Annotated in this window: 41 protein-coding genes, 4 pseudogenes and 1 riboswitch (1 of these 46 running past the window's edge); of the genes and pseudogenes, 17 read left to right on the top strand and 28 right to left on the bottom strand. The window is 70.0% G+C overall.

Annotated features, from left to right (window positions below):
- On the top strand, positions 1-745 hold the 3' end of the coding sequence (locus AB0G17_RS32515) for a M6 family metalloprotease domain-containing protein (RefSeq protein WP_361390435.1). Its footprint begins 1,301 nt before the window's first position; the window shows 745 of its 2,046 coding nt (coding positions 1,302-2,046); its start codon lies beyond the left edge, outside the window; it ends in the stop codon at positions 743-745.
- 501 nt (positions 746-1,246) lie between these two features.
- Here AB0G17_RS32515 and AB0G17_RS32510 read toward each other — a convergent pair.
- Complete coding sequence (locus tag AB0G17_RS32510; RefSeq protein ID WP_361390449.1) at positions 1,247-1,837, bottom strand: class I SAM-dependent methyltransferase; 591 nt, start codon at positions 1,835-1,837, stop codon at positions 1,247-1,249.
- A 324-nt stretch (positions 1,838-2,161) separates the two neighbouring features.
- On the opposite strand from AB0G17_RS32510, the gene AB0G17_RS32505 reads away from it, so the two are divergent.
- Entirely contained in the window at positions 2,162-2,461 is a 300-nt protein-coding gene (locus AB0G17_RS32505; RefSeq protein WP_361390433.1) for a hypothetical protein, read from the top strand.
- 163 nt (positions 2,462-2,624) lie between these two features.
- Here AB0G17_RS32505 and AB0G17_RS32500 read toward each other — a convergent pair whose 3' ends face one another.
- The 4 genes and pseudogenes from AB0G17_RS32500 to AB0G17_RS32485 form a co-directional block, all read right to left on the bottom strand.
- A complete protein-coding gene (locus AB0G17_RS32500; RefSeq protein ID WP_361390431.1) occupies positions 2,625-2,858 on the bottom strand; it encodes a hypothetical protein in 234 nt (77 codons plus the stop codon).
- A gap of 149 nt (positions 2,859-3,007) precedes the next feature.
- Entirely contained in the window at positions 3,008-3,394 is a 387-nt protein-coding gene (locus tag AB0G17_RS32495) for a (2Fe-2S) ferredoxin domain-containing protein (protein WP_361390429.1), read from the bottom strand.
- Positions 3,395-3,434: 40 nt separating this feature from the next.
- Positions 3,435-3,634: riboswitch (cobalamin riboswitch) on the bottom strand.
- Between the two features lie 158 nt (positions 3,635-3,792).
- The gene (locus AB0G17_RS32490) at positions 3,793-4,548 is read right to left on the bottom strand and encodes a 2-phosphosulfolactate phosphatase (RefSeq protein WP_361390427.1); all 756 of its coding nucleotides are present in this window, start codon (positions 4,546-4,548) and stop codon (positions 3,793-3,795) included.
- A 202-nt stretch (positions 4,549-4,750) separates the two neighbouring features.
- Positions 4,751-4,974, bottom strand: a pseudogene (locus tag AB0G17_RS32485) (transposase); the annotation flags it as partial.
- A 641-nt stretch (positions 4,975-5,615) separates the two neighbouring features.
- Here AB0G17_RS32485 and AB0G17_RS32480 point away from each other — a divergent pair.
- On the top strand, positions 5,616-6,872 hold the full coding sequence (locus tag AB0G17_RS32480; protein WP_361390425.1) for a hypothetical protein: 1,257 nt from the start codon (positions 5,616-5,618) through the stop codon (positions 6,870-6,872).
- A 426-nt stretch (positions 6,873-7,298) separates the two neighbouring features.
- On the opposite strand, the gene AB0G17_RS32475 is transcribed toward AB0G17_RS32480, so the two are convergent.
- Together AB0G17_RS32475 and AB0G17_RS32470 are read right to left on the bottom strand one after the other, a co-directional pair.
- Complete coding sequence (locus AB0G17_RS32475; protein ID WP_361390423.1) at positions 7,299-7,970, bottom strand: DUF5317 family protein; 672 nt, start codon at positions 7,968-7,970, stop codon at positions 7,299-7,301.
- 890 nt (positions 7,971-8,860) lie between these two features.
- Positions 8,861-11,188 carry a glycoside hydrolase family 44 protein gene (locus AB0G17_RS32470; protein WP_361390421.1) on the bottom strand — a complete coding sequence of 776 codons (2,328 nt, stop codon included), beginning with the start codon at positions 11,186-11,188 and terminating at the stop codon, positions 8,861-8,863.
- A 322-nt stretch (positions 11,189-11,510) separates the two neighbouring features.
- Here AB0G17_RS32470 and AB0G17_RS32465 point away from each other — a divergent pair, with 322 nt between their 5' ends.
- Together AB0G17_RS32465 and AB0G17_RS32460 are read left to right on the top strand one after the other, a co-directional pair.
- Positions 11,511-11,708, top strand: coding sequence for a hypothetical protein (locus AB0G17_RS32465; protein WP_361390419.1), 198 nt, complete (start codon positions 11,511-11,513; stop codon positions 11,706-11,708).
- A 222-nt stretch (positions 11,709-11,930) separates the two neighbouring features.
- On the top strand, positions 11,931-13,109 hold the full coding sequence (locus AB0G17_RS32460; protein ID WP_361390417.1) for an alpha/beta hydrolase: 1,179 nt from the start codon (positions 11,931-11,933) through the stop codon (positions 13,107-13,109).
- Positions 13,110-13,363: 254 nt separating this feature from the next.
- Here AB0G17_RS32460 and AB0G17_RS32455 read toward each other — a convergent pair whose 3' ends face one another.
- The 8 genes from AB0G17_RS32455 to AB0G17_RS32420 form a co-directional block, all read right to left on the bottom strand.
- Positions 13,364-14,563 carry a low specificity L-threonine aldolase gene (locus AB0G17_RS32455; RefSeq protein WP_361390415.1) on the bottom strand — a complete coding sequence of 400 codons (1,200 nt, stop codon included), beginning with the start codon at positions 14,561-14,563 and terminating at the stop codon, positions 13,364-13,366.
- A gap of 70 nt (positions 14,564-14,633) precedes the next feature.
- A complete protein-coding gene (locus AB0G17_RS32450) occupies positions 14,634-15,911 on the bottom strand; it encodes an MFS transporter (RefSeq protein WP_361390414.1) in 1,278 nt (425 codons plus the stop codon).
- Positions 15,904-17,148: a hypothetical protein gene (locus AB0G17_RS32445; RefSeq protein ID WP_361390412.1), complete on the bottom strand. Its 1,245-nt coding sequence runs from the start codon at positions 17,146-17,148 to the stop codon at positions 15,904-15,906. Before AB0G17_RS32445 ends, AB0G17_RS32450 begins: the two co-directional genes overlap by 8 nt.
- A complete protein-coding gene (locus AB0G17_RS32440; RefSeq protein WP_361390410.1) occupies positions 17,145-18,776 on the bottom strand; it encodes a class I tRNA ligase family protein in 1,632 nt (543 codons plus the stop codon). The genes AB0G17_RS32445 and AB0G17_RS32440 overlap by 4 nt, the downstream gene beginning before the upstream one ends.
- Complete coding sequence (locus AB0G17_RS32435; protein ID WP_361390408.1) at positions 18,773-19,876, bottom strand: FAD-binding oxidoreductase; 1,104 nt, start codon at positions 19,874-19,876, stop codon at positions 18,773-18,775. Before AB0G17_RS32435 ends, AB0G17_RS32440 begins: the two co-directional genes overlap by 4 nt.
- Entirely contained in the window at positions 19,869-20,246 is a 378-nt protein-coding gene (locus AB0G17_RS32430) for a cupin domain-containing protein (protein ID WP_361390406.1), read from the bottom strand. The genes AB0G17_RS32435 and AB0G17_RS32430 overlap by 8 nt, the downstream gene beginning before the upstream one ends.
- Complete coding sequence (locus tag AB0G17_RS32425) at positions 20,243-21,472, bottom strand: SidA/IucD/PvdA family monooxygenase (protein WP_361390404.1); 1,230 nt, start codon at positions 21,470-21,472, stop codon at positions 20,243-20,245. Before AB0G17_RS32425 ends, AB0G17_RS32430 begins: the two co-directional genes overlap by 4 nt.
- A gap of 16 nt (positions 21,473-21,488) precedes the next feature.
- Positions 21,489-22,751, bottom strand: a complete 1,263-nt coding sequence (locus AB0G17_RS32420) for an ATP-grasp domain-containing protein (RefSeq protein ID WP_361390402.1) — start codon at positions 22,749-22,751, stop codon at positions 21,489-21,491.
- Between the two features lie 927 nt (positions 22,752-23,678).
- On the opposite strand from AB0G17_RS32420, the pseudogene AB0G17_RS32415 reads away from it, so the two are divergent.
- Positions 23,679-23,843, top strand: a pseudogene (locus AB0G17_RS32415) (ATP-binding protein); the annotation flags it as partial.
- 230 nt (positions 23,844-24,073) lie between these two features.
- Here AB0G17_RS32415 and AB0G17_RS32410 read toward each other — a convergent pair.
- Positions 24,074-24,439, bottom strand: a complete 366-nt coding sequence (locus tag AB0G17_RS32410; RefSeq protein ID WP_361390400.1) for a DUF4440 domain-containing protein — start codon at positions 24,437-24,439, stop codon at positions 24,074-24,076.
- Positions 24,440-24,774: 335 nt separating this feature from the next.
- Here AB0G17_RS32410 and AB0G17_RS32405 point away from each other — a divergent pair, with 335 nt between their 5' ends.
- The 4 genes and pseudogenes from AB0G17_RS32405 (at position 24,775) to AB0G17_RS32390 (ending at position 26,110) form a co-directional block, all read left to right on the top strand.
- Positions 24,775-25,179, top strand: coding sequence for an FKBP-type peptidyl-prolyl cis-trans isomerase (locus AB0G17_RS32405; protein WP_361390398.1), 405 nt, complete (start codon positions 24,775-24,777; stop codon positions 25,177-25,179).
- 56 nt (positions 25,180-25,235) lie between these two features.
- A pseudogene (locus tag AB0G17_RS32400) lies at positions 25,236-25,435 on the top strand (IS5/IS1182 family transposase); the annotation flags it as partial.
- Positions 25,434-25,532, top strand: a pseudogene (locus AB0G17_RS32395) (IS5/IS1182 family transposase); the annotation flags it as partial. The pseudogenes AB0G17_RS32400 and AB0G17_RS32395, both read left to right, overlap by 2 nt.
- A 53-nt stretch (positions 25,533-25,585) precedes the next feature.
- Complete coding sequence (locus AB0G17_RS32390; protein ID WP_361390396.1) at positions 25,586-26,110, top strand: ATP-binding protein; 525 nt, start codon at positions 25,586-25,588, stop codon at positions 26,108-26,110.
- Positions 26,111-26,567: 457 nt separating this feature from the next.
- On the opposite strand, the gene AB0G17_RS32385 is transcribed toward AB0G17_RS32390, so the two are convergent.
- The 3 genes from AB0G17_RS32385 to AB0G17_RS32375 form a co-directional block, all read right to left on the bottom strand.
- The gene (locus AB0G17_RS32385; protein ID WP_361390394.1) at positions 26,568-29,018 is read right to left on the bottom strand and encodes a trypsin-like serine protease; all 2,451 of its coding nucleotides are present in this window, start codon (positions 29,016-29,018) and stop codon (positions 26,568-26,570) included.
- An 86-nt stretch (positions 29,019-29,104) separates the two neighbouring features.
- Positions 29,105-30,739, bottom strand: a complete 1,635-nt coding sequence (locus AB0G17_RS32380; protein WP_361390392.1) for a trypsin-like serine protease — start codon at positions 30,737-30,739, stop codon at positions 29,105-29,107.
- A 113-nt stretch (positions 30,740-30,852) separates the two neighbouring features.
- On the bottom strand, positions 30,853-31,368 hold the full coding sequence (locus tag AB0G17_RS32375; protein WP_361390390.1) for a hypothetical protein: 516 nt from the start codon (positions 31,366-31,368) through the stop codon (positions 30,853-30,855).
- A gap of 444 nt (positions 31,369-31,812) precedes the next feature.
- On the opposite strand from AB0G17_RS32375, the gene AB0G17_RS32370 reads away from it, so the two are divergent.
- From AB0G17_RS32370 to AB0G17_RS32345, 6 genes are all read left to right on the top strand, one after another.
- Complete coding sequence (locus tag AB0G17_RS32370; RefSeq protein WP_361390388.1) at positions 31,813-35,154, top strand: ALF repeat-containing protein; 3,342 nt, start codon at positions 31,813-31,815, stop codon at positions 35,152-35,154.
- A 190-nt stretch (positions 35,155-35,344) separates the two neighbouring features.
- Positions 35,345-37,339, top strand: coding sequence for a DNA/RNA non-specific endonuclease (locus tag AB0G17_RS32365; RefSeq protein ID WP_361390386.1), 1,995 nt, complete (start codon positions 35,345-35,347; stop codon positions 37,337-37,339).
- A 32-nt stretch (positions 37,340-37,371) separates the two neighbouring features.
- Entirely contained in the window at positions 37,372-38,418 is a 1,047-nt protein-coding gene (locus AB0G17_RS32360; RefSeq protein WP_361390384.1) for a hypothetical protein, read from the top strand.
- A gap of 200 nt (positions 38,419-38,618) precedes the next feature.
- On the top strand, positions 38,619-40,196 hold the full coding sequence (locus tag AB0G17_RS32355; protein ID WP_361390382.1) for an FG-GAP-like repeat-containing protein: 1,578 nt from the start codon (positions 38,619-38,621) through the stop codon (positions 40,194-40,196).
- A gap of 631 nt (positions 40,197-40,827) precedes the next feature.
- On the top strand, positions 40,828-41,922 hold the full coding sequence (locus AB0G17_RS32350; RefSeq protein WP_361390380.1) for a glutamate--cysteine ligase: 1,095 nt from the start codon (positions 40,828-40,830) through the stop codon (positions 41,920-41,922).
- A 359-nt stretch (positions 41,923-42,281) separates the two neighbouring features.
- Positions 42,282-43,667 carry a glycosyltransferase family 2 protein gene (locus AB0G17_RS32345; RefSeq protein ID WP_361390378.1) on the top strand — a complete coding sequence of 462 codons (1,386 nt, stop codon included), beginning with the start codon at positions 42,282-42,284 and terminating at the stop codon, positions 43,665-43,667.
- Between the two features lie 142 nt (positions 43,668-43,809).
- Here AB0G17_RS32345 and AB0G17_RS32340 read toward each other — a convergent pair whose 3' ends face one another.
- The 7 genes from AB0G17_RS32340 to AB0G17_RS32310 all read right to left on the bottom strand — a co-directional run bounded on the left by AB0G17_RS32340 (position 43,810) and on the right by AB0G17_RS32310 (position 51,546).
- Positions 43,810-45,063, bottom strand: coding sequence for an MFS transporter (locus AB0G17_RS32340; protein ID WP_361390376.1), 1,254 nt, complete (start codon positions 45,061-45,063; stop codon positions 43,810-43,812).
- Positions 45,060-45,626, bottom strand: a complete 567-nt coding sequence (locus tag AB0G17_RS32335; protein ID WP_361390447.1) for a hypothetical protein — start codon at positions 45,624-45,626, stop codon at positions 45,060-45,062. Before AB0G17_RS32335 ends, AB0G17_RS32340 begins: the two co-directional genes overlap by 4 nt.
- A gap of 133 nt (positions 45,627-45,759) precedes the next feature.
- Entirely contained in the window at positions 45,760-47,103 is a 1,344-nt protein-coding gene (locus AB0G17_RS32330) for a hypothetical protein (RefSeq protein WP_361390374.1), read from the bottom strand.
- A gap of 136 nt (positions 47,104-47,239) precedes the next feature.
- On the bottom strand, positions 47,240-47,392 hold the full coding sequence (locus tag AB0G17_RS32325; protein ID WP_361390372.1) for a hypothetical protein: 153 nt from the start codon (positions 47,390-47,392) through the stop codon (positions 47,240-47,242).
- A 317-nt stretch (positions 47,393-47,709) separates the two neighbouring features.
- Positions 47,710-49,356 (bottom strand): SulP family inorganic anion transporter, encoded by a 1,647-nt coding sequence (locus AB0G17_RS32320; protein ID WP_361390370.1) that lies wholly within the window; start codon positions 49,354-49,356, stop codon positions 47,710-47,712.
- A 326-nt stretch (positions 49,357-49,682) separates the two neighbouring features.
- Positions 49,683-50,354 (bottom strand): carbonic anhydrase, encoded by a 672-nt coding sequence (locus tag AB0G17_RS32315; RefSeq protein WP_361390368.1) that lies wholly within the window; start codon positions 50,352-50,354, stop codon positions 49,683-49,685.
- A 340-nt stretch (positions 50,355-50,694) separates the two neighbouring features.
- Positions 50,695-51,546 (bottom strand): MBL fold metallo-hydrolase, encoded by an 852-nt coding sequence (locus AB0G17_RS32310; RefSeq protein WP_361390366.1) that lies wholly within the window; start codon positions 51,544-51,546, stop codon positions 50,695-50,697.
- 419 nt (positions 51,547-51,965) lie between these two features.
- Between AB0G17_RS32310 and AB0G17_RS32305 the strand changes: the two genes are divergently transcribed.
- A complete protein-coding gene (locus tag AB0G17_RS32305) occupies positions 51,966-53,552 on the top strand; it encodes a protein kinase (protein WP_361390364.1) in 1,587 nt (528 codons plus the stop codon).
- A 188-nt stretch (positions 53,553-53,740) separates the two neighbouring features.
- Here AB0G17_RS32305 and AB0G17_RS32300 read toward each other — a convergent pair whose 3' ends face one another.
- Positions 53,741-54,289 carry a hypothetical protein gene (locus tag AB0G17_RS32300; RefSeq protein WP_361390362.1) on the bottom strand — a complete coding sequence of 183 codons (549 nt, stop codon included), beginning with the start codon at positions 54,287-54,289 and terminating at the stop codon, positions 53,741-53,743.
- A 170-nt stretch (positions 54,290-54,459) separates the two neighbouring features.
- Positions 54,460-57,228 (bottom strand): AAA family ATPase, encoded by a 2,769-nt coding sequence (locus AB0G17_RS32295; RefSeq protein WP_361390360.1) that lies wholly within the window; start codon positions 57,226-57,228, stop codon positions 54,460-54,462.
- Positions 57,229-57,671 lie beyond the last annotated feature (443 nt).

The raw sequence follows: 57,671 nt of genomic DNA, 5'->3' as shown, positions 1-57,671 counted from the left end.
CCCGCTGTGCGACGGCGGCGGCTACGACAACTACACCGTCGAGGTCGTCGACCGCATGGGCATGGACTCCTTCACACCGGACAGCGGTGTCCTCCTCAGCAAGACCAAGAACGCCGACAACGCGCCGTTCGCCTGGGTGGTCGACGCCCACCCCGAAGACATCGGCCTGGTGGACTTCACCCGCCCCGACGGCACTCCGCAGAAGATCACGATGGGGGACTACCGGCAGCTCAGCGACGCGCTCTTCCACGCGGGGGCCGACTCCGGCAGCTCGTACGAGTACGTCGACGAGGCCAACCGGCTGCACTTCTACGTCCTCAACGTGCGACGTGACGCCACCGGCGTGCTCTCCTACGACATCGGCATCAAGTCCCTGGACGGAGTCGGCCCGCAGACCCCAGCAGTCGCCCTCGGCAAGGGCTCCGTCACGAGCGCGCCCGCCACAGGCCGGGCCGTGTGTACCTTCAACCTCACCAACACCGGGCAGCCCGACCCGAACAACCAGCCGCACCTGTCCTCCGACATCTACCGCCTGACCGCCACCACCTCGCAACGCGGCTGGTCGGCCTGGCTCCCCAACCGCCTCGCCGCCGCGGCCGCCGGCACCTCCGTCCCCGTCGACGTCGCCGTCACCGCGAAGCCGGGCGCCGAACGCACGGGCGCCGTCATCCTCACCGCCCGCTCGGAGAGCGACCCGGCCAAGACAGCCCAGGCCACCTGCTCGCTGCCGAAACCGGCCCGGTGACCACTCCCCCACAGCACACGGGGCGACCGGGCCACATCCGGCCCGGTCGTCCTGTGCCCTGGCGACAGCGGCGGCGATGGAAGTCAGCCGCTGACTGCCACCGGGACCGGCTTCCCGGTGCTCAACGGTGAAGTCGTAACCGTGGGTGTCGAGTTGGGCGGCCGGGCGGCCCTACCAGATCACGACTGCGCCACCGGTCTGAACGGCGCGGCGGGCGGCATCGCTGATGTGGGCCAGGTTCGAGGCCAGGAGGTGCGTGTGCTCGTCGTAGGTACGGTCGGGGACTGCCCGCGACGATCAGGCGAGCAGGGGTTCTGCAACCACCGTCGCACCCCCACCACGGCCGCCCCGCGCGGGGCGGCCTCCCGGACTCACATGAGTACGGGTACGGATAGACGCTGCCAACCGCGTCGCAAGAATGGACACATGAACGTGAAGTGGTCACTGGCCGCCGCCTCCGAGCCGCGCGTTGGCGCGGATGGTGCCGCGTGGAAGCAGCGGCTACGAGCGGCGTACGGCCAGGACGGCTGACTCGGTGGGTGTGGTCAGCACTTCGGTGGCGTGCAGTGCCGGATGGGTGAGGTAGAACACCCGCAGCTCGTCCACTGCGCCGGCGTACCGAGGTGGCCAGCCGGACGAGGGTGTGAAGTCGTCCAGTACGAGAACACCCCCAGGAGCGAGCAACTCGACGACCAGTTGAGGGTCGTCGCGTTTGCCTCCGCCGTCGCAGAAGAAGACGTCGAAGGGCGCGTGCCTTTCGAGCAGCCGCCAGTCCCCCGTGAGGACACGCACGCGGTCGTCATCAGCGAAGACCCCGGCCGCCCTACGTGCCAGATCCTGGTCGCGTTCCACGGTGAACAGGCGGGCGTCGCCAATCAGCCCGCTGTGCAACCACGCGGCTCCTACCCCGCATCCGGTTCCGCTTTCCGCCATGACACCGCCCGGTTTCGAGGCGGCAGCCAGCCTGAGCAAACGGCCCACCTCAGGAGCACAGCTGAACCCGAAACCCGCAACTGCCGCGCAACGCTCGGCAGCCGCGACACGTTCTGGCACGTCAGGTCCTGCGCTCCCCACGGCGCACACCCCCTCCATCGTTGAAGCACAGCCATCCTGCCACTCCTGCACGGAGTGGGGTTCGCCTGATGGCGGGTCGTCGCCGGGCACATTCACCGCCGCGAGGCCCCAGGAGGTCACCCACGCGCCTCTGGCAGCTCCCCGGGGCGCCTTCAGGTGCTATCGGGTGGTGGGGTCGGGTCGGGTAGCTCGCCCTGCCAAAGTCGTTCCCGCGCCGGCGCCGGTGCCGTTGCCTGGGCCGGGTCGGTGCCTGAGCCGGTGCCTGAGCCGGTACCTGGGCCGGTGCCTGGGCCGGTACCTGGGCCGGTGCCTGGGCCGGTGCCTGGGCCGGGGTCGGGGTCGGTGCCTCCACCGCCTGCGGCGCCGCCGAGCCCGCCCGAGCTGGAGGCCATGCTCAAGCGGATGCGGTTTCCTTATCTGCGCAAGCCCGCCCCCGAGATCCTCGCCACCGCGAGATCCCAGCGATGGGACCCGGCCGAGGTCGTCCGGATCCTGCTAGAGGAAGAGGCCAAGGGCCGCGACGACGGCACCCGACGCCCCCGCCGCAACCACCGCCGCGTCGCTCAACTGCCGTCTAGGAAGGCCGCCAACTCCTGGAAGGAGGCGGACTCCCGATCCGCGCGTCGACCCAGCATGTGCTGATGACGCTGAAATGGATCGGCCTGTCATGCCGTCGCAAGCCGAAGGACCGCCGCCCATCTCGGCACAAGCACCGCAGACATCTGGTTGATCACCCATTGGGGCAACTCCGGCGCCTGGCCCTGGACGAGTTCGGCGCTCGCGGAGACCAGGCGCCGGGCGCGGGTCACCTCTTGTCTTTCTCCACCTTGTACAGCTTGAGGCTCTTGTTCGCGAACAGGAGGACATATCCGCAGTTCCAGCAGATAAGTCCGGTCGCCGACTCGTTCGCCCAGCCGAGGTTCATGAACTCCGCCCCGGAGCTGTTGAGTTTCACCTCACGGTCCCGGAACGCATCGCCCTGGCAGAAGCTGCACCTGATCCAGGTGTCCCCTATTGCGGCACGTACAGGCTTGGCCACGGTTCCCGTTCTCCCTGAGTCGACGAGGTGGCGAACGCCGTTCGCTCACCGGGTGGTGATCATAGTCGGGACCGCCCGGCGGTCTCCGGTACCCGCGATGGGCCGGCCGCCGTGCAGGCGCGAGCGCCAAGGCTGGGCGGCTCAGCACCTCACCGCGCCCTTCGGCGTGGGGTGAAGGCGTAGAGGTCGAGGATGTCGGGGCAGGGCGCGATGCCGGGGCCGCCGGCCTGGACCCAGGCGGCGATGTCGTCCGTGGCGGCGGGGTCGTTGACCAGACCGAGCCAGACCGGGCGGGCACCGGCGACGCGTCCGGCACGGGAGGGCTGGACGACGATCACGTTGGCCTGTTCGCAGACGTCGAGGCAGGCGGAGACACGTACGGGCGCGTTCTCCGCGAGGCGCGCCTTCTGCTGGGCGTGGTCGACTCCAGTCACCTTCGGGCTCCCGCAGCAGCAGTCCCTGCACACCACGATTCGGCACGGGGCCGAGTCGGCTGGAGTACGTCCGGCGCCGCCTTGTGGTCGCTGCTCCGCCATGACGGCTCACGCTCCTTCTCCGGGGAGATCCGCCCCGGTTTCGTCAAGGAGGCGACGACGTGAGTCTCCTGGCTCCCGGGTCGTCGCTTGCCCCGTCCTTCCCACCCGCCTGCGGGTAGTGGTCTGTTCGGGATTCGCTCGCCGGTCACAGTGGCGGGACCGCGCCGGAATTCCACCGGCTTCCTCGTTCCGCGTCGCCTTGTCGTCGGGCATCGTCGCACGTCGGAGGGTCGCGCGTCACCATCGTCCCACCGGGCTGGGCGACCCGAACACGCCCGCGTTCGCCGCCGGAGAGGGCGTTGGCCTGATCCGGAGAAGTCTGTTGCCGGCGACCGCGACATGCTGGAGCCGGGCCGGGTATTCCAGGAGGCCACGCCTCGTGGAATACCCGGCCCCGCCTACTCAGCGGCAGTGAACGCTCCGCCGGTGAGGACGGGGACAACTTCGCAGGCATCCAGCTCAGTTGCGATGGCGACGTCGTCGCCATAGCCCCACGCGATGAGTTCGCGTCCCGAGGAACAGTCCGCGACAGCGACACCGACGTTCGGCACACCGTCAAAGACCGCGGCCGCCATGGCTGCTTCCGGCGAGAGCCGGTCCCGGCCACATCGGCGCAGAGCGGCGATCACAGCTCCGGCGCCGAGCAGATCTTCAAGCGCCGCCCTGAGGCTGCCGTCGGGCCAGCGCTCACCCGAGGCGATCACCACAACCGGTCGCTCGGCCGTTCCATAGCCCCGGTCGGCCAGCCAACGGCCGACGGCGGCCGAGTTCCGCAGCGATACAGCAACCACCATCGAGCCCCCGGCCGCCGCGGCGATGGTGGATCCGTTGGGCGAGGGGAGCACCAGCCGAGGCGTGAAGGGGGCACGTCGCAATGCGGCCGGTGACAGCGACCACGGTGACGTCTCGGTGGCCTTGCTCCGCCCCACAGCCAGGCTGGCATCCAGCTCGTCAGCGAATACCACTGCGGTCTCATCCCTCCAGCGGTAGGGAAACACCTGAGTCCCCGACTCCACCGCGACCGTCACCGACGTGGTGAACGACAGCACGTCGACCACGACAAGGCAGGCAGCGTCCTTCGCAAGAAGAGCCGCACCGGCAGGACCCCATTCGAACCGCACCCCGTGACCTGCCTGCATCAACCAGTCTCCCATGACCGAAGATCATGCCAGCGCCGAGCCAGCAACCCCCGAGCACCTCCCCGGAATGCACCACGCCTCACAGACCGTCACCAGCCAAGGACAACGGCACAGTCGCGGCGCTGAACGAACGCCGCTTCGCTGCCGGGACCGGACAGGGCAGCCTCACTCGCGACAGTCGCCGAACACGGCGCTCAGCTCAGGCTTGCTGGTGAGCCCACCCCGTGCCGTCGGCCGACCACAGCCGGTGGCGTTCATGGACCGTCTTCCAGGGCCCGATCGCTCGGGCAGATCCCGCCAGTGCACTCCGGTCCGCACCGTGTGCAGAATCCCGTCGATCACCTGCCGGTGATCCCGCCACCGGCCACAACACCCGCTACTGACCGGCAGAAACGGACGCAGCCGTTCCCACCCGGCATCCGTCGAGTCACCCCGCCCCATGCCTGACACAACGAGCCACCAGTCAGACAGTCAGATGATCGGGCGGACAGGTCCTAGTCCGGGCTTGTACGGCCGGATACTGCTGGGCCCGCTTGCTTGCGACTGGCAGCGACACCGTTCAAGACGGTGTCGCTGCCGACGCTCGTGGAGTACTCGTCGCTCCTCCCCTCGTGTCGAGGACGGTCTTGGGCAGCCCCGTCCGAGCTGGCGGAGAATCCAGCCCGCCTCCAGGGTGATATAGGAGCAGCTGCCGCGTCTGAACCCCTGCGGTGCGCCGCGCCGCGCGTACGGGCACCAGAAGCCCGAGCGGGCATACGTGACCCCATGCAGCAGGAGGCTGTCCCGGGAACGGGCGTGCAGCCCGCAGCCGATCCGCGGGCGGTTGAAGGTCGTAACGCGGCGCAGACAAGTCCGTGGCTGTCGGGCGGAGATGGTATGGCCAAAGGGCGCTGGAGGCGGTTTTCCACGAGAGACCGCCTTCGGCCGGATCGCTCGCCTGGCAGGGCTGTCAAACACCTTGAGGCTGGTCTCTCCGGTGCCGCCGAACTCCAGCGTCTCGCGGTCCAGGGCGAGGGCGTTGAGGAGGATGTCCAGCGCGCCTCCCAACAGCGTGATCCGGAGGCAGGCTCTAGTCTCTACCCATGCTGACCAGGGAAGACGCGACGTACGAGGCTGTCAGGCGACTGGCCGCCGGAGTTGCCGTGGACCGGGCGTTCGATGTGAGTGACCCGGAGTCCTGGATCGGCCTTGACTTCGGGGTGCGTGAACTGGCCTGGCGGCGGCCGGAGCTGTTCCACTCGAACGCGTCACTGGCTGGGCGGCGGCTGAGCTGGGGCCCGGGTGCGTGGCTGCCCAGCGTCACCTGGTCCCGCAAGCCCGGTGACGCTGAACTCGCCCTCGCCCTCTGCCATCGCGACGGCTGGATCCGCGAGGCCGCGCTGGGCCACGCCGAGGAGCGGCCCGCGCTGCTGGCGCTGGTCGTCATCCGCTGCGCGGACTGGGCGGAGCCGGTACGCGAACAGGCCCGCGCACTCCTGGCCAAGGCTCCCCCACACCGGCTTGCCGCGCAGGCCGCGCTGATCCTGCGGGTCGGCCGCCGCCCCCGGGGCGGCTTCGCCCAGGAGCTGCTGACCGGGGTGCTGCGTGCGGGCCCGGCGGCGCAAGTCCAAGAGCTGCTCGACAGCGGTGACCGGGCCACGGCCCGCCTCGCGCACCGCGTCGCCATCGAGCGCCGGCTACTCCCTGCGGCCCGGCTCGCTCAGACCGCCGCGCGCCACCATGACGTCGTCGTGCAGGACCTGTGCGCCAATGCGGCCGTGGCCACCCTCGGCGAGAGCACCTCCGACAAGTTCCGCGAGGTCGTGGCGCCGCTGCTCGCCTCCCGGCAGCCCCGGGTAAGGGCGGCGGGGGTGACCACGCTGGCCCGGGCCGGGCGGCACTGTGAGGCCGAGCCCTACCTCACCGACCGGTCCACCGTGGTGCGGGCGTGCGCCCGGTGGGTGCTGCGGCAGGGCGGCACCGACCCTGCGCCGCTGTACCGCGCACTGTGCGCCGACCCCGCGGCCCGGCCCGCCGCCGCGGTGGGTCTCGGCGAGTGTGGGGTGCGCGAGGACGCGGACCGGATCAGAGCGCTCCTCGCGCACCCGGTTCCCGGGGTACGCGCCTGGGCGGTGGCGGGGCTGCGGACGCTGGAGGCTCTGCGCGTCGACGACATACGGCCGCTCCTGGACGACTCCTCGGCGGCGGTGGTCCGGCAGGCGACCGCAGCCCTGTTGCCGTGGGCAGGGCACATACCGCCGCAGCACCTGCGCGAGCTCCTGGCCCAAGACCGCCCGCGCCACCAACAGGTCGCGGCGGCCCGGCTGCTGTGGGCCGTCGGGGTACGTTCCCAGGACTGACCTGCTATCCGCACTGGTTCGGCGCCTGATGTTCGTTTACGCACCTGATGGTGCCCGCGATCTCCTGGAGGCCTCGTAGGCCCGGGTAGTGCCGTTCTGGGCGTCGGTGAAGGCAGCTCTACGACAGGAGCCTCGCTCCGCTCACCACCACGATCGCGACCGCGACAGGCCAGGAGCCGGGGCTACCCGGCATCCTGGCCACATGGTCCGACAGACTTGGTCCGGGCTGGCACGGTGAGGAAATCCACCGCGCCAGCCGGCTCCCTCTCGTAGTGGATCAGCCGCCGGTCATGTCAGGGGCTCCGATGGTGTACAGGAGCAGGGCGAAGGTCGCCACGGTGAACAGCGCGGTCATCAAACGCTGCACACTGATTGTCCGGGTCACGTCGGTTTCCTTTCTGAGTGAGCTCTCAGCCGCCGGTCCACTCAGGGGCTCCGATGGTGTAGAGCAGCAGGGCCAAGGTGGCCAGGGTGAACAGCGCCGTCATCGGGCGCCGTACGTTGATGGTTTGAGTCATGTCTCGCCTCCGCGGTGTGTGGTGGTGTGGGCTGGCGCATGGCTGTGGCGATGACGGCGGCGGCTCCCAGGGTGATGAGGATGTCGCCGATGCTGATGACCGCGTGCAATGGGGGTATGGGGATGACATCGCCTAGGAGGGTCAGCCGACTGCCGTGTGCGGCGGCGATGTTCTTGGCCGTCTCCTGCCCCGGGGGGATGCCGGCGGCGGCAGCGGCTGTGGGCGAGTAGGGCATGCGCCCGTTGAGTGCGATCGCCATGCCGTTGAGCAGCCCGCCGCCCAAAGCCGTCGACGCGGCGGTCTTCAGTGCGCGGCTGCGTCCCCGCAAGTTGACGAACAGCCACCCGAGCACCGCCGCGAAGGTCGTGGCCAGCAGCACGCTGCGTAGCGCCTGGCCCGACTGGCCGTCGAGACGGTCGGTGGCGTACTCGGCCAACTGAGCCGCGCCGGCGAGCCACACCAGCCACAATGCCCGCAGCCGGATGGCGACCAGTCCGCCCAGCCGACCACCGCTCACGTACCCCGCCACCACACCGACGATCACCGGGAACCCGAAGAGCAGCACAGCCTGCCCGCTCACCGCTGTACCCCCGACCTACGTGTGCCGCTCGTGCGGGGCGCGAGAGCGAGGCATGCAGTGGCGGCCGGTCCCACGTGGGGATGCAGGAGTGCGGCTTCGTCGGCTGCTATGGGGCGTTTGTCGCTCATCGGTTCTCCTTCCGCACGGCACATGCGTGCTGCCGAGCAGCGACGCGAACTCCCGGGCCTGGGGGCCCGGCAGGCTGCGGCGACCGGCATGCTCCGGCCGTGCGACGGAAATTGTCAGTACCAGTCCTGATCGGGATTGCCGTTGCATCCCCACCGGAAGACGCGGCCGCCGTCGCCCGTAGCCATGTCGTAGACGGCCAGGCACTTGCCCGAGTTCCGGGTGTAGACCTCGGCGCCGGCTGGCCGCCGAGGCCCACGCCTGCCGGGCAGTCGACAGGGCGGCTCCTGCCAGGAGCACAACTCCCGCTCCGACGGACGCGAGCCTTCCTGTTTTCTTTGCCATCAAGGCCTCCTGGGTGAACGAAACAACGCCCGGCAGAGCCGCTGCTTCTGACCGGCAACAGCAACCCTCGCCAGAGCCACCGTTGTCCGCGCCACGACGCCGACATCGACCCAGGTCACAGCCGAACCGCAAGTGGACAACAGGGCTTGTCCGCGGACAACCCGTCACCTTGGCCGTGGACTCGGGTGCGGCCCCTGACGGCCAAGGCGGCGATATCGAGTCCTGGGTGGATCCATACGGCAACACCTCGCCCTCCACTGGCCCTGGACCAACGTGATCACCAGGGCGTTCGAACGCCGGCAAGCCCTTCCGAACCCCGGCTGACGAGCGACAACGCCCTATGTCGTGATCATTTGGTGGTGCGGCGGCGCATGGCCGACCCCTGGTGTTCGGGGTCGGCCATGCGTGTGGGCGGTCGATCAGTGGAGCTTGGTGCCTGCGGTGGTGCAGGGGGTGCCGTTGAGAGTGAAGGTGCCCGGTGCGGTGTTGGTGCCCGAGTAGGCGCCGTTGAAGCCGATCGTGGTGGAACTCCCGGTGGGCAGGGACGCGTTCCAGTCGGCGTCCTTGACGGTGACCGCGGCGCCGGTCTGCGACCAGGTGCCGTTCCAGCCCTGGGTGACCTTCTGGTTGCCGGTGAAGGTGAATCCGAGTGTCCAGCCGTTGACCGGTCCCGCCTGGTTGGTGATCTTCACACCGGCGGTGAAGCCGGCGCCCCAGTCGTTGTCGACCTGGTAGGCGACGGTGCAGCCGCTCGTCGTGGCCGGGCTGGTGGTGACCTGCAGCGGAGCCGACGGAGGTGAGCTGCGGCCCCCGGTGTCGGTGGCCACGACGCGGAACGTGTAGGCGGTGGCCGGGGTCAGGCCGGTGACGGTGGCGGTGGTCGCCGACGCGGGGACGGTGGTCAGGGGGGCCGTGGTGGCCGGGTCACCGCCGTACAGGCGGTAGTCCGCCAGGGGGGAGGTCCCGGGCGTGGCGGCCGGCCAGGTCAGCGTCACGCGGTCGGGGCCGGTCGCGGAGGCCGTGGGAGTGCCGGGCGCCGAGGGCGGGGTGGCCTGGGTCGAGCCGGCGGGAATGACGTACTCGGTGATGGAGTACGCCGGGAAGGTCGCGGTGAAGGAGCCGCCGTTCAGCGGCTGACCGGGCGGGTGCTGGATCGCGGTGGGGTCGGCCTGGCCGTAGCGGTAGACCTGCGCCGCTGCCGGGAGCGCGGTGCTGCCGGTCACGGAGACGGGTGCGGTCAGGTCGCCGGTGGTCTTGTTGAGCACCATGACCGTGGTGGCGTGGTCGCTGCTGCGCTCGGCCGCGTACACCGACAGCTTGTCCTGGTCGGCGCTCGCGGCCTTGACCGAGGTGTCGCCGAAGGTGCCGCCCTGGCCGTCGTAGTTCAGGAACATGCGGAAGGCGTACGCTCCGGGGTCGGTCGCCTTCGGCGGTGACCACAGGGTGGCCAGGTCCAGCCCCTGACGTCCGAAGATCCCCAGCACGTCGGCCTGGGCCAGGCCGCCGTCGATGTGGTCCAGCGCTCCCCAGTTGTACTCCGAGATGGCCAGCTTCGTACCCGGGTAGTTCTGGTCGACCAGCGAGCGCATGCGGGGGACGAACTGGATCGGCTGGTTGATCCAGCTCTCGTCGACGTAGGAGGGATCCCACAACTGCCGGGTGGACCGCAGTCGCAGGGCCTGCGTCGCCGCGTCGTCCGCACTGCCGGACACGCCGGACTGCTGCGGGTAGATGTGCTCGTCGAAGTAGTCGAGGATCCGGCGCCCGTGCGCCTGCTCGTACTCCTTCATCTTCTGCAGGTACCAGGGGGCGAACTGCACCCCTCCGTGCGCGGCGGAGTCCGGCGGGTTCGACCAGCAGCTGCCCCCCTGCTGGCCGCACACCTGCTGGTCCAGGCCGGAGTAGATCAGCGAGTTGAAGCCCCAGCCGACCGGGCCGAGGGTCTGCGCTGCCGGGTCGGCGTCCTTGACGGCGGCGGCGGTGGCGTAGGTGCTGTCGCGCATTTCGTCGTAGCCCGCCCCGGCCGGGTGGACATCGCGGTGTGTGCCGAACCACAGGTCCGGTTCGTTGTCCAGATTGTAGAAGCGCACCCCGCCGCTGTTCGCGGCGCCGTAGGTGCTGTCGAGGTACTGCACCCAGCCCTTGACGAAGTCCGGGCCCGCGGGCGTGCTGGTCTCGGCCGGATCGTTGCCCGTGATCAGGGTGCCGTCGGGCTTCTTGCCGTTGCCGCAGTCCGGCCGCCACTGCGCGTCGGTCTCCTGCTGGGGACCGTACTTGGCGACACTGAACCCGCAGCCGCTGTCACGGCCGGCCGCCGTCCAGCCGATCATCGGCACGGTCATCAGCGTGTCGGTGCCGGTCCTGCGGTTCTGCTCGACGAACTTGTCGGCCTGCGATCCGGCGGGCAGGGCCGCGGTGTCGTTGTTGTAGTGCAGGTCCTCGAAGTACCAGTCGGAGCCTGCGTTGTAGGCGTCGAGCTTGTAGTTGTAACGGGAGGTGGCGTTGCCGCCCCAGCGGCCCATCGGCAGACGCAGTTCCTTGGCCAGTGCCTCGTCGGGGAAGTTCATGCCGTAGATGTGGGCGTCGATGGCGTGCCGCCCGTTGGTGGCGTCCACGGTGATCGCCGGACCCGCGGTGGCGTCGGCCGCCCGCACGGATCGCCCGGTGTCGGCGGCCTGCGCCGCCCCGGTACCGGCCACCAATACCGCGACTGCCGCCAGGGCGGCCGCCTTGTGTGTCGTACGCATGGTCTCCTTCTCAGCAGCCGGCGGCACGGGCGGTACGGCCCGCAACGCCCGAAGCGTGCGATCGACACGTACCGCCGACAGCGCCGCGGCCTTGGGTGGGGGATGGAAACGACCGCGCTGTGGGAACCCGGCTCTCACCGGTCGGCGGGCGGGCGAGGCAGGACGGTGCAGTCGGCGGTGGCATTGCCCCGGCCGACTGCGCAACTCCTCAACTCGCCGCAGGTGCAGGCAAGTTGATATGTGGGAGCGCTCCCACATGGGAGTGTGGGGCGCCTGGACCGGGGTGTCAACAGGTACGCGCACACAGCACCAGCCTGACCCCATGACAGAGCGGGCGAGCACGGTGGCCCTGAGGTGCGGGCTTCCGGGAGCAGGCAAGCCCACGTACGCGATGGCACTGGCGCGGGGTGGTTACGTCCGGCTCCCGATCGACGAGGTGGTCTGGCAGCGGATCGGGCGGCAGGGTGCGTGCGCGGGGCGCATGGTGCTCGTGCTGATCGTGGGCGGATGGCTTCAGTGAAGATCGTCGGTCGCCGGGAGGCTTCGCGGTTCGTCAGGGCCGGCTGGGCCCTCACCAGAGCAGTCGCCCACATGGGGTCGGTGCGGACCTTGCCGAGAACGCGTGTGTGCGCTGATGTTGAACCGGGTTCATCGGCTTTCCCAAGCGAGTGACCTACTGCGCGCGGTTGGGCGGGGAAGCCCCAGCAAATTTCCCAGAGTTGACGGTGGTACGTTCATGTACATGCCGATGGGATACGTGGCGACGACCGCGCTCTTCGCCTGGTGCACCTTCTTCGCCGTTGTCGCGCCACGTCGGCCCCGGCCTCTGGCGACCATGAGCTTCTGGTTCGGCCTGGGCCTCAACGAGGTGCCGTTCGTGGGGATCTATGTCCTGGTGGTCTCCACGGCAGTGGCTGCCGCCCAGGCCGATCTGGAGTCACCGGGCGCCAAGGTGACAACCGCGGTGGCCGCCGTCGTCACCGTCGGCCTTGCTGTCTCCGCCTGGCGGGGCGTGCGCACGGATCAGGTGGTCGGGCGGGCTCTCGAGCAGGGCCTCGGGACCGGCTGGCGGGATCGTGTGCACGTACCGCTGCGCCGCCACCGACCCTGGGGCCGCATCCTGCTGCTGCCGGGCCTGATGCGGCAGCGTGACGTGCAGCGGATCCCCAACATCCGCTACGGGGACGCCGGCCGCCGGAATCTCCTCGACGTCTACCGTCGCCGCGACACACCGCAGAAGGCGCCGGTCCTGATCTACTTCCACGGTGGCAGGTACACCAGCGGAGCGAAGAACCGCGAGGCACGGCCCCTGCTCTACCGGCTCGCCGGCCAGGGGTGGGTGTGCATCAGCGCCAACTACCGGCTGCGGCCCCAGACCACTTTCCCCGGCCACCAGATCGACGCCAAGAAGGTCATCGCCTGGGTCCGTGAGCACGCCCCCGAGTACGGTGCCGATCCGTCGAGGCTGTTCGTGGCGGGCAGCTCCGCCGGCTCCAACCTGGCAGCCCTGTGCGCGCTCACGCCGAACGACCCGGTGTTCCAGCCCGGATTCGAGTTGGCCGACACCTCGGTCACCGCGGCGATCTGCCTCTATGGCTACTACGGCCACTTCTTCGGCGAGGAGCCCGACGCAACGCCGTCCCCGAACCAACCGTATGCGTACCTCAACCCCGGTGCGCCACCGTTCCTCATCGCCCACGGCACCAAGGACGCGCTGGCGACCGTCGAGGGCGCCCGGAACTTCGTCGACCGGCTGCGCCGTGTCTCGGACAGCACCGTGGTCTACGCCGAACTGCCGGGCGGACAGCACTCGTTCGACCTGTTCCACTCCCCGCGCTTCGAGGCCGTCGTGGACGGCGTCGAAGCATTCGCCGCCTGGGTTCTGGCTGCTCCGCAGCGCACTTCCGACTCAGCCCGTTAGGTCGTACGGGAAGCGGACGACCCGGTGCAGGTCAGGACGGTCGGTGGGCAGCTGTCCCCCGGCCGGCGCCGCGTGACCTGCCAAGAAGATGCCACTACCAGCGACAGCGTCGCTAGTGGCAGCGGCGGAACAGCCTCCTCACGTGATCAGCGAGCATGCTGCCGAGCAGTCGGACCTGGAACTGGACGACTTCTTCGTGCTTCTCCTGCCCGGGGGCCGGAACGCTCGCCCGGCCCCCGGGCTTCCGCCTCCGGCTACTTCGTCTTGCGGTTCGCGGAGAAGGCGGGCGCCTTCCCCAGCGCTTCGATCGTCTCTTCCATCTCGCGGACTTTACGGCGCAGTTGCACCAGTTCCTCGCGCTCGGCCGTGGTCAGCGCGACCGCCGACCCTTGGCCTCGCTCCGCCGCCAGCTCCTCCGCGATCGCCGCCGCGAACGCGTCCACGTCGTCCTCGGTGGTGTCGAAGGAGGTCATCCAGCGGACCTCGCCGGCCTGCTCGTCCCAGGTGTAGAAGCGGAAACGCTTCTGGAGACGCTCGGTTACGGCCGGCGGCAGGACGGCGAAGATCTGGTTGGCCTGCACCGGGCGGGGGATCTCCAGACCCGGCAGTGCGCGCACCGCCTCGTACAGCCGCTGGGTCATCGCGTTGGAGCGGGCCGCCGAGCGCAGCCAGAGGTCGCCGCCGAGCAGCGCCTCGAACTGCACCGACATGAAACGCATCTTGGAGCCCAGCTGCATGCTCGTCTTGCGCAGGTGAGCCATGCCGCGCACCGCGTTCTCGTTGAGCACGACGACCGCCTCGCCGAAGAGCAGCCCGTTCTTGGTGCCACCGAGCGAGAGGACGTCCACGCCGACGTCGGTGGTCATCTCGCGCAGGGACACGCCGAGGGTGGCGGCGGCATTGGCGAGCCGGGCGCCGTCCAGGTAGACGAGCATGCCGAGGTCGTGCGCGTGGTCGCAGATCGCACGGATCTCGTCCGGCGTGTAGCAGGTGCCGAGCTCGGTGGACTGGGCGATCGAGACGACCTTGGGCCGGGCCCGGTGCTCGTCCTCGAAGCCCCATGCCTGACGGTCAATCAGCTCAGGGGTGAGCTTGCCGTCCCACGTGGGCACCGTCAGGAGCTTGATCCCGGCGACCTTCTCGGGTGCCCCGCCCTCGTCGACGTTGATGTGGGCCGACTCGGCGCAGACCACAGCCTCCCAGCGGTCGAGCATGGTCTGGAGCGCGAACACGTTCGCGCCGGTGCCGTTGAAGACCGGGTACGTGTGCGCGGTGGGGCCGAAGTGGCCGCGTACCACTTCCTGGAGGCGCTCGGTGTAGACGTCGGCGCCGTAGCTGGGCTGGTGGCCGCCGTTGGCCAGGGCGATCGCCGCAAGTATCTCGGGGTGCGCACCCGCGTAGTTGTCGCTGGCGAAGCCGCGCTCGTCCGGGTCGTGTCGTCGCTGGAGGGTCATGGTGCTCGCTCACTTGTTTCGGTCGTACGGGTGTGACACATGTGGTCCGGACGGGCGCCGGCCGGTCCGCTCAGGCAGGCGCCGGCTCCGTCCGCGCGCGGGCCTTCTCCAGGCCGCGCACCAACGGCGGCGCGGCGAGCCCGAGCAGGGCGAAGAGAGCCGCGAGGACCAGCCAGCCGGTCGCCGCCGCGCCGACGACCAGGGAGGTCATCAGCCACGGCCCGGCGAACTGCTGGAGTCCGCGCCCCAGGGAGAACACCGCCTGGTACTCCCCCTGCCGGCCTGCCGGGGCGAGCCCGAAGGACAGGCCCCAGCTCGCCGACGCCTGGTACAGCTCGCCGAGGACGAGCACCAGCGCGCCACTCAGCAGGGCCGCGCTGTCCAGGAGCGCGCCGTGCCCCCCGCTCACCGCGAAGACCAGGCAGGACGCCCCCAGCGCCCACCCCGCCCAGCGCAGCATACGTGCCGCTCCCGCCGGGGTACGCGCGCCCCTGCTGACCGTGACCTGGAACAACAGCACCAGGACGGTGTCCAGGATCAGCAGCCCCGACACCAGCAGCGCGGGCGCGTCGGTGCCGGTGACGATCCACAGCGGCAGGCCGACCGTCAGCAATGGGTGGTACAGCTCCAGAGCGCCGCACAGCAGCGCGACCGCCACATAGCGCACGTCCCGCAGCGCGGCGCTGTGCAGCACCCCGTCCGGCGCCTCGGCGGCGGTGGCCCGGGGCCCGGCGCCCGCGGGCAGCCGCATTCCGAGCAGCACGGCGACGGAGACCAACTGGAGGGCGGCGTTGGCGAGGACCGTGGCGTAGAGGGCGGTCGAGGTGCCGGCCGCGATGGCGGCTCCGGCCAGCGCGGCGCCGCCGAGGAAGCCCAGGTTGAACAGGCTGCGCATCTGCGCGCTCACCCTGACCCGTTCCGCCTCGCCCACCAGCGCGTCGGTGAGCGACGCCTGGAGCGCGCCCGCCGAGGTCTCCAGGACCGCGATGGCGCAGGCGACCGCGAGGAACGCGGCGAAGCCGTCCACCAGGCAGTACGTGGTGAAGCCGACGGCCGCGAGCAGGAAGTTGAGGGTCAGTACCCGGGCCGCGCCGAGCCGGTCCGCGAGCCGGCCGATGGGCACGGTGCAGACCAGACCGCAGAGCCCGGCGGCCGACAGGGCGAGGCCCACGCGCTGGGCGGGGATGCCGATGGTCCGGGTGAAGAACACGGCGCTGGAGGTGAGGAACACCCCGAGCCCCAGGGACTGGATGAGCGTGAGGACGCCGAGTCTGCGCGCGTTCCCGGCGGCCGGAAGGATCTCCTGGAACCAGGCGTGCAGCACGCCGTACCGGCGTGCCTCAGCCATGCAGAGCTCCCTCGGCCCGCTCGGTCCGCAGCCCGTACACCTCCATCGCGGTGTGCACGGCGGCGCGCACCCCGGCGGCGCTCCGCCCCCGGAACCGGAAGATCCCGCAGCCCTCGTCGTAACTGCCGGGTCCGGTTATGATCTGGCCGATGGCGGGCAGTTCCTCGTGGTAGACCTCGGGGACGGCCGACTTGGGCGAGGTGCGCGCGACGACCCGTCCGGGCAGCTCGCGCGGGGCGGGGTAGATGAGCCAGCCGCCGGCCCGGGGCCCGACCGGTTCGGACGGCTGCCACAGCGGGGGCAGGCCCAGGGCCGCCCGGAACGCCTCGGCGAACAGGTCGATGCCGTAGAGGTCGACGTGCAGGAACGGCACCTGCGCGCCGCCCGGCCGCAGCCCGACCTCCAGGAACACCAGCTCGCCCCCCGGACGCCGGATCGCCTCCAGGTGGAACGCGCCGTCGCGCAGCCCGAGCGCCCGCAGACAGCGGTCGGCGAACGTGGTGAGCTCGTCGCGCTCGGGGCCCGGGTCGAGCAGGACCGAGCCGAGCGGGCGGCCTTGTGCGTAGTCCAGGCAGGTGTGGACGTACTGGGAAGCTGTGACGAAGTGGAGGCGGCCGGAGCGGCGGACGCCGTCGACGTGGAAGATGTCCCCGCCGACGTACTCCTCGCACTCGTACGCCTCCGGGTCGACGCCCCCCAGCGCGTCGCGCAGTTCGTCGACGCTGTGGACGACCGTGACTCCCTGGGAGCCCGCCGCGGCGCGCGGCTTGACCACCAGGGGCAGACCACCGAGGGCGTCGACGACCGCCTCCGCCGAGGGTGCGTCGTCGAGGCTCCGGAACCGGGGAACCCGCAGTCCGGCCGCGCCTACCGCGCTCTTCATGGCGGGCTTGTCCTTGAACCGCTCGACGAGGTCGAGACCGTAACCGCCGGGGACGCCGAGTGCGGCCGAGAGCCTGGCGGCCGTCAGGATGTCGTACTCGGACTGGCCGAAGACGGCCTCGGGCGTGCCGTGCCGGTCCGCGATCTCCCGTACGAGGGGCAGCAGGTCGTCGTGGGCGAGGCTGTCGCGCACATGGACCTCGGTCGCCCCGTCCTGGTCGAGCGCGGGCAGCCCGCCGGGCGTGGTGAGGTACACCATCCGGCAGGGGTGGCCGTCGAGGAAGCGGTGGTATTCGCCGAACTCGTCGCCGGAGCGGTTGAGGACGACGTACAGCGGTGTGGTCCGGTCGGTCACGCGTCCGCTCCCGGTCGCAGGGTGTCGGGCAGGCAGGCGTCCAGATCGGCGGCGCTCACCCGGCCGAAGCCGGGCGCGGGCCGGTCCCGGTGGGCCGGGGTCCTGGCGAGGAAGGCCGCCGCGCGAGGCTCTCCGGCGCCGCCGAGGCGCTGCCAGACGAGCTCGGCGAGGTCCGGCATCACCGGGAACGCCAGCAGGGACAGGCCCTTGAGCCACCAGTAGGCGCCGTCCTCGGCCGCGTGGGCGACCGCGTCGTCGGCGCACCAGCGGTCGAGCGCCGCGACCGCGCGCCGGGTCGAGACACGGGCGGCGTCGAGCGCCGCGGACTGCTCGGCGAGCAGGGATTCCAGCAACTCGGCGACGGCCGGGGCGAGCGCCTGCGGCGGTCCCTCGGGCAGCCGGCTCCAGGCCGCGTCGATCCGCTTGCCGAGGCCGTCGGCGAGCCTGGCGTTCGCGGTGTGCAGGAAGTCAGCCGTCTCGAAGCTCGACGCCCCGGACTCCAGATCGGCCCCGGCGAGGTAGTACCGGACGGTGTCCACGCCGATGGCGGGCGACGCGGCGATGTCCGCCGCCCAGATGGCGTGCCGGGCGCTGGTGGAGAACTTCCGCCCGGCCAGCTGGTAGAAGTGGTTGATCAGGCACCGGTCGTACGGCTTCATGTCGCCGTGCAGCAGACTGGTGCCGACGATCGAGACCAGCGTGGGGATCACGTTGTCGATCCCCAGGGTGGTGATGGTGGTGACCCCGGAGTCCGGGTCGAAGGCGTTCACGCCGGTGCCGGAGAGCCGGCCGTGGACGGCGCCGGCGAGGCGGGCGAACATGAAGATCCCGGCGTACGGGAAGAGGGCGCGCGGCACGTCCGGCTCGGGCGCGGGCAGCGGAAGTCCCCACGTCTGCGGGGCGCTCAGCCGTACGGTCAGGCCGTCGCGCTCCAGGAAGCGCGCCACGGTCGCCCGGTAGCGGTCGGCGACGCCCAGGTCCACGAGCGTGCTGTCCAGGAGGTCGCGGTCCGGCAACCGCAGGAAGAGGCTGGAGATCTCCCGCCAGGTCAGCGGCCCCTCGTCGAGCAGGGGGCGCGGCTCGACGACCGACTCGGGCAGGAAGTGCGCACTGCACTCCTCGCAGAAGTAACTGGCGATGCCCGCACCGCACTCGGGGCAGCGGCCCTGGAGCCAGCCGCCCACCACCCAGCGGTCCGACGCCGTGCAGTAGGGCACGCGCTCGGTGCGCGTCAGCACCGCGCCCCGGGCCGTCAGCCGCTCGATCGAGGCGGCGACCTCCTGCTCGAACTGCTCTCGCCAGGGCTGCTGATCGGGGACGATGAACGCGTCGACGCCGATGCGCAGCGCGGCCAAGTCGTCCTGGATGCGCTGTCCGTAACGGGCGGCGACCTCGCCGGGCGTGGAGTCCTCGGCGTGCGCCCTGAGCGTCACGTACGACTCGTACACATCGCTGCCGGTGATCACCAACGGCAGGTCGCCGCGGACCCGCAGATGCCGCGCGATCATGTCCGACCACAGGAAGGGGCCGCCGATGTGGCCGAGGTGCAGGGGGCCGTTGGGCGTGGCCTCGGGCGGCACCAGGAGGTAGTGCCGGGGGGTGTGCGTGTCCCCGGTCAGCAGGCTCATGTTCGCGTTCTCCCGTCGAGCAGGTTCAGTGCGTCCTCGGCCATGGCCGGGGCGAGTCGGTAGCCGGAGCCGGAGCCGCCGATGGCCATGACCACGTCGTCGCCGCCGACCGTGTCCACGACCGGCAGATGGCCGGGGGTGAAGCAGTCGCTGAAGACCCGGCCACCGAGCAGGTGCGGCAGGAATCCGGGTACGTGCCGGGCGAGCAGGGCTCGGGCGAGTTCCCGGTCGCGGGTGTCGATGACGAGCGGCTCGTCGGGCCCTCGGTCCCAGTCGGGCGAGGTGATGCTGAAGATCCAGTGGTCGCCGGGGCGGTGGGGCAGCAGGAAGGCGTCGGCGTCCTCCAGGACGAGTGCCGGGGCGCCCGGCGGGGGCGGCGTCATGATGTGGAACGCCACCACCTTCTTGACCCGGGCCCCGCGCTCGCGGGCCGCCGCCGCCACCGGGCCGTCGAGGACCCAGGGGCCGGGCGCGAGAACCGCCTTGGCGGCGGTGATCCGGCTGCCGTCGGCGGCGACCAGTTCGACGCGCCCGCCCGTACGGCGTACTTCGGTGACCCGGAAGCCCTCCAGGAGGGTGTTGTCCGGGCGGCCGAGGACCTCGTCGAGAAGCCGGTCGGTGAGCCATTGCGGCTGACCTGCCGTCATGGGAGCGGTGGCCAGCAGGACTTCGTCGCCGCCGTGGGCGAGCCCGGGGAAGGTCCGGTCGAGCAGGGCCCGCTGCTCCCCGGTGACCGGGCGGGTGCGGCCGCCGTCGGCCATGGTCGCGTCGAGCGCGGCCGTGTTCTCGCGCGCCACCAGCCAGCGGACGTCGACCGGCGCGCGTCCGGCGTCGCCCAGTCCGGCGGCGAGCTCGTCGAAGAGCGCGGTGCTGCGGGCGGCCAGGGCGCGCTGGGCCGGGTTGTGCCCCGTGGGCGTGTCGAACCCGGCCGAGAGACGGGTCGCGCCCGTCCCCCGTCCGGTGTGCGTGATCACGGCGACGCGGCGGCCCGGGTCCCGGCGCACGGCGTAGTACGCGGCGAGGGCGCCGACCGCGCCCGCGCCGAGGACGGCGAGGTCGTAATGCGGCGCCTCACGGGTCCCGGTGGTGCGCTCACTCATCGGGCGCCGACCACCAGAAGGAGTAGATGACCAGTTCCTCGCCCTGGTCGGCGAAGATCTCGTGGACGGCCTGCGAGGCGAAGCCCACCAGGGAGCCGGGCCCGACGAGCGATCGTTCGCCGTCCACCTCCAGGGTGCCGGATCCGGCGTGGATCACCCAGATCTCCTGGACCGCGTGCTGGTCGGGCGAGCTGGTCCCACCCGGCGGCACGGTGAAGCGGGCCGTCTTGAACGGCACGCCGGGAAAGACCGAACGGGCGAAGTCCGCCTCGGCGACGGTGACTCCATCGGGTTCCACCTCGGTCGGACCGAAGGGGACCAGGGCGCCGACCGCCTCGGCCTGGAACTGCGGGACCTGACGATCGGTCATACCGGGTACCTCGTCTCGCCGAGCATGCTGTTGAGGATGACCGCGCTGCGCCAGGCGAGCAGGCTGAGATTGGGATCGGCGACGCCCCAGGAGTGCCGGGCGCCGTTCTGGAGGTAGATCCGGTTCTCGGCTGGCCCGTCCCATGCGACCGAGAAGTCGTCGCCGACGACGAGCATCCCGCTGTCCCGCCGCAGCCGCGCGTCCAGCGGAGCCATGAAGTCCGGCAGCGTGTAGGCGTATCCGGTGCTCAGGATCACGATGTCGGCGGCGAGTACAGCGGGTGCGTCGGGGCCCGAGGACTCGACGACGAGCTTCCATTCGTCGGGGCCACCCTCGATCGCGGTGACCGCGCTGTCCGCCAGGAAGCGCAGCCTGCCGGGGTTGTTCTCGATGAACTCGTCGCGATAGCTCAACCGGTAGATGTCTTGGAGGACTTGGAGGTCGATGCCGTCGCTGGTGTACTTCTGCCGCTCCAGGAGCCGGGCCTTGTGGTCGGCGGGCAACGCGTGGAAGCGGCGTACGTAGTCGGGCGTGTAGAGGTCGTTGGCGAACGGCGAGTCGTCCATCGGCAGGAACGACGAGCGACGGCTGACCCAGGTGATGCTCTCGGGGGCCGCGCCGGCCGCCAGGTGGCGCACGATCTCCGCGCCGCTCTGGCCGCCGCCGACCACGACGATCTTCCGTCCGGTCACCTCGGGGGCTCGCAGCAGGAACTCCCCGGAGTGGAAGACGGTGGGGCCCAGGAAGGGGCGGAACGGCTCGGGGACGGACGGAGTGAGCCCAGTGCCGAGCACGAGATGACGTGCCGTCACTTCCCGCTCGCCGGTACGGAGGTGGAAGGCCCCGTCGTGGAAGTCCACGCTGTGTACGTCCGCCCCGAACGTCAGGCTCGGCAGCCGCCCGGCGACCCACTGGAGGTACTGGTTGAACTCGGCGCGCAGGACGGCCGGGAAGTCCGCGGCCAGGAACCGGTAGAGCCGGCCCTCACTCGCGAGGAACGACAGGAAAGAGAAGGGACTGGTCGGATCGACCAGCGTGACCAGGTCCTTGAGCAGCGAGACCTGGAGGGTGGCCTCGGGCAGCAGCAGTCCGGGGTGCCAGGAGAAGCTCTCACGGCGTTCCAGATGGGCGCCGCGCAGCCCTTCGACCGGATGCGCGAGCGCGGCGAGGCTCATGTTCGCGGGGCCGATGCCGACGGCCGCGTAATCGAGTATGTGTGCGTTCATGGTGGGATCCGCCGGGTCAGGCCGGGACGACGAGGTCGCCGAGCGCCTGCCAGCGGTCGAGGGCGCCCTGCGGCGAGTCGGCGGTGAACAGGGCGTGGCCGAGGCGCGAGCGGCAGTCCTCGACGCCCGGGATGGTCTCACCCGGCGCGAAGTACACGGCGGTCTCGGTGACTTCCGGCAATGCCTCCAGCTCCGGCCACCCGGTGAGCTCCCGGTACGAGGAGCGGCCCGCGGCGGAGAAGAAGCGGATGCCGGCGCTCTCGGCCTGCGGCCGCGCGAAGGCGCCGGCCGCCTCAAGGCCGACGCCGAGCGCGATGGCGACGGCCACCCTGGGCAGGCTGACGCCGGTCACGAGCCGCAGCAGCTCCACGATCCGGTCGCCCGGCAGCCGGGCGCCGATCTCGATGAGCACCGGACCGTCGGCGGCCAGGCGCAGTTCGCAGTGGAAGGGGCCGCTGGTGATGCCGACGGCGCGGACGACGTCGCCGACGTACGCCTCGACGCTCTTCAGGGTGGCGTCGTCGACGAGGGCCGGGGTGAGGTGGCCCAGCTCCACGAAGTCGGGCTCGGGGCCGAGCAGCGTGCGGCTGAGGGCGACGACGGTGACCTCGCCGCTCTCCAGGACATAGCCGTCAGCGCTGAACTCGGGGCCCTGGACGTACTCTTCGACGAGCACCCGGTGCTCGTGCAGCTTGCCCATGTCGGGCTCCGGGTCGGTCACGAGCCGCTGGAACGCGGCGGTGAGCTGGTCGAGGTCGTCGGCGCGGCTGACGTGGATGCTGCCGGAGCAGGCGACCGGCTTCAACACACAGGGGAAGCCGACCCGTTCGGCCGCGGCGCCCAGTTCGGCGTCGGTGGTCGCCTGGGCGAAGCGCGGGGTGCGCAGCCCGGCCTCCGCCACGGCGGCCCGCATGACGCTCTTGTCCCGGACCCGGTCGACGGTCACCACGGGCAGGCCGGGCAGGTCCAGTGCCGCGGCGACGCGCGCGGTCGCCGTCACATAGATGTCGGAGCCCGGCAGCACCGCCTCGAACGGCTCGGCCCGGTGCAGTCCGAGCACGGCCGCTTCAAGTGCGGCCTGGTCGTTGGTCTCCACCGTCAGCACCGAGTCGGCCGCCGCGCGTACGGCGTCGGACAGCCGGCGGTCGCCGGAGTCGGCGGTGGCGACGACGACCCGCAGGCCCATCTCGGCGGCGACGCCGATCAGGGTGGCGCCCCCGGAGGAGGCGGGTTCGACCACGAGGACGCGGGCAGGACGAAGTGCATCTGTGTGCGGCAAAGCGAAATCCCCCGAGGCAGTGCTGTATGGACCGAACTCGTGATCGTGATCCTGATCGTGATCTTTCTATCCGGGTGCCTTGGTCCCGGTCAATGGATCACCGCAAAATTATCTGCGAGAGCGAAACCGAGCCGGACATTTTCCCGAACGAGGGCCCCGCCAGCGCCTGTTCGGGTCCCGGAAGCGACCGGGCGCCTTCGTGAAGGTCCTCAGCGGCGGGCCCACTCGGCCGGCTCCGGCGCGGGCGGACGGGCACGCCGTCGCCGCCGGTCGCCTCGGCGAGGGCGGCTACTGCTTCACTTCGGCGTGGGCGCAAGCACCGGCTTCACGGAGTTCGTCCACCAGGGCGGTGGCGACTTCTCACGGCACGTTCTGGAGAACGGTTGCAGGCAGCTGGCTGACGAGCGACTTGCAGTGCCACAGGCTCAGCCCTGTCCGCCTGTGCAGCAGCTTCACGACCTCGCGGCGGTCGCGGCGGGGATGGGCATGCCTTGCCGCCGCTGATATGGCTCTGCCGGGTACGGGGACGGGCGCCGCCCCGGCGCGGGTTCCTCCACGTGTTCCAGGCGTAGCGGGGCACGGCCGTGGGAAACCCGCTTCCGGGAGCACTGGGTGTACGGATAGGCTCGGTGTGCCCCGGGTGCTCGCAAGCTTGGGGCCATGGACCGGCGACCGCGCCCACCTAGCTCCTGCACGGAGTGGGGTCCGCCTGATGGCGGGCGGTCGCCGGACGCATTGACCAGCCGATCAGCGGGTGCCGGAGGAGCTGTGTCATATATCCCTGCAGAGCCGGGTACGGACGTCGTCGGCGACCGCCTCGACATCTGGGCCTACACCAGCCGGTCTGAAGCCCTGCGGGCCGGAGCCGGGCTCGCCATGCACTGCGGTCTGGACGGGGCCGGGAGTGTGCCGTCCTCCGCCCACGGAAACGAGTCATTCGGCGGCTGGACGAAGACCTTCACCGACCCCCGGCTCTGCGCGGCCATCGTCGACCGGCTCACCTTCAACGGCACGATCATCGAGACCGGCACCGACTCCTACCGCCTCGCCGGCACCCGCGCGCGAGCGGAAGCGCCGGCCACGGCCGGCTGAAGCCGTCCCATTCGGCTAGGGCCTGTCGTCAAATTCCCGTCGTCGCCCGAAGGGCGGTCCGGCGGCGTCTGGTGCGTGCTCTCGGCGCGCCGGGCGAGAGTCCTCGTACTGGACGTACGTGGGCTTTCGCCCGGTGTGGCGAGAGTGCGTGCCAGACGTCGCAGGACAGACGGGAATGTGACGACAGGCCCTAGGCGACCACCGCCCTTGCCGGCGGCGGTCCCACCCGCTCAATCGGTCAAAGTGCCCTGGTGGAAGTACATCCGCCAGCCCGTCTCCGTCAGACGCCACAAAGAGCTCCGCCATGCCCGACGGCCCTGGTTGTCGGCGAAGTAGGTCAGGTGAACGACGCCCGGAGCAAGTACAACGCCGGACACTTCGCTGACCTTGACCGGAGGCTCCAAAGACACCGAGCCGTCGCTCGTCACCGTGAGGATCGACTCCACGTCCCACCGTCGTCCGGAAGCCCCGATCTCGGTGAACTCCGGATCCAGAAGCTCCAGGACACGGGCCGGGGAAGCACGCACCTCGGGATCGAGAAGCTCCATCTCCCCGTCGATGGCCGCCTGCACGGCCCGCTCACTCTCATCCGTCATGCAGGAACCCTACTGACGCTGCACGAAGCCAAGCTGATCCACGACGCGGTCCACGTAGGTGCTCCGCCATGACGTCGGACTGTCGACCGAGCGAATCAAGACATCTCGCAGGGTGCCGGCAGCCGTCCGTGCCTCGTCTCGTTCGGGCGATTGCTGCGTGCCCCGGGCATGGAGGTCGGGTTCATCGGCTACGCGAAAGATCACCACGTGTGGCCGCTGGATTCGGTGTGCTCCGGGCATCGGCATTCTCGGTAACGTGACCACCTGCTGCACGGGGTGTCCATGTGTCCGGCTGGTCCGCGCGCGGGCTTTCGACGGAGAGTGAGAAGGCTGCAATGAGTGAACTGACGAAGCCCGCGGTCGACGTTCCGGAGGGTGACGCTCCTACCGAGCTGACCATCCGGGATCTGGTCGTCGGGCAGGGGGTTGAGGTGAAGCCGGGCATGGTGGTCAGGGTCCACTATGTCGGGGTGACCTTCGAATCCGGGAAGGAGTTCGATGCCTCCTGGGACCGGGGCCAGCCGTTCAAGTTCGCCCTTGGCAGTGGCAGGGTCATCAAGGGCTGGGACCGGGGGGTGAGGGGGATGAAGGTCGGCGGTCGGCGCGAGATCATCGTTCCCCCGCGTCTCGGCTACGGCAATCAGTCGCCCTCGCCATTGATCCCGGCGGGCTCGACCCTGGTCTTCGTGGTGGACCTGCTTGACTCGTATTCCAGCACGGCCGGATGGAGCAACGCCTAAGTGCTGGTCCATAACTGCTGGTCACGGCCGAGATGATCTTGGTGTGATCTGGCGGGATCTCGGCGTCCGAGCTGTCCTGGACAGCCCCGTTCACCGGGCTGAGCCCGCGTCAGTTTGGCGGGCTGGTCACGGCACTGCGGCGCGAAGGCGTGGACCGGTCCGCAAGGGCCGACCGTGGGGCCTGGTGCTGGAGGACCGGGTCCTGTTCGTCGCCGCGTACTGGCGGACGAACCTGACCTGGCGCCAACTCGCCCCGCGACTTCCGCGCCGTGGCTACGCGCTATGACAAGCGCGCCTACGTCTTCCACGGCACTGTCACCGTGGCCTCCATCCGCCTGTGGCTCGGCCCGTGATCGGGCGGATAAAGCGGTGGTCGTCTGATGGGCTTCCCTGCCACGATCTGGGTGTGACCACGTTGTTCCTGATGGTCGGCCTGCCAGGGGCCGGAAAGACCACTCGGGCTCGGCAGCTCGCCGCGGAGCACGGCGCGCTGCGCCTGACGCCCGACGACTGGATGATTCCCCTGTTCGGCGAGGCGGAGGCGGACGGGAAGCGCGACGTACTGGAGGGGCGCATGCTCTGGCTCGCCTTGGAGGCAGTCAAACTGGGCACCAACGTCGTCGTGGATTTCGGCTGCTGGTCACAGGACGAACGGTCTGCGATCCGCTGGCTGGTGGAGGCGGAGAAGGCGCGCTTCCGCATGGTCTACCTACCGGTGGACGATGAGACCCAACGCGCCCGTATCGCCCATCGCTGGGCGACCGCCCCCGGGGAGACGTTGCCGATGTCCGAGGCCGACATCCTGCACGGTCGGGCGCACTTTGAGGAGCCCGACGCGGCTGAGCTGGAGGGCCGCGGGGTCGCCGGCCCGCCGCCCGGCTGGGTGGGCTGGCGGGAGTGGGCCGCCGACCGGTGGCCGTCGTTCGCGTGACCATCGCGGCTCACGACAACGCAGCCGTACCGGGCGTGCCCGCACCAGCCCGAAATGATCCGCCGGACAGGCCGTAGCCGGATGCCGGTGTTCTCCCAGCGCGCTGGTGTGATTCGGCGAAGCCCTGGATCGGTGTCGAGGCGTCCGAGCTGCCGCAGAACGTCACACATCCTGACATCGGGGGGATACTCAACCAGGTTGAGCAGAGCGGTCAGCAACCGAGTCGGCGCCAGCGGGACTTCATCTCACACTTCGAGCGTGGATGAGCCACGAGCCATGCTCGACGACCTCGTGCCGGACGCCGAACATGGCTCGATATGGGACCAACAGGGCTCCTGCGTCCGGACGTTGATGAGTGTGATCACCAACGGAACGACCAGGAGCCCTGCCGCGTAACGAACCCCTCCCACGCAGGCCTTCATCACTCTCAGACCCGAGGATGAGAAGGGTTCACTGACTACTTCCTGGCGGTAGCGGTCACGTCGGTCGTGCCCGAGAGGCCGCCCGGGAGTTCCTTCCACGCCGTGAACGTGCCGGGGCCGCTCACGAGGATCGAGCCCTGCACCTTGCCGGAGGCACCCACCGTGTAGACGTGAACGTTCTTGCCCGATGCGGTGCTCGTCACCCGGCTGAGGCCGGTGCCGCCGGCGTCGGTCCAGGAAGCGTTCCAGTGACCGGCGTCGTAGTTGCCGTACTGGAGCCACAGCCCGCCGTTCACGCCGACGATCTGGAGTTCGACGTTGTTGCCGACGAGGCTGGCGGCGATGTCCTTGACGCCGACGGCGCCGCCGGGGACCTCTCCCCAGCCGGACCATGACCCGTTCTGGGTGTTGAGGTCGCGGCCATAGACGCGACCGTCGGCGACGGCGTAGAGGCGTACGGTCGGGCCGGCTGCGACGCTGGTCACGCTGGTCAGGCCGGAGGCGGAGACGTCGGCCCAGGCGGAGTTCCAGCGGCCGGCGTTGTAGTCACCGACCTGGGTGTGCAGCGAGCCGCCCGCGCCGACGATCTGGAGGTAGACGACGTTGTCGACGATCGCGGCGGTGATGTCCTTGGCGCCCGCAGCGCCGCCGGGTATCTCGCCCCAGGTGGACCAGGTGCCGGTGCGGGTGTCGAGGTCGCGGCCGTACACCTTGCCGCCCGCGATGCCGTAGTACCGGACGTAGTTCTCGGCGGTGACACTGGTCAGACGGGTGACTTCCACCCCGCCGACCTTGGCCCACTGGGCGCCGAAGGTGCCGGTGGCCAGGTCACCCTGCTGGCTCCAGAGCGTGCCTTGGCTGCCTGCCGCCAAGGAGACCGTGGAAGGCGCGGCGACGGCGACGGCGCTGACGTCCGCCGTGCCGGCGAGGCCGCCCGGGAGTTCCTTCCACGCCGTCCATGTGCCAGGACCGCTCTGGAGTGTGGCGTTCAGGACCTTGCCGGAGGCACCGACGGCGTAGACGTTGACGCTCTTGCCGACAGGGCTGCTGCTCAGGCGGGTGAGGCCGTTGCCGCCCGCGCGGGTCCAGGTGTTGTTCCAGTGACCGGCGTCGTAGTTGCCGTACTGCATCCAGACCGCGCCGTCGCCACCGATGATCTGGAGCTCGACGTTGTTGCCGACGAGGCTGGCGGCGATGTCCTTGACGCCGACGGCGCCGCCGGGCAGCTCGCCCCAGCCGGTCCACGAGCCGTTCTGGGTGTTGAGGTCGCGGCCGTAGACACGACCGTCGGCGACGGCGTAGAGGCGTACGGTCGTACCGGACGTGAGACTGGTGACGCTGGTCAGGCCGGATGCGTCGACCTGGGTCCATGTGGTGTTCCAGTGGCCCGCGTTGTAGTCGCCGGTCTGGGTGTGCAGCGAGCCGTCCGCGCCGGCGATCTGGAGGTGGACGACGTTGTTGACGACCACGGCGGAGATGTCCCTCGTGCCGGCCGCGCCGCCGGGTATCTCGCTCCAGTCGGTCCACTGGCTCGTGCGGGTGTTCAGATCGCGGCCGTACACCTTGCCGCCGGCAATGCCGTACGCGCGCAGGTACTCGCCGGAACGCAGGCTGGTCACGCGGGAGATGTCCTGGCCGTCGACCTTGCCCCAGGCCTGTCCGTACTCCCCGTACCCCAGATCCCCGGACTGCGACCACATCGTCCCACCACCGCCGGCCAGGACCGACACCTGCGAGCCGTTGCGCGGCGCGGTGGTCTGATCGATCCAGTCGTTGAGGTTGTCGGTGCGCGCGGACACGGCGCCGGTACGGGTCTCGGTGTCAGCGGTACCGAGGCATCCTCCTTGCCAGGAGCGGCTGTTGACGCCGACCAGCTCGCCGGCGGGGTTCAGGAGCGGGCCGCCGGTGTCGCCCTTGCAGATGGACTCGGCGCCCTTGCCGGTGATGGTCAGCGTCGCGGCGTCGGTGGTGTTGGCGGTGAAGGCCCCGGTGTGGAGTTTGCCGGGGACCCACTCGGTCTTCGTGCGGCCGAAGCCCACCGCGGTCAGGTCGGTGCCGGCGGGCGGAGTGGTGGTGGCGCGCTTGACGGGGAGGATGTCGGTGACGGGCGCGGCCAGGCGGGCGAGGACCAGGTCGCGGTCGGCGGCGCTCGCGGAGAGCTCGACGATCTCGCGGGTCTGGCCACCGGGGAAGGTGGCGGTGGTCTTGAGCATGGGCCGCCCGGCCGTGATCGCGTCGCCGGGCTTGGCGGCCAGGCACGCCGCGGCGGTCAGCACCCAGCGGGCGTTGACCAGGGTCGCGGTGCAGGCGCGGCTGTCGGCCTCATCGCCGATGTTCAGCTTGGCGGTGTACGCGTACTGGTCGGCGGGGGCCTCGGGGCCGGTGAGGGCCTGTGCGGAGCCTGCCGAGATCAGGCTTGCGGCGGCTGCCGTGGCGGTCACGAGCAGGCCGGTCATCCGCAGTGAGCGCGGGAGAGTTTCAGCCATGGGTATTCCTTCACGACGTGTTTCGCGGGCGCGTCCTGTGCCCGTGGCGCCGGGAGGGACCACGGACACAGGACGACACGTGGGTGTCAGAGAGTGCCGGCGATGGAGAGGGAGCCCGCACTGCCGGTGATGCCGCGGAGAGCCGCCGGGGTGGTGGTCCAGGTGCGGTCGGTGTGACGCACGGTGTGGACGAACGTGTTGTCCGCGGTGACAGCGGCGAGCTGAAGTTCACCGTCGACGTGGGCGGCTGCGAGGGACTTGACGGTGACGTTGCCGAGGTAGCCGGTCAACTCTCCGAAGCCGTCCCAGGAGGCGTCGGCCTTACGGATGGCGTGGTACTGACGGGTGCCGTTGTCGGTGGCGATGACGACGTGGGCGTCGCCCCCGATACCGGCCATGCCCACGGAGGTGATGGGTCCCGTGGCTCCGGCGGCCTGCGCGACGTTGCCCCAGGCGGTCCACTGGCCCGCGGTGTTGCGCAGGGTGTGGAAGGCCTTGCCTCCGGACACGGCGATGACCTGCAACTGCCCGCCGACGCTGGCAGTGGCGGCCTGGGTCACGGAGCCGATCGGGCCAGTCGCTTCGGCGACGTCGCCGAAGTGGGTCCAGTGGCCGGTGGCGTTGCGGACGGTGTGGAAGAGCTTGCCATTGGCGATGGCGAGAACGTGGAGGTCGGTGCCGATGGAGACGGCGGAGACCTGGGTGAGGTTGCCCAGAACGCCGGCGGAGGTGCCGACATCGCCGAAGGCGGCCCAGGTGCCGTCCGTCTTGCGGATGGTGTGGAACAGGCGGCCGTCGTTGCTGATGGCCAGGATGTGGGTGTCACCGTTGATGCCTGCGGCCGCTGCGGTGCGCACGCCTCCGATGCCGCCGGCCCGGGTCTGGACGTCGGCGAAACCTGTCCAGGAACCGTCGGCGAGGCGGATGCCCTGATAGAGGGTGCTGCCGGCCTGGACGAGGGCTTCGGTCTTCCAGCCGGAGGCGAGGGAGCGGACTTCGTCGATCCAGTCGCCGAGGCCGTCTGTACGGGCCGCGATGGCGCCCGTGCGGGTTTCGGCCGGGTCGGTGCCCAGGCAACCGCCCTGCCAGGAGCGGCTGTTGACGCCGACCAGCTCGCCGGCGGCATTGAGCAGCGGGCCGCCGGTGTCGCCCTTGCAGATCGCGTCGGTGCCCTTACCGGTTGCGGCGAGGGTGGTGGACGTGGCGGAGTCGAGGGTGAAGGTGCCGGTGTGGAGCTTGTCCGGCACCCACTCGCTCCTGGTGCGCCCGAAGCCGACGGCCTTGAGCTCGGTGCCGGCCGCCGGGGCCGAGCCGGCCAGGGTGGCGGGTGCGATCGTGGTGACCGGGGTGGCGAGGCGTACCAGGGCGGTGTCCCGGTCGGCGCGGGGCGAGACCTCGGTGACGGTGACCGTCTTGCCGTCGCTGAGCGTTGCCGTGGTGGCCAGGGCCGGCTTGCCGGCGGAGACCGTGGCTCCCGGGGTGGTGGCCAGGCAGCTTGCGGCGGTCAGGACCCAGAAGCGGTCCACGAGGGCGCCGGTGCAGGCGCGGGAGGTGTCGTCGTTGCCGATGGCGAGCCGGACGGCGTAGGGGTGCGCGCCGTTGGTGGCCTCGGGGCCGGTGACCGCGGTGGCGGGGGTGGCGGTGATCAGGCCGCTCGACAGCACGGCCGAGGTGGCCAGCAGGCCGGAGATCCGCGCGGCGCGCGGACGGAGTGCAGACACGTATGTCCTTCGAAGGCAGGGTGAGCGGGCATGGCTGCGCGGATGTCGAGGCCGATCGGCTCGTGGGACGACCGGCTCTCTCGAGCGTTGTGGAGTGCAGGCGCAGGACCGTGCTACTTGCTGGTGCGGATTTCCAGAAGCATGAAATCGCGGCCCTGGTCGTCTGCGGTCTCACCCACGGCGGTCCACGCATTCTTGTCGACGGGGAACGTCTTTTGCTCGGCGCCGGTGGTCATCTCCACCTCGGCGGCGTAGTTGTTTCCCTTCACGCCGAAGACCGACGGGATCTCCAGGCTCAGGTATCCCTTGTCGCCGGTGACCTTGAAGCAGACCTTCTCACTCTTGTGAGAGAAGACCTCCATCAATTCAGGCGCGCCGGTGCAGGGGGCGAGGACAATGTGGCCGTCTCCTCTCTTGAGCTTGATCTTCTGCTCGGCAAGGATTTTGTCGGCGTTCGGGTACGCGAAGTCTTCGACGGCGTAACCCGGCCCTTCCTCGGCGACCGCCTTCGTCGCAAGAGGGTCGTGACTGGAGCCGCCGGGCACCCCTCCGGCGATTGCCGCCCAGGCCAGAGCCCCTGCAGCCACGGCCGTGGCAGTGATCCGCAGGACTGTGCTACGTACCTTCATTTTTGTCCTCAGGTGTCGTTCCAGAGTTTTTCTTGGATGCGTGCGCGTGGACCACGAAAGCGATCTGTCTGGTTTTTACGCGCACCTTCGGTCAGCGCTGAGCCATGCCATCGAATGGCAAACGCGACAGCCTTGGTCAGTGGCTGACGATCTTCTGAATGAAAGCAGCCATACGAGATCAAGCCAAGGGAATAAATGGGACTTAATTGGGGGAATCCCTCATTCTCTATGTGACTTGCACCACACCGCGAAATGGTTGTAGCGATTTTACGAAATCCTGGGGGCTAGATCCAGCCATCTTTCAGCCGGGGCACCAGTGAGGTTCCAGCCAGGTGTTCTCGGGATGCTTTCCATGCATAAAGTCAGGCCCACCGACGCCACGGTGGAATACGCCGGGCGGGATTCGGCATCCATCATGAGAATTCGACACCAGAGAGGTCTTCTGTGCAGGAAACGTTTTGGAGCCGGCGCCGTTTCACCACCGCCGTCGCGGCAAGTGCAGCCGCTCTCTCCACTCCCTGGCTGTTCAGCACACCCGTACGGGCCGCACCCGGAACCCCCACGGTCGGAGACGCCCTGGCCCTTCCTGACACCGACCGCGCCAAGGTTGTCAAGGCATGGATACTTGGCGGTCGTTCGGTCAAGGAGGCGGCCGCCTACGCACTGAGCGGCACCGACCAGGACATCACCACCTTCCTCACCGACCAGCTGCCGAGGGCGACGCGGATCGACAACCGTGTGGCCGCCTTCACCTACCTCGGCAACGGAGGCAAGAGTGTCCGACGGGACGCTACGGCGGCCCTCAACGGAGGTGACGAGGCGGTAGCCGCCTATGTCAAGGACGGGTTCCGCTCCGCGATCACCGAGGACATGCGGGTCTCGACCCTCACCGTGATGGCCAACGGCGGAAAGAGCATCAAGCGCGAGGGCAACACCGCGCTGAGCGCGGGCACGGACCAGGCACTGGAACAGTTCCTGCTCGCCACCCAGTACAACGCCAGGCTGGAAGACGCACGGGTGGACATCCTCCGCAGCCTCGCCACGGCCGGCCCCGAGCTCAAGAAGTACGCCAACCGGGCCCTGAGCGGGACCGCGGACGACGTGCAGTGGTACCTCGACACGGGCCAGCACATCGCGCGCGCCCGCGACCAGGAAGCCGCCAACATCGCGCAGTTGGTCGCCATCGTCGAGCGTGAGAGCGCGCGTGCGCGCGAGCAGACAGACCTGGCCGTCGAGGCATCGGAGCGTGCCACGGCAGCCGCGGGCAAGGCCAAGGAGAAGGCGGAGACGGCCGCGGCCGAAGCCGCGCAGGCGAAGGAGGATGTGCGCAGGTCCGCGGAGGCGGCCCGCCAGGCGGCCACTGCGGCCAGCGGCGCCGCTTCCGCGGCCCGGACGGCCATCCACGCCTCCACGGCCGCCGTCCAGGCGTCACAGCGCGCGTCATGGGCGGCCACGGCAGCCTCCCAGGCGGCAGCGGCAGCCGGTTCGGCCGCCACACGCGCCTACAACGCCGCGATCGCCGCGTCCAAGGACGCGTCGAGGACCAACGAGGCGAAGGAAGCCGCCGTCGCCGCCCGCGACGCCGCCGCGAAGGCCAACAACGCGGCCAAGGCGGCCGATGACGCGGCTGCCGCTTCCGAGCAGTCTGCCAACGCCGGCCTGGCAGCCGCCGACGCGGCACGCGACGCCGCTGCCGCCGCGAAGGCCTCCGCCCAGGCTGCGGATGCCTCCGGCGTTGCCCAGGGTGAAGCTGCCGAAGCCAAGCGCCAGGCCGACATCGCCTCCTCCGCCGCCAACCAGGCGACCAACGCGGCCTCCACCGCCCAGGCACTCGCCTCCACCGCCGCCCGCGCCGCGCGCGCCGCCAACAGCGCGGCCAAGTCCGCCGCCGCGCACGCCGCGAACGCGGCCGCCGCGGCGGAGGAAGCCGTCCAGTACGCGGGCCAGGCCATCGACTTCGCCAACAAGTCCACGGCCTACGCCGACGAGGCGGTCAAGGCGGCCAACCTCGCGACGAAGGCCATCGCCGACGCGCTGGAGGTGGAGAAGAACGCCCGCGCCGCCGAGGCGGCCATGCTGGCGGCCGACCGGCTCCAGGGCATGAAGGAAGCGGCCCAGCTCGCCCTGCTGGACAAGAACGAGCGCGCCGAGGCCCTGAACAAGCGCACCCAGGCCCAGCAGACCACCCAGGCCACCAAGGACCTCATAGCCCGGGCGGAGCAGGCCCTCAAGAACGACGACCTCACCGTCGCCGCCACCCTGGGCCGCCAGGCCGCCACCGCGCTGCTGGAGTCCAAGGGCACCTGGACCCGCCAGGCCGCCCGCTTCGCCCTCGCCGGCACCGACTACGATGTCTACTCCTGGATCGACCTCGACCGCCAGCTCGCCGCCGCCCAGGACGACCGCGAAACCATCCTCTTCATCGCCCAGGTCTCCGAGCCGGCCGTCGCGAAGGCGGCGGCCCAGGCTCTCGCCGGCGGTGTGCCCGCCGAAGGCGACTTCAACACCGGCGGCGTCATCAAGTCACGCGCCGAGGACAACAGGGTCAACATCCTGAAGATCCTCAACTCCAAGCCCGGCAAGGCAGTCACCAAGGCCGCCAACGACGCGCTCAACGCCAACACGCCCGAAGCCCTGCAGAAGTTCTTCGACGAGGACCTGGCCGAGGCCATCGCGGAGGACGACGCCGTCGCCACCATGAAGGTGATCGCCTCCGGTGGCGCGTACTCCAAGGCCTACGCCGAGGTCGCCATGGAGGGCCCCGCCTGGATGCGCCGGCGCTTCGTCGAGTCCATCCAGCACAAGGCCGCCCAGCTCGACTACGACTCCCTCAGCCACGCCGCCGCCATGCAGGCGACCATCGCGGCCGCTGCCAGGATCGCCCAGGAGGCACAGCGCGACGCCGCGCTCGCCTCCCAGGTCGCAGCCGTGGCCCGGGATGCCGGAGCCAAGGCCCAGGAGTGGGCCCAAAAGGCGATCGCCTCGTCCCAGCAGGCCGACACCTACGCGAACCAGGCCCACGATTACGCGAAGGCTGCGGACAAGTCCGCCAGCGACGCCCAGGCGTCGGCGGACAAGGCCAAGGACGCCGCCGCGACCGCCCAGAGCGCCTCCCGCGCGGCCAACTACTCCGCCAACCGCGCCATCGACGCGGCCCACAGCGCGCTGGCCTCCTCCTACGACGCCCAGGCCTCCGCCGCCAACGCCCACCAGGCCGAGCTCGCCGCCGGCCGGGACGCCAAAACGGCCGCCGCGGCCGCCGCCGAGGCCCGCCAGACCGCGGCGGACAAGCGCACGGCAGAAGTGCAGGAGGCCGCACGCGTCGCTGCCGAGCAGGCGCAGAAGGACCGGGACGCCAACCGCAACCCCTCCAACTCGACGACCAACGACACGGTCAACCCCAAGGGAAGCCAGCCCGGCAAGGACGAATGGTGGAACGACGCCAAGTGGTGGGCTGACACCGCCGACAAGGTGAGCGTGGCCGCTGGACTCCTGGCGACAGGGTTCGGCATCGCCTGCGTGTTCTGGCCCGCGGCGCCCATTCTCGGCAGCATCGCCGCGGTCTGTCTCGGCGTCTCCGTCGCCGCCTCCGGCATCAGCGCGCTCGCCAACGGCATCGAATACGGCTTCACCAGCGCCCAGTTCGCCGCCGCCGCGAGCCGCAGCGCACTGCAGCTCGTCACCCGCGGCGGCGGGCGTGCTGCCTCGGTGGCCAAGCCGGTCGTCAAGAAGGTGGAGAAGGTCGCCGAAGACGTCGTCTCCGGCATCGTCAAGGTCTTCTCCTGACCGTCGGTCCACCCCCACCGCCCCCTGCCTGAGGGCTCTTCACGCACCGGGGCGGCGAGAGCTCCCGGCTGATCGAGCCGACTCTCGCCGCCCCCGCTTCCCCTGCCCCGTTGCTGGATGACACGGGCGCCCGGGGCACGGGGAGCCGCCACAAACCCCTACTTGGGATGACCTCCTACCGAGAGAAGAAATGTTTTCACCACGCGCAAGACGAATACTTCCCGGCGTCCTTCTCGTTCTGACCCTCACCGCGACGGGTACCGCCGCGGCCGACGGCCACACCGACCCGGCGCGGTCGGCGGCCGCGGCGAATGCCACCGGCAAGGCACCGGCGGCCTCCCACCCCAAAGTGGGAAGGATCAACCAGAGCGATGCAGCCCGCGTTCCCGCACCCACCAAGACCCGGCCCCTCGCGCCGGGCTCCGGGGAGCACTGCGAGCCCACCCGCACCGGCTCCCGCGAACGCAAGGCCGGAGCTGTTGAGGCCTGTGTCACCACGCGCACCACGCCGGTGACGCAGGCACGGCGCCAGAGCCGTGCCGCCGCACGCCCGCAGGCCTCGGCTGCCGCGGCCAACGACGCCAGCTGCTCGATCGCAGTCCCCAGGACGTGGAACTACAGCCGCTTCGGCTACTGCGTGAACGGCCTGGACGTGCTGTACACGCTCAAGGACACCAACGGCAAGGTGGTCGGCACCGGCACGCTGAACGTGGCGAGCAGTGCCCTCCTGCCCTCCGCCCGCACGGCATGGAACGAGAACGTCACCGTCACCATGGCTGGTGCGACCGGGGCCGTCACATCCCTGACCGCGAAGTTCCGGGCTGACTGCTCGGCCGGCTGCAAGGTCACCAAGGCCGCCCCCTGGTTCGGAGGCGACCTGGTGACGGGCCAGTCCGTCAGCGGCAACGTGTCCTACTCCTCCTCCCCGGCCCCCGGTACGAAGGTCGACTTCACGACGTCGTACAAGCTCTACGTCACCTCCCCCGGCGCCCAGGCCACCGACCCGAACGCCTCCTGGAGCAACCCGGAGAAGGTCCGCTGCGACGACGACGTCCGGGACACGAGCACCCCCAACAGCACTCCCGGCCCCGGCTGTGTCGTGCCCAGCGTCATGCCGGTCGTCAACATGAGCACGGCGACCTCGGGTGCCGCGGCCGCCGGATACCGCTGGGCCCAGGACAACCTCGCCGACGGCTGGGGCCGCAACAAACCGCTGACCCGCGCACGGAGCGGCATGGCCGACCGCACCGCCCGCACCTGCGGAGGGTTCCAGGACAGGTCGGACCTCGTGGCGAACGACAGCTGCGGGGAGTTCCCCTTCGCGGCCACCCATGAGGGAGGAACCGACGGCACTCAGTGCGCCGAGATCATTCCCAACTACAGCGGTGGCGGATGGGACATCTACGACCTGGGGGGTGTGGACCCCAGCAAGCCGTGCGTGCGCGCCCACGTCCCGCTCGCGGACAACCAGGCGGCCCAGACCCAGCTCTCCGAGGGCTTCGCCAACCAGCGCGTGCTGGAGGCCGACCAGTTCAAGCTGGAGATCGCCACCACGACCGCCCAGCCGCAGGCCGCCTGTCTGCAGACCACACCGTCCGGGTCACTCCCCAACGGCGATGGGTGGATCAAGAACACCACCGAAGCGGTCGCCCACCGCAACAAGACCACCACCCCGCCCGATCCGGCCGGCACGCGGCCGACCGTGGCCCAGGCCTGCCTGGGCAAGAAGATCGGCAAGGGCACCTCGGCCTCGGGTGACATCACCGGCTGGCAGGACGCGCAGAACTTCGCCCGCCCGCTCGCCGCGCCCGGCACCAAGGCACCGTACGGGCTCGCCCGGTGCCACCTGATCGCCAACATCCTCGGCGGCAAGGGCCGCACACTCGACGGCGGACAGGACAACCTCGTCCCGTGCTGGCAGGTGGGAATGAACACCGGAACACCCAGCATGCGAACGTACGAGTTCGAGGCCCAGAACGCGCTGGCGGACAACAACTTCGGGGCCAATGACGCGATCTTCTACGAGGTGACGCCCGCCTACCAGGACGCCACCAGCACGATTCCGGTGGGAGTCACGATGCGGGCCACCGTCGAGCGTGCGGACGGCACGTCACAGCCGCTGTTCCCCGACGTCTACATCCCCAACACCAAGGCCAATACTGGTCTGCTCAACCTCGGAAACTAATCCCACCCCCACCAGCGCCATCGGGAGCCAGAATGAGTCGTACCACCCCACCGCGGCCGCTCGACGTCACCGCGCTCTTCCCTCAACTGGCCCCGCTGGCACGCACGGCGACCCGGTTGCACCCGCGCCCCGGGTCGCCGTCGCCGCACGACAGTTCGGTCGGCGGGCCGCTGCTGTGGCCCGCCGACGAGCCCTGGCCGTACTGCGAAGGACCGCACGTCTGGGACCAGGTGAACGCCGCCCTCTCACCTCAGGATGTACGGCAGCAGCGGCGTATCCGGGCAGCCGTGGCGAGCCGGCCGGACGGCATACCCGAGATGGCCCGGTACACGCCGGAAGAGCGCGCGATCGACGACCAGATCCGTGCCGGCCGCCCCTGGCCCGATGCCCCGGTACCCATGCTTCCCGTGGCCCAGCTGTACACGCGTGACATCCCCCGGCTCCGCCCGCCCGGCACGGCTCTTGCCGATCTGCTCCAGGTGCTGTGGTGCCCCTTCGACCACCCCGCGCACCCAAGGACCGCACTGTTCTGGCGGTCCGCCGCCGCGGTCGTCGACGTTCTCGCCGCACCCCCCGAGCCGCCCGTGGTCCAGTTCCCCGGCTATCTGCCGCAGCCATGCCTGCTCGCGCCGGAGGACGTCACCGACTACCCCAACCTCCTGGAGCTCGACGAGGACGTGCAGCAGCAGCTCGGGGAGTGGAGTTCGTGGCAGGCGGCCGGGCCCACGGTGGACAGCGCCTACGCCATCGCCCCGCAGGAGTTCTACTTGAACAAGCTGTCCCACGCTCCCGGGTGGAAAGTCGGCGGCTGGACCCGTTGGGGCCTGACCGACCCGATCCCCCGCGTCTGCGACGCCTGCGGTACCGAGATGGACCCGCTGCTGACCATCGCCTCGGCTGAATGGGACCCCAGCACCGAGAGCTGGATGACCTACGAAGACCAGGCCCGCTCCACGCAGTCCCTCACCGATCCCCAACCGTGGAACCCGACCATGCTCGACCTCGCCCGCGGCTACGACCTGCAACTCCACGTCTGCCCGGCATCCCCGGACCATCCGCACATAGAACTGGTCCAGTAAGTCGTTTCCCAGCTCAGCCACAGGGCCGTTCAACGTGCCCGGAACGCTGTCTGCCGGCCTCTTGGTCCGCAGGTGAGGAGTCATCCGGGACCTTCCCGCCCCGGAGCGGAAGCTCCTTCGAGCGGACCCTGCCCCGGCGCAGAATCGGGCCGGGTTCACCGGCCTGGCTACACAACCAGCACGTATGGCAAGGAATTGAGATGACCATAAAGAGTTCACGCCACTGGTGGACCATCGCCGTGCTCGCCACGACCATGGGCAGCGGCATCCTGACCACTCCCCCCGCCTCCGCCCTCTCCGGCAGCGACGTCCCCACCGACACCTACACCTTCACAACGAAGCTCAACGTCGGCGAGAACTCGGCGTGCAGCGGTGCCCTGGTCGACCCGCAGTGGGTGCTGACCGCGGCCTCCTGCTTCATAGTCGACGGCAAGACCGCACCGGCTGGAAAGCCCGGTCTCAAGGTCACCGTGACGGTGGGTCGCACCGACCTCACCAAGTCGGGCGGCGTTGTGGTCGAGGCCGTGGAGGTCGTCCCGCACGCCGACCGCGATCTGATGATGGTCAAGTTGGCCCGCCGTGTCGCTGCTGCCCCGGTCAAGCTGGCCGCCACCGCCCCGACGGCCGGCGAGCAGCTCACCTCGGTGGGCTTCGGTCGCACCAAGACCGAGTGGGTGCCCGACAAACTGCACTCCGGCGCTTTCACCGTGTCCTCCGTCGGCAGTGGAGCCGTCGCGCTCAACGGCTCCGCCGGCGCGGTGATCTGCCAGGGCGACGCAGGTGGCCCCGCCCTGCGCGTAAAGAATGGCAGCGTGGAACTGGCCGCCGTCAACTCCCGTTCCTGGCGCGGCGGGTGCCTCGGCACCGACGCGGCGGAGACCCGCACCGGCGCGGTCGACGTTCGCGTCGACGACCTCGGCGCTTGGGTGACCTCCCTGACCTCGCGTCGCTCGGCCGCGGTGAACGAGGCCGGAGGAAACGACCGGGTCCGTTGGGCCGACTTCGACGGCGACCGCCGGCCGGACTACCTCACCGTCGCCGACAACGGCAATGTCGAGGTGTATCTCAACCGCGGCGGCGACGGCCACGGCGGCTGGGAGGGCCTCGGCAAGGTCGCTATGGGGCTGACCAACGACCGCAACCGTGTCCGCTTCGCGGACTGGGACGGCGACGGCAAGGCCGACTACCTCCTCATCAACACCGACGGCTCCGTCGAGGCCTACCTGAATCAGGGCGGCGACGGACACGGCGGGTGGAACGCCATCGGCAAGATCGCCCGAGGCACCACCACCGACCCCGGAAAGGTCCGGTTCGCGGACTGGGACGGCGACGGCCGCACCGACTACCTGACCTTCAACGACAGCGGCGCCGTCACCGCCTACCTCAACCGCGGCGGCGATCTGGTGCCGAACTCCGGCTGGGACGGCATCGGCCAGATCACCACGGGAGCCAGCAGCGACCGTAGCCGGGTCCGTTTCGCCGACAACGACGGCGACGGCAAGGCCGACTACTACCTCGTCAAGCCCGACGGCAAGGTCGACCTCTACCTCAACCGCGGCGGCGACCTGGTCCCGAACACCGGCTGGCAGGGCATGGGCCAGATCGCCACCGGCCTGACCACCGACCACACCAAGGTGCAGTTCGTCGACTTCGACGCCGACACCCACGCCGACTACGTCCTGGCCGGTACGGCCGGCAGCGCCACCGTGTTCGCCTGGAACGGCGGAGACGGCCACGGCGGCTGGACCGACCTGGGCAAGGTCGCGTCCGGCGCCTGACCTCGCCGCACCTGGACAGGCAGACATACCGGTTTGCCGCCTGCCACTGACCGCCTCGTGCCTCCATCCGTCTGGCACGAGGCGGCCGTGCTTGAGCCCCGTTCCGGTCCCAAGGCCCGCTCCGGCGGGTTACGGTGTCGCACTACACGCGAAGGTGACCCTGGCAGGATGTTCGCAGGCGGAGATCACCCTGGCGGCGCGGGGCGAGCGAACAAGGTCCCACGCAAAGCCTTCCGGTCCGGAACGCGATGCCCCCGCCACCAGCTTCGGCGCCGCCATTCCACGGCGGCCCACAACGCCGTACCTGACGCGCCGAATTCTTCTTCGAGAACGAGGCGTTGTCTTGCGTGCGGCCAGCAACCCGGGACACCGAGGCCGCCGAGGCCGCGGCCGATGACAAGTCTGCTGGGCCTTGCGACGGACATCGGCCGCCGGTTGGCTCAACCGCGTGGCCGCCAGATGTCCGCGTGCGGAATGGCCCAGTGCCCAACGGGCAGGATGGGCTCGACGACAACGGGCCTGGGAGGCCAAACGTGAGGCAGAGACCTCTTCAGGCGCAGTACGGTCGGCATCAAGGAGGCGAGTGGGGCCAGACGGCGCGACCGCGACCGACTCCTCGGCAGAGCACCGGATGACCACTTTCGGTGTCGAGGAGGAGTACCTGTTGGTCGAGGCGGACAGCCTCCGTCCGGTGCCGCGGAACAGCCGGGTCCTGTCAGCCGCCCGGGCGCTTCTGGGGAGCGATCCGGGAGACCTGTCGCCCGAACTGTTGCGGGCGCAGATCGAGATCGGCACTCCGGTGTGCAGGGAACTCGACGAGGTGGCCGAGCATCTGGGGAGGATGCGCCGTCTGGTGGGCGAGGCGGCAGCGGCCGCCGGATGCCGGGTGGCGGCGACCGGAGCGGGGCCGTCCCGCGGGCCGGGCCCGGTCCTGGTGACGGAGGGGCCACCGTATGAGGATCTGGCCGGTGACACGCCACCACTGATCCACGAACACGTGATCAACGGCATGCACGTCCATGTGGGCATCGAGGACCGGGAACTGGGCGTCGGCGTGCTCAACCGGTTGCGCCCGTGGTTGCCGGCGCTGACGGCCATGGCCGCCAACTCGCCGCTATGGGACGGACGGGACACCGGGTTCTCCAGCTGGCGCACCATCGCGTACGGGCGATGGCCCGTCGGTGGTCCGCCGCCGTTGTTCGCCGACGCCCGGGACTACCGTGCGCGGACGACGGGATTGATCGAGGCGGGGATGATCCGCGGCCGCGGTCAGCTGTACTGGCAGGCGAGACTCTCCGACCGCTACCCGACCGTCGAGATCCGTGCCATGGACACTCAGTTGGGGGCGGAGGAGGCGGTGATGTTCGCGGGCCTGCTCCGAGCACTGACGACGACCCTCGCGGGGCAGGTGCGACAGGGGTCCGCTCTCGTGCCGGTACCCCAGGAGCTGCTGGCGGCGGCCGTGTGGCACGGCGCGCGCGACGGTCTTGCGGGGACCCTGCTTGATCCGGTGCGTCTGCGGCCGGCACCGGCCGCAGACGTCGTCACGACACTTCTGGAGTACGTCACTCCCGCGCTGAAGGATGCCGGGGACACGGACCGGGTGGCCGGGGCCCTCGCCCGCCTGCTCTCGGACGGGACGGGCGCCGCCAGGCAGCGGACGGCCTGGGAGCGGGGCGGTCCCTCGGCGCTGGCCGCGCTGCTGACGGCCGGCACCCATTTTTGACCTCCGGCGTACGGCGGGCCATGTCGGTACTTGCACCGTCATTTGGGCGAGCACTCACATCAATGCCGCCGTCACACGGAACGGCCCAGGCCGGCGACGCGTCGACGTCTACGTCCACCGGATGGAGAGTGAAACCGCCCATTCATCACGCCCTGTATTTGTAAAATTACTGCCAGTGCGCAAGCATGTGGGCCGCACACTGCGCCATTTCGCGGGCAGCCGCGCCCGCGGCCTTCGCAGGGCAGCCGGCTGGACACCGGCAACGGGCGGCTGGCGTGCGGCACTCACGGGTCCGACGTGACCCAGGGGGTTGTGGTTGCACGGTTTGGGTGGGCGACCCCGCAGGTGGGATGAAAGGCATGTTTGTGGCCCCCTGGGACACCGTCGTGCGCGACGTCGGGCTCTTCGTCATCGTGATCACGCTGGCGTACAACGGGCCGTTGTTCGTCAGCGGTCTCCTGTTCGCCCGCCGCAGCGACGCGTCGTTGCGAGGTCAGCTCGCACTCAAGGACGGCGCGCCCCTGGCCCTGCCCTGCGGCTGGACGGTGTTCGTCGTGGTCCCGTGCCTGAACGAGGCGCGAGTCATCGCGAACACGGTCCGTTGTCTGCTGGACCTGCAGCCCGGGGTCCGGGCCGTGGTCATCGACGACGGCAGCGACGACGACACCGCCGGCCTCGCCGAAGCCGCGGGCGGAGACCGCGTCGCGATCGTGCGACGGGCGCTGCCCGAGGCCCGGCGCGGAAAGGGAGCCGCCCTGAACGCCGGTCTGCGCCATGTGCGCTGCCGAGTCCGCGAGGCGGGCCTGGACCCGGCGCGGGTGCTGGTGTGCGTGCTCGACGCCGACGGCCGGTTGACGCCGGGTGCGGTGGCCCACGTGGCCGCGCTCTTCGAGGCACCGGAGGTGGGCGGTGTGCAACTGGCAGTGCGGATCCGGGAGCGCGACCGTGTTGCCCTGCGGTTCCAGGACTTCGAGTTCTGGGCCCTGAGCGCGCTCAGCCAGTTCGGCCGGGCGGCCACGGGGTCGGTGAGCATGGGCGGCAACGGCCAGTTCACCCGCCTGTCCGCGCTGGACAGTGTGGGTGGACAACCGTGGTCGGACTCTCTGACCGAAGACCTCGACCTGGGCATCAGCCTTGCCGTCCATGGCTGGACGGTGACGTCCACCATGAGCGCCTACGTGTCCCAGCAGGGCCTGACCGACCCTCGCCGCCTCCTGCGTCAGCGCACCCGCTGGCACCAGGGCCACATGAGCGCCATCACGCGCCTCCCCGAACTGTGGGCCCGCCCCGGCATCCGGCTCGCGACCCGAACCGAACTCACCGGCTACCTGCTGCTGCCCTACCTGATCACCTTGCCATGGTCGCTCGTCCAGCAGTATGTGTTCTACCGCCTCGCACGAGGGCACGCGCCCCAGCTGGTCCACTTCCTGGCAGAGCATGGGTGGCCTCAAGTGCTGGGCGGCCTGGGCTGCTACGCGCTGGTCTTCGCGGGATACCTGGCGCTGGCGTTGGTGTACTGGCGACGCACGGATGATGTGCCCCTGGGGAAAGCGGCCGGCTACGCCCAGGCCCTGGTGCTGTGGAGCTACGTCAGCTTCGTCGCCGCCTGGCGCGCCGTAGGACGCATGCTCACCCGACGCAAGGGCTGGGCCAAGACCGAGCGTGTCCAGGAGGCCCCCGTGAGAGCGATCGTCGGCCCCGCGGCGCCCGCCGAGACCGGCCACGGGCGCCGGGAGCTCGGCTGATGCTCTTGCTATACGGCGCCGCAGAGGTAGCACCGGGCGCCACCCCTCAATGTTCTTATTTGAACCGGGGCCGGCTGGTCCAGCAACCGGCGGGGGGCCGTTGTAGGTGGTGAACAGGTCGGCGTCTCCTGTTCGGTGAGCGTTACACCGTCGAGCGGGACTGGGAGGCGCGGGCCACGAGCGGGATGACGGCCAGGGCAACCACGCCCGCGCAGAGGGCCAGCCACCGGTACCCGCTCCCGGCCACCACCAGCCCGGAGACCATGCCGCCGGTCGCCCCGGCGATGGCCATCCCCACGTCCACCAGGCCCTGGGTGGCCGCTCGTGCCTCGGGCGCGGCGGCGTCCGTGACCAGCGCCGACCCGCTGACCAGGCCGAGGTTCCATCCGACGCCGAGCAGTACCAGGGCCGTGGCCAGCAGCACCGTCCCGGCGGTTCCGGTGGGCGGGGCGAGTGCGGCGAGCACTCCGGCCGCCAGCAGTACCCCGCCGGACGCGGTGGCCACCGGCAGCCGCCCGACGCGGTCCACGAGCAACCCCGTCAGTGGCGAGGGAAGGAACATCGCCCCGACGTGCAGCGCGATCACCAGCCCTGCCGCCTGGGTGCTGTGCCCGTGGCCGGTCATGTGCACCGGCGTCATCGTCATGACCGCGATCATGACCAGTTGCCCGGTGACCATCACCGCCGCGCCGGCGACCACTCCCGCCCCACCCGAGTGACCACGCCGCCCGCGGGACTCCGTCGCCTGTCCGTTCTGCCACTCACGCGCCAGCAGCAGCGGGTCGGGGCGCAACCACAGGGCCAGCACGAGCGCGGCAGCCGTATACGCCACGACGGCGAGCAGGAAGGGGCCCGTCAGGCGGGGCAGGCCCCACGCATGTGCGACGGCTCCGGTGGGTCCGGCCAGACTGGGCCCGGCGACGGCACCGAGCGTGGTGGCCAGCAGTACGGTCCCGGTGGCCCGGCCGCGTTCCTCGGGCGCGGCCAGGTCGGCTCCGGCGTACCGGGCGAGGAGGTTGGTGGCCGTTCCAGCCCCGTAGACGAACAGGGAGAACAGCAGCAGGGGGACGGTACGGGCGGTGGCGGCAGCGACCACCCCGACGCTGCCGACGGCGGCGGTGGCGTGGCCGAGTGCCAGTCCGGGGCGGCGCCCCCACCGCTGGGATATCTGTCCGGTGCCCAGTGCCCCGGCCGCGGCGCCCGCCGTGAACAGGGCCACCGGCAGTCCGGCGAGCCCGGTGGAGCCGAGCAGGTCCTGGGCGAGCAGTGCGCCGACGGTGATGCCCGCCGCCATCCCCGCCCCGCCGAGTGCCTGCGAGAAGACCAGCACCTTCAGGATGCGGAGCTGGACCTCTGGCGGGGCGGGCCCCGGGTCCCGGGCGGGCGCGGAGGTCACTCGGTCGTCCTGTCGGACGGATCCAGCGCGGAGATCTCCGTCAGGTCGAGTCCCAACTGCTCGTTGAGGAAGCGCACGATGGTCCAGTGCGGGAGCGCGTCCTCGTCGAAGGGCCCGAACGAGGCGGTGTAGAGCGGGATCCAGCGCAGGGCCTCCTCGGCAGCGATTACTCGCGCCTTCTCTTCGGCCCGTTCGTTTGGACTTGCGGTGTAGTCGGTGTAGGCGATGCTGCGGTGGTGGATGAAGTACCCGCCGGGCAGACGGCCTTCGCACAGCTCCCGGTATTCGCGGGTCTGCAGGATGAGGAAGTGCCAGATCTCGTCGATCTCCTGCTCCACTGGCAGGAACAGTCCGCCGAGCCGCTCGGGGTACTGCGAGACCAGGTACAAGTAGCGCAGACACTCGCGTACTTGGTGCCGCACATGGGAGCTGTCGTGGCCGGTCGTGGCCGTGAAGTGCCCGACGACTTCCTCGTGGAACGCGGTACCGAGCAGTTCGACGGCGGTCGGCGCGGGGGTGGCCGGGGACGTGGCGACCGCGAGGGGCGCGGAGGTTGCGGACAGGGTCATGGGCGGGATCCCGTTCGGACGCGGAGGGACAGGGGGTACGGCGGCTCGGAGACTTGGGGCCGGCGGGTGCCGGTGGGCGCTGCCCGGGTGACCGGGTGTGTGCCTGCGGCCGGGTGGTGTTGCGGTCTCAGGAGGGGCCGGCCAGCCAGGCGTACTTGCCAGAGCGGCCGATCGGCAGATGTGTGCGGTGGACCAGCGTGCAGTCGCGGCCGGTGAGTGCGCGGACCTGCGCCAGGAGGTCCGCCGCCTCCGTCGCGTCGAGCGGGGCGCCGTCGAACGTGGTGTAGTGCAGGGCTGCGCGGGTCTCCCCCGGCGCAGCCGCTGAGCCTACTGGGTGCGTCGGTACGGCCGCAGCCCTGATGCCCGAAGGGCCGGACAAACTACGGGCGTTGACGGACTCGGGGCCCGGCCGGGCAGGCGAGGCCGCACTGGTCAGGCGCAGCTGGTGCAGGAAGACGCGGCGGGACACCGCGGTGATACGGGCGTCGAGGTCGGCTTGGGCGACGGGACCGTGCGGGGTGGGGAGCAGTTCCTTCTCCCGGCCGCAGAAGACATCGATGCGCGTGGGGTCGCTCGAACCGTCCAGGGTGCGTACGCAGTCGCCGGAGCGGTAGCGCACCAGCGGCATATAGGGGTTGCGGAGGCTGGTCACGATGAGGCTCTGGATGCCGCTGCCGGGGGCGACCGGGATGAGTTCGACACTCATGTCGTCCAGATGCGGACGGTAGCGGCCGGTGCGTGGGTCACTGGAGTAAAGGTAGCCGAGCTCGGTGCTGCCGAACAGGTCCACGACCGGGCAGCCGAAGCGCTCGCGCAGCAGGGCGCGGACGTTCGAGGGCGTGTACTCGTACGCGTGGACGATGCTGCCGGGGCGGGGGAACTCGTCCCACAGCCCCCACGCGTCGACCTTCCGCACCAGGTGGGCGAGGTGGTAACCGGAGCAGTCCAGGTGGTAGGCGCCGACCGGGTGGGCCCGGCTGACGTCGCGGATCTCGGCGAGCATCCGGCGAACCTCGGCGCGGTCCCAGTCGGCGGGGTCGAGGGTGCGGTTGAGGTAGAGCGTGCGGCCGTCGAGCCACCGTTCGCCCGGAGTGGCCCCCGGTTTGCCGGAGTTGACGCGTGCGACGTGCTCGGTGGCGAGCACCGTCGTCAGGGAGATGCGGGCGGCCCCGGACTCCCAGGTGGCGCGCAGGTCGGGGTGTTCGCTCCACAGCCGGTAGTAGGAGCGGAGCAGGAAGTAGGGCGGCCGTATCAGCTGCATCCGGGCGTGGTTGGTGCCGGTCGACATGACGTACTCGGCCTCGCCCGCCTCCAGGGCGTCCGCGAGACGGGGTGTCATCCAGTTGTCGGGGAAGTCGCGGGCGATCTCCGGCTTTTCGAGGATGGGGAAGTCACCCCGGGCGACGGACGCCCGGTAGAGCGGGATGTCCCGGACCCGGTCCACGACGTCGGGGCTGGGCTGCGGGCTCATGGGGCCTCCGTGGGGTCGCGCGGGGAAAGGGGCGGGAGCCGCCTGCCGCAGGCGCGACGCACGGCTCCCGCAGGTGTCGGGTGGGTCAGCTGATGCGGTGGTACCGGTGGTCAGCTGGTGCGTTGATACGGGTGGGTCAGCTGATGCAGCCGGTCTTGCCGACGGCGCTGATACAGCCCGACTTCGGCGCGGCGCTGATGCAGCCGTCCTTGGCGCCCTGCGCCGAGTTGGCCGCGACCCACTTGCTCCAGACGGTGTCCTGGGTCATCTGCTTGATGAGCTTGTCCATGAGGGACCTCCTCGTGTGTACGGAATCGGTGAGCACGGGTCCGGGGTGATGGATCTCCGGCAACCCGCTCACCGAAGGTAAAGAAAACTCCAATGGATCGTCAATGACGGGTCAAGAGGATGGCGGGAAGTGGCCCACCGCGTCGCCGTCCGCATTGGACGGAACGCGGGCAGGGCGGAGCGCCCCACCGGGGAGGGCCCCTGACGGACGTTCCAGCTGCTGTTTCGTCGGCCGGGCTGCCCGCTGGGCCACAGCGGGAGCCGGGGGCTCGGCGGGGTGCGGCGGCCGGAACGCTCCGGCCGCCACACCGCTGCGCCTTATTCGAGCCTGCTGCCCCTCCCGCCCCCCGGGCCACCGCGGTCGGGCTCCCCGGCTCCCCCGTCGTGGCCGCGCGCCGCGACCGCGGGGGCCGCGTTCACGGCGCCGGGGAGCACCGGGACGGGCTCGGCGGGCGTCTCGCGGTCACGGTGCTCCGGGGCCGGCCGTACGGGCTCGGCGTTCACGCGGTTGTGCCGTGCCGCCCAGTTCTCCAGGGTGGTCTGGCAGGCGTGGTCGAGGTGGCGCACACCGGTCAGGTCCAGTTCGACGGGCCGGCCTTCGGGCAGTGCCTCCAGGGTCTCCAGGATGCGCGGCAGCCGCAGGAACGTGGCGCTGCCCACGAGCCGCACCACCAGCCGCCCGCCGGTCAGTTCGCGCACGTCGACCTGGATGTGCGACGTCTCCCAGGCGGACTTGGCCACGGCCAGGACCAGGCCCAGTATCACGCCGTCGAACATGTTGGTCAGCACGATGGCGACGGCGGTGACCCCCAGGACGATGGCCTCGCCGCGGTGCGCGCGCCAGAGCGGAACGATGTCCTTGACCGGGATGAGCTTGCAGCCCGCGTGCACCAGGACCCCGGCCAGGGCGGCGAGCGGGATCACGCCGATCGCTGCGGGCAGCAGTACCGCGAAGAGCAGCAGCCACACACCGTGCAGGATGCGCGAGAGCGATGTGCGCGCTCCCGCCTGTACGTTCGCCGAACTGCGTACGATCACCGCCGTCATCGGCAGGGCGCCGAGGATGCCGCACACCGTGTTGCCGACACCCTGGGCCACCAGTTCCTTGTCGTAGTGCGTGCGCGGGCCGTCGTGCATACGGTCCACGGCCGCCGCGCTGAAGAGGGACTCGGCGGACGCGATGAGGGTGAAGGCGAGGACCGTACCGAGAACGGCCACGCCGCCCAGGTCGGCCAGGTCCCCGAGACCGGGCGGCTGCACGGTGTCCACCAGGCCGCTCACGGTCACGTTCGCCACGTCCAGGTCCAGGGCTGTGACCACGGCGATGGCGAGCGCGACGGCCGCGAGCGGTGCGGGCACCAGCCGCGCCCTGGCGGGCAGCCGCGGCCACAGCACGAGCACCGCGATCGTGCCCAGGCCCACCGCGGTGGCGGTCAGCGCGGTGCCGTCCCGCACCACGTCGGCGATGAGTCCGGGAAGCCCGAGGATCTTGTCGGGGCCGGAGCGGGGCTGGCTCTGTCCTGCCATGGTGTAGAGCTGACCGAAAATCAGCACCAGGCCGATGCCCGCCAGCATTCCCTGGACGACGGAGACGGATATCGCGCGGAACCAGCGTCCGCAGCGCAGGAGGCCGAGCACGATCTGGAGGGCGCCGGTCAGCAGCACGATGGCGCCGAGCATGCTGAGCCCGAACTCCCGGACGGCTTCGAAGACGAGCACGGTCAAGCCGGCCGCGGGACCGCTGACCTGTAGGGCACTGCCGGGCAGGAAGCCGACGACGAGGCCGCCGACGATACCGGTGACGAGGCCGAGTTCGGCCGGGACGCCCGACGCCACGGCGACCCCCACACACAGGGGCAGGGCCACCAGGAAGACGACGAGCGAGGCGAGTACGTCCTGGCGCAGCACGCCGGGGCGGCGCAACTCGCCGAAGGAGGATGGCAGGAGGGAGGGATTGGGGGGCATGTGGGAATTCCTCGGTCGGTCTGACAGGCCGGGGGACAGATTCAGGGGTGCCGAGCGCCGCCAGTGGCGCGGCGTCTGCGGATCGCGGGCACGGCTGCGGGCACGGGCGTGCCGCCGAGCGCGTGCGCGCGGGCGCGGCTCGGCTCGGCTTCTCTCGGCAGGAGAAGGGGACGTGAAGTGGCAACTCATCCGCACGCGCATGAGCATGTGGACATGCCTGTGCACGAGGATGTGCCTACGCATGCAGACCCAGACGCGTCTCGGACGCGCCGGTCTCCGCGAAGCGTGCTGCGCGCCGTAAGCACGCAGTCCCGCAGTGGGAGCGCTCAGAGAGGCCCGAACGCGGGGTGCCCTTCTTCGCCGGACCTGACGGCCGCGACGCGCGCCCCGGCCCCGGTGGCGTCGTACGGCGCGGGCCGATGGGCGTGGACGGCGCCGGTGTGGACCTCGTAGTACCAGGCGTGCAGGGCGAGCGACCCGTCGGCGAGACGCTCACTGACGCACGGATAGCCCCGCAACGTAGCCAACTGCGCGAGCACATGGGCTTGTACGGCCTCGGCGACGGCCGGGGTGCCGGGGAGCGAGCGCAGCGAGGCGTCGTGCGGCACCGCGTGCTCCAGCCAGCCCCGCACGGCCGGCATGGCGGAAAGGTCGTCGCCGCGGACCAAGGCACCGACGGCACCGCAGTGCGAGTGTCCGCAGACGACGATGTCGCGGACACCGAGCATACGTACGGCGTACTCAACAGTGGCCGCCTCGCCCTGGGGGCGGTCGTCCTCCGGGTAGGGCGGGACGACGTTCCCCGCCGTGCGCAGTTCGAAGAGCTCGCCCGGCCGAGCCCCGGTGATCAGGGCGGGAACGACGCGGGAGTCGGAACACGTGATGAACAGGGCCTGCGGGGACTGCCCCGCTTCCAGGGCGCGGAACCGCGCGGTGTGCTGGGGGTCCGCCACATGTGCTGTGGCGAACGAACGGGCATGATCGATCAGTGACTTCATGGTGGCCTGCCTCCTGCGCCGCTGCGGCGTGGGGGCCGGAGCGCGGTGTGGTCGGGTCAGAGGGTTGAGGTTCTCGGCGCGCCAGCGGTGCGAGCCCAGGGCTGGTCCCCGGCTCGACTGACGGCAGCCGCACCTCCACTTTGCCTTCGCATTACCTCTCACCGAAAGGGCAAATTCTTGCCAAAGAATGGGCAATAATCGCCGCTGGCCTGTGGGTTGGTACGCGGACAGACCATCGGTCCGGGCTCCGATGGTTGGCCCCTCACACCGGGGCGCGAACTCTCGGACGGCGTAGGCGTGTTGCGTACGTGTTACGGCAAGGTTTCCGCGTCGGCACCGCTCACGTCCCCGACGGCCGCGGCTGCTCGGGCGGAACCGAACTCTCGGCAACCGCCATCCACTGGTCCAGGTCGGACTGAGTGAACTCCACCCAGGGTGGGATTTCGGGGAGCTGACGGAGCAGGTCGTAGGCCTCGGGGATCTGGGGGCCGCGCAGGACCGGGCAGTGGCAGCCGGCGATGACCTCGGCGTTCAGGTGCTGGAAGTCGGTGACGACCGTCCCGAACTTCTGGGCGTCCAGCAGGGCGACCCAGGGGGCGACCAGGCTTCCGCCGAAGAACTGGCCGTCGCGGAACTCGTCTGGCGACAGCGCTGCGATTTCGGGCATGGGAGTCGGCACGTTCGTGGCGAAGGTGTCCACGGCCCACAGGACGTTGGTCTTCGGGTCGAAGAGGGCGCGGGTTGTGGGGTTGTCGTACAAGGGCGGTCGCTTGGCGACCAAGGTGCGGTCGCCCGTGTCGATCGTGTCGCCGTCGGTCATGAAGCGGCACCGGTTGATGGGGGTCTCCCACTCCTCGGCCATGCGGCCGATGGAGAACCATGTCGTCAGCAGGGTCGCGTTCGGGCATTCCGCGAGGACCGCCAGGAGGTTGCCGGCGTGGTCGCGGTCGTCGTGGGTGAGGAAGATCCACCGTACGTCCAGAGGATCCACGACGGACCAGGCTGCCTCCAACCACTGGGAGCGCACCGCGGGCGCCCCGGTGTCCACGAGGACCGGTTCAGCTCCCCGAATCACCATCGAATTCATCGGGAAGTGGCCGACCGGTGGGGCCTCAAGGGCCCACGGGATGACGAAAGTCTCCTCGGCGATCTTGTACGGCTGCAGAAGGTTGAAGCTTTCCATGGTCGTCATCGCTGGTCTCCTAAGACGGAGTCGCCGCAGCGTCCATGATTCCAGTGCAGTCCCATGGCGGGCTGCCGTCAAACGCAGAACTCGTGACGGTCGGCTTCGGTGAGCGACGAGGGGTGTGCGATCGGTGCCGGCAGGTCTCGCCGCGCCGTGGCCATCGCCAACACGGGATCGTGGCCCGCGGCCGGGGAGGAGCGCCCGGACTGGTGTCAGGGGCAGCCCACCCCGCAGCTCGCCCTCGGCGACGCGGTCGAGTGGTCTTCCGCCGCTCGCCCCGTGGGACGGCAAGCACCACCCCCCGCACGACCACGATGGGATTGAGGGGGGCTACGGCGTGCCGCCCCCGAGGGCCCTCCTGTGATTGCCCCGCACCGCAGATACCCGTCTGCGAGGATTGGCGGACCAGGAGGAAGGGACCTCTGATGGACGCTCTCGGTGGCGAAGACCCCAGACGTGTAGGGAACTTCGCTCTTTTGGCAAGGTTGGGCAGCGGAGGCATGGGCGAGGTGTTTCTCGGGCGCTCGCCCGAGGGCAGAACCGCGGCAGTCAAGCTCATCCAGCCGGATCTGGCCCGTGATCCGGAGTTCCGCCGCCGTTTCCGGCTCGAAGTGGCTGCGACCCGCAAAGTGGCCAGCCCCTGGACGGCATCAGTACTCGCTGCCGACACCGAGTCATCCCGTCCCTGGGTGGCGACCAGCTTCGTCCCGGGTCTCACCCTCACCGAGGCAGTGGAGATGAGCGGCCCTCTGCCTGAGCGGGCCGTGCTCCACATAGCCAACAGGCTCGTCCATGCCCTTCACGACATCCACGCGGCGGGCCTGGTCCACCGGGACCTCAAGCCGTCCAACGTGATGCTGACCCTCGACGGACCCGTAGTGATCGACTTCGGTATCGTCCGGGCCGCCGACGCCAGCGTGGTCACCCGGGCCGGAGTGATGGTCGGCTCCCCCGGATTCATGTCTCCCGAGCAGGCACGCGGACTCGAAGCGGACTCGCCAAGTGACGTGTTCAGCCTGGGCTGCGTCCTGGCGTTCGCCAACACTGGCAGAGCGCCCTTCGGCACTGCCACCGACAGCGGTGTACCGGCCCTGTTATTCAGGGTCGTCTCCGAAGAACCCGACCTGACGGGCATACCGGAAGCGCTGCGGGCTTTGGTGGTGGCCTGCCTGGCCAAATCCCCTGCGGACCGCCCAACCTTGGCGGAGCTCACAGAGATAGCGGCGATCCAGTCGACGGCAGAACCGGCGCACGCGGAGTGGCTTCCGCCGACGCTGACCTCCGCTGTGGCACGGCGGATCACCCGAGCCCTCGCTCTGGAAGCCCCCAAGGCTCCGGCCTCTCCGGTTCCGCAGACCCCCACTGCCGTTCCTATCCCCCCTATCCACAACGCAGTGACGGTGACCGGGTCTACGCCGCCGCCTCCGGCCCCACCGCACAGCTTGGAGGCTCCGGCCTCCAGCACGGCCATGGCGGCTCTGGCTCCGACTTCCCGGACGGGTCATGCCCGACGCCCGGCTCTGCTGACCGGCTCTCTCCTGGCAATCGCCCTGGTCGCGGTCGTCCTGGTCGCAGTCGTCCTAACGATCATCATGCCCAGGCTCGGCAAAGACGAGCCCTCCGCGAAGCCCACACCCCAGCAGTCCGCCTCCACACCCGCCACGCCGGCGGCAACGGACGAGGCCACTCCCGTTGGAATCATCCCGCAGGTCTTCCTGGGGGTATGGCAAGGCACCATCACCCGCGACCAGGAGCGGCGCATGACGATCAAGCAGGGCAAGATCGGAAACACCGTGGTGGTCACAAGAACGATCAGCTCTGATGCCAAGTGCCGCGGCACTGGGACGCTCCTGTCCGCCAAGGAATCCACCATCGGACTTGACACCGTAGTTACAGAGAGCATTCCCGAAGGCAGATGCGTCAGCGTCGGCGAGCAAACACTCACCCGCATCGACGACGACCATCTCCGCTGGGAGGCCGGAAACGATACCGGGATCCTCACTCGCCAATGACCCGGAAACCCCGCAGTTCAGCGGCTCGCCCGTCCGATGTCGTCTCGGCGAACGACAAGGAGATACCGGCGGAGTTGAGCCAGTAGGTGCAGCACCGTGAGACACCGGGAGAACCTGCAGGTCGCAGCGTCGGCGTGGGCAGTGAGGCGCACCACACGGCGACTCAGAGATCATCGACGGGACAACGCTCAGGAGTCACAGCTTCCCGGGTAATAGCTGTAGCTGTCGAGGTAGAGAAGATTGACGCCGAGTGCCTCCTCGTACCTCACTGACCATGTCGACTTCAAGGGGTCACTCCCCTCCAAGTAGAAGGTCATGACGTCTCCCTCGGTGATGACATGCCCGTAGAAGCTGCTGCTCTCGTTCTCTGCCGCGACTTCGCCCTTCGCAGTGAAGGCGTACGTCCAGTGACCGTCCGGTTGGTCGTTCGCGCCACCGCACCAGACGCCCACCACGCTGTCAGGAACAGACCAGCGCACCTCGGGTTCGGGTGGTTTGAGCTCGGGTTCCGGCGGTGTCGGACTGGGGTCGGATGGTGCCGGGTCGGTTTCCGCTGGTGTCGGGCTGGGGCCCGTCGGTGTCGGCTCAGGTTCCGGAGTGCGCTCTTTGGGCGTGGAGATCGCCGGCTTCGGGGCGGGCGTCTCCGGTGAGGAGCACCCGCTCGCCGCCAGAAGGGCAAGGCCCAGTGCCAGGGCGCAGGTGAAGCGAGAGGCGGCGGACCGCGCAGAAGGCAGCATTTTCCCCCCTTATAGATCGAATGGTTCCCATGTGGAGTCCATCGGCTTCGCACGCTACGGAAGCGCAGCGACGAGCACATCCGTGATTCCCCCGGGCCTTACCCCGGGGTGTAGGGGCCAGGCCCTGGGTTTGGCAAAGGGGTACCGGTCTGCCCATTGGCACAGGCCAGTCAGGATTCCTCGTCGAGCTTGGTAATCAGCCCCATCCGCGAGGTGATCCCGAGCTTCGTATAGGCGTTGCCGAGGTGGTATTCGATCGTTTTGACGCTGAGGACCAGCTCCCGTGCGATCTCGCGGTTCGACATGCCTTGCCTGGCAAGTCTTGCCACGGTCAGTTCCTGCGCGGTGAGCCCGGCAGGACGGAGACCGTCGCGTCGCGCTGCCACGCGACCGCACCCGGCAAGTTCTCGGATACACCGCTCGAGATACGGTGCGGCCTGCAGATGCAGGAACATCGAATGAGCGGATTCAAGTTCGGCCACCGCCTTCTTACGTTGGCCAGTGCGGCGTAGAAACGTACCGTAGGAGAAGTGCAGCAATGCCTCCTCCCAGCACGGAGCTCCTTGCCTGCAGAGCTGCACCCCCTCCCGGAACGCGTGATCGGCGGCTTCATGATTGCCATATGCCTCTTGCAGCAAGCCCCGGCAACGCGCGGCTGAAGCCTGTTCCAGCCACCGGCGTCGCTCGGTGGCGCCGTTCTCGTACGGGATGAGCACCTCGAGGGCCTCGTCCTTTCGCCCGAGACGTGTCAGGGCTTCTGACAGCAGCGGTCGCCAGTGGACGATACCGACCTCCTCCAGGCCACTGCGGTGGACGATCTCCTCACTCAGGAAGGGACTCAGCACAGCCACCGTGTTCTCGTCATCACCCCGCGCGTTGTGCACCAGCGCGAGCGCTGTTGCCGCGAAGGCGCCATCATTGACGTCGGCCAGCGTCCGGGCGTGCTGCACCGCTGCCCTGGCATGGGCCTCGGCGGCCTCGAAGTCACCCCGGCCGGCGAGGGGGAAAGCGGTGAAAGCATGCACGACGGCCAAGATGGATATCTGGTCGGTGTCTTCGGCCAGGGAAACAGCCTGGGTGCCGTGCGCGATGGCTTCGTCCCACTGTCCAGCCCGGTATTCGGCGTCAGTGAGGAAGGCCAGTGCCACAAGAGCCGCGTAGGGCAGACCACCCCGCCGGTGCGAGGCGAAGGCTTCTCTCAGATCCCGGCCGGCTTCTTGCAACTGACCGTTCCACAACTGCAACATCCCCCGCGCGAGCAGACCGTCCAGTTGCTCGGGCGCGTGGCGAGGCCCTGAGAGCGGGAGGTTGGCAAGGGAGCGCATGCCTTCTTCGTACTTGCCGGAGATTGCCAGCCCGATAGCGAGGGAGTCACGTAAAAAGGACGACCGCCTGCCCGGCGGAAGATCGAGCCCGCGCCTCGCCCACCTGACGATGTTCGGTGCGTCGCCCTGGATGAGGCACAGCCAGGCCATCTGCTCGGCAGCCTTTTGCAGGGTTTCGGCTTCCGTGCCCGCTCCGCAGCTCTCCCAGCACGCGGCGAGCCTTTGGCGGGCCTCCTCCAGTCGGCCCGTGGTCAGGGCGAGATGGCCCAGTACGTACTGCTGTTGGGCATCGGGCTCCCTGTCGCGGACCGTCGGCTCGAACTCGGCGGCCTGGCGTACGTCGCCGGCCAGCAGGCGGTACTCCACTGCCTGGACCAGCCACCGCTCACGGAGGTTGCTGTGCGTGGACAGCCGTGCGGCGGCGAGCGCAGCCGAGGCAGCTGCCGCCCAGGCGCCTCTCTCGGACTCCTGCGTGGAGAAGCGAATGAGTTCGTCCGCCAGATCCTCGTTCGGTGCCACGGCGGCTTGCACCCGATGCTGCAGCGCGACGTAGCGGTCCTCCGACTGGGCAGCAGCCAGGTGGTGCAGGCGGGAGCGTTCGGCTGGATCCAGCCCTCTGTAGACAGCGGCCCGCAGCAACGGATGGGGGAAGGCGATCCTGAGCACAGCGTCGGCCGGAACCTCTTCCAGGAGCTCATACGTCATCGCTTCCGCCAGCGCACTCAACGGGTCCGGCACAGCCCCAATCCGCGCGGCCTGATGCAGAGAGCTTGACATGCCAAGGACGCTGGCGGCTTCGACGAGGCCGCGTGCTGCTGCGCTGCACCTAGCGAGATGCCCTGCGACGAGCTGCTCGTACCTGCGAGGGGTCGGTAGGACGCTGTGGCCGCCGAGGACATCCCCAGGAAACTGCTGCAGCAGCGCCTTGGTGTGCAGCGGGTTTCCGTGCGTGTGCTCCCGCAACCGGGCGATGGCCGAGCGGGGAAGGGCAGACGGTCCCAAGGCCGCATTGAGCGCGACGATGTCCGAGAGGCCGAGTCCCTCCAGGGTCAACGTGAGCGTGGTGTCATCGTGGAGGATGCGGTGCAAGCCCTGTGGCAGCCTGGGATCATTGGCGTCTCGTGTGAGCAGAACCGCGAGCACCCGGTCCATACGCAGTCGCCGCAACGCGAAGGTGAGAGCGTGTAGCGAGGGGGTATCGGCCCAGTGGACATCATCGATCAGCAAAACCACGGGGGCTCGACTCTGGATCTGCCCCAGGGCGTCGAGGAACAGGGCGCCGACACCGATCGGGTCCTGCGGGGCGGCGTCGGGCATGCCCCGGACCAGCTCCCGCAGCGCGTCCGGCACGTCGGGCAGCTGCACTACGAACTGCGCGATGACTCCGTACGCAAGTTCCATCTCCAGTTCCTCGCCACTGGCCTTCAGCACGCAGCACTCCGCGGCGCCACCGGACAGGAAGTGCCGGGCCAATGAGGTCTTGCCTATCCCGGCGGGCCCGTCGACAACGACGATCTGTGGCGCGCCGTGGGCCGCTGAGTCCAACCGGGTCGTCAGCTTGCTCAGCTCCTCCTGCCTGCCCAGGAACAGAGATGGTGGTGTCTGCTGCGGCACAGTCGGCGCCTCCTAACGGACTCAGGGAACTGATGAATTGGACACCGGCCGGGGCTGCCTTTCAGTTGCCACGTTCGGACCCCTCACGCCTGTGTACGTCATCACGTGCGAGCCTCCGGTGCAGGTTCCTCCGCCGCGGCGTCTTCGCCCGATCGAGTGACTCTGTAACGGGGAGCAAGCAGGTTCTGAGCAGGCGGGCAGGGGAAGAGACCCGACGGGTACCGGCCCTCCGACCTCCCGCCGCACACGCCGATCGAGGAACTCGTCTGCCTCGTGACCGCTGGCGGATCGAACACGACTACCGGGAACTCAAACACGGCCTGGGACTGGACCACTTCGAAGGAGGCTCCTAGGGCCTGTCGTCAAATTCCCGTCGTCGCCCGAAGGGCGGTCCGGCGGCGTCTGGTGCGTGCTCTCGGCGCGCCGGGCGAGAGCCCTCGTAC

The organism is Streptomyces sp. NPDC023838, assembly GCF_040639555.1.
Lineage (GTDB): Bacteria > Actinomycetota > Actinomycetes > Streptomycetales > Streptomycetaceae > Streptomyces.
The sequence above is the reverse complement of the archived record's forward strand: the minus strand, read 5'-3'. Positions and strand labels throughout refer to the sequence as shown.

What these genes read in the sequence shown, in the direction of transcription:
- AB0G17_RS32495 (WP_361390429.1), bottom strand. Translation starts at nt 3,394, where the DNA reads ATGGCGGAGCAGCGACCACAAGGCGGCGCCGGACGTACTCCAGCCGAC.
- AB0G17_RS32345 (WP_361390378.1), top strand. Translation starts at nt 42,282, where the DNA reads ATGTTTGTGGCCCCCTGGGACACCGTCGTGCGCGACGTCGGGCTCTTC.
- AB0G17_RS32355 (WP_361390382.1), top strand. Translation starts at nt 38,619, where the DNA reads ATGACCATAAAGAGTTCACGCCACTGGTGGACCATCGCCGTGCTCGCC.
- AB0G17_RS32510 (WP_361390449.1), bottom strand. Translation starts at nt 1,837, where the DNA reads ATGGAGGGGGTGTGCGCCGTGGGGAGCGCAGGACCTGACGTGCCAGAA.
- AB0G17_RS32305 (WP_361390364.1), top strand. Translation starts at nt 51,966, where the DNA reads ATGGACGCTCTCGGTGGCGAAGACCCCAGACGTGTAGGGAACTTCGCT.
- AB0G17_RS32490 (WP_361390427.1), bottom strand. Translation starts at nt 4,548, where the DNA reads ATGGGAGACTGGTTGATGCAGGCAGGTCACGGGGTGCGGTTCGAATGG.
- AB0G17_RS32320 (WP_361390370.1), bottom strand. Translation starts at nt 49,356, where the DNA reads ATGCCCCCCAATCCCTCCCTCCTGCCATCCTCCTTCGGCGAGTTGCGC.
- AB0G17_RS32425 (WP_361390404.1), bottom strand. Translation starts at nt 21,472, where the DNA reads ATGAACGCACACATACTCGATTACGCGGCCGTCGGCATCGGCCCCGCG.
- AB0G17_RS32360 (WP_361390384.1), top strand. Translation starts at nt 37,372, where the DNA reads ATGAGTCGTACCACCCCACCGCGGCCGCTCGACGTCACCGCGCTCTTC.
- AB0G17_RS32310 (WP_361390366.1), bottom strand. Translation starts at nt 51,546, where the DNA reads ATGACGACCATGGAAAGCTTCAACCTTCTGCAGCCGTACAAGATCGCC.
- AB0G17_RS32470 (WP_361390421.1), bottom strand. Translation starts at nt 11,188, where the DNA reads ATGCGTACGACACACAAGGCGGCCGCCCTGGCGGCAGTCGCGGTATTG.
- AB0G17_RS32405 (WP_361390398.1), top strand. Translation starts at nt 24,775, where the DNA reads ATGAGTGAACTGACGAAGCCCGCGGTCGACGTTCCGGAGGGTGACGCT.
- AB0G17_RS32450 (WP_361390414.1), bottom strand. Translation starts at nt 15,911, where the DNA reads ATGGCTGAGGCACGCCGGTACGGCGTGCTGCACGCCTGGTTCCAGGAG.
- AB0G17_RS32460 (WP_361390417.1), top strand. Translation starts at nt 11,931, where the DNA reads ATGCCGATGGGATACGTGGCGACGACCGCGCTCTTCGCCTGGTGCACC.
- AB0G17_RS32365 (WP_361390386.1), top strand. Translation starts at nt 35,345, where the DNA reads ATGTTTTCACCACGCGCAAGACGAATACTTCCCGGCGTCCTTCTCGTT.
- AB0G17_RS32350 (WP_361390380.1), top strand. Translation starts at nt 40,828, where the DNA reads ATGACCACTTTCGGTGTCGAGGAGGAGTACCTGTTGGTCGAGGCGGAC.
- AB0G17_RS32375 (WP_361390390.1), bottom strand. Translation starts at nt 31,368, where the DNA reads ATGAAGGTACGTAGCACAGTCCTGCGGATCACTGCCACGGCCGTGGCT.
- AB0G17_RS32465 (WP_361390419.1), top strand. Translation starts at nt 11,511, where the DNA reads ATGACAGAGCGGGCGAGCACGGTGGCCCTGAGGTGCGGGCTTCCGGGA.
- AB0G17_RS32410 (WP_361390400.1), bottom strand. Translation starts at nt 24,439, where the DNA reads ATGACGGATGAGAGTGAGCGGGCCGTGCAGGCGGCCATCGACGGGGAG.
- AB0G17_RS32435 (WP_361390408.1), bottom strand. Translation starts at nt 19,876, where the DNA reads ATGAGTGAGCGCACCACCGGGACCCGTGAGGCGCCGCATTACGACCTC.
- AB0G17_RS32330 (WP_361390374.1), bottom strand. Translation starts at nt 47,103, where the DNA reads ATGAGCCCGCAGCCCAGCCCCGACGTCGTGGACCGGGTCCGGGACATC.
- AB0G17_RS32480 (WP_361390425.1), top strand. Translation starts at nt 5,616, where the DNA reads ATGCTGACCAGGGAAGACGCGACGTACGAGGCTGTCAGGCGACTGGCC.
- AB0G17_RS32455 (WP_361390415.1), bottom strand. Translation starts at nt 14,563, where the DNA reads ATGACCCTCCAGCGACGACACGACCCGGACGAGCGCGGCTTCGCCAGC.
- AB0G17_RS32430 (WP_361390406.1), bottom strand. Translation starts at nt 20,246, where the DNA reads ATGACCGATCGTCAGGTCCCGCAGTTCCAGGCCGAGGCGGTCGGCGCC.
- AB0G17_RS32325 (WP_361390372.1), bottom strand. Translation starts at nt 47,392, where the DNA reads ATGGACAAGCTCATCAAGCAGATGACCCAGGACACCGTCTGGAGCAAG.
- AB0G17_RS32300 (WP_361390362.1), bottom strand. Translation starts at nt 54,289, where the DNA reads ATGCTGCCTTCTGCGCGGTCCGCCGCCTCTCGCTTCACCTGCGCCCTG.
- AB0G17_RS32385 (WP_361390394.1), bottom strand. Translation starts at nt 29,018, where the DNA reads ATGGCTGAAACTCTCCCGCGCTCACTGCGGATGACCGGCCTGCTCGTG.
- AB0G17_RS32440 (WP_361390410.1), bottom strand. Translation starts at nt 18,776, where the DNA reads ATGAGCCTGCTGACCGGGGACACGCACACCCCCCGGCACTACCTCCTG.
- AB0G17_RS32315 (WP_361390368.1), bottom strand. Translation starts at nt 50,354, where the DNA reads ATGAAGTCACTGATCGATCATGCCCGTTCGTTCGCCACAGCACATGTG.